Below are 54,798 nucleotides of genomic sequence, written 5' to 3' on the forward strand. Positions count from 1 at the left end.
CCTCGAACACCACATTCAACGGAATATTTTCGGGCTGCGGCTCGGCGGGCTCCGGCGGCGGCACGGCGAGGGTGACGGAATCGCCCGCAGCGAGGCGGCGGCTGGCGTCGCGGGCGGCGGCGGCGCCGATCGTCAGCCGTCCGTCCTCGATCAGCGACTTCAGCCGCGTGCGGGAGAGATGCGCGGCGACGAGCTCCGGCCGCTCGGCGAGGAAGCGGTCGAGCCGCGCCCCCGCCGCCTCCGGCGGAACCTCGAAGGAGAACAGAATATCGTCTTCCTCTTCGATCAAAGCGATTTCTGCGGCGCCTTCGCGCATGGATTTCCTTCTCGTGCTGTCGGCGTGCTAACCAGCGCGCCTGTCCTCGTTTTCGCATCGGAGCCCGCGCCATAACGCCCGCCCCTTCCTCGCCGAAATGCGTCGTCATCGGCGGCGGACCGGCCGGCCTGTTCGCCGCGGACCTGCTCTCGCGGCAAGGCGCGAGCGTGACCGTCTATGAGCGCAAGCCGAGCGTCGCCCGCAAATTTCTGATGGCCGGGCGCGGCGGCCTCAATATCACGCATAGCGAGCCCCTCGATAGATTTATCGCCCGCTATGGCGAAGCCGCAGATCGGCTCGGCCCGATCATCGGCGCCTTTCCGCCGCAGAGCCTGTGCGATTATTGCGCCGCGCTGGGAGAGGAGACCTTCGTCGGCTCCAGCGGGCGCGTCTTCCCTAAGAGCTTCAAGGCCTCGCCTCTGTTGCGGGCGCTGCTCGGGCGGCTCTCCGCCAATGGCGTGCGCATCGAGACGCGCGCCACTTTCGAGGGCTTTTCGGAGAGCGGCGCATTGCTGATCGCGGATGCGAGAGGCGAGCGCCGCGAGATCGCGGCGGACGCCACGATTCTGGCGCTCGGCGGCGCCTCATGGCCGCGTCTCGGCGCCGATGGCGGCTGGGTCGAGAGGCTGCGGGTGAAGGGCGTCGAGATCGCGCCGCTCCTTCCCGCCAATTGCGCCGTCGTCATCGATTGGCCGGCCGATTTCGCAAAGGCTTTCGAGGGGACGCCGCTGAAGACGATCGCGCTACGCCATGGCGAGGCGCGCAGTCTCGGCGATATTGTCGTCACGCGAAGGGGAATCGAGGGCGGTCCCGTCTATGCGCTCGCTTCCGCGCTCGGACGCGCGCTCGCGCGCGGCGAGGGCGCCACATTGCATGTCGATCTGCGCCCCAGCAGCATGGCGGAGGCGCTCGCGCAAAGGCTCGCGCGCCCGCGTGAAAAGCAATCGATGGCGAGCTTTCTGCGCAAGACGCTGCGGCTGACGAAATTGGAGATCGCGCTGCTGCGCCTCTGCGGGCCATTGCCGCAGGCGCCGGACGCGCTGGCGGAGCGCGTGAAAAATCTGCCGCTCGCCATTGTCGCGACGGCGGGCCTCGAGCGGGCGATCTCCACTGCCGGCGGCGTGCGCTTCGCGGCGCTCGACGATGATCTGATGCTGAAAAAGCTTCCCGGCGTCTTCGTCGCCGGCGAGATGCTCGATTTCGACGCGCCCACCGGCGGCTATCTGCTTCAAGCGAGCTTTTCGAGCGCTTTCGTGGCGGCTCGCGGCGCAGCGCGGCTCCTCAGGCTGGCGGAGCCGAAATGACGACCTCTCGTCTTCGGCCGCAATAGCACATCGTTTCTGCGGGATCGGCGCTAGCGAGCGAATTTCGCCGAATCGATAAAAGCCGCAACTAAGCCCATTGCGTCTATAGGAATTATAATCTTTAATGGCAGGTAATGTTTCGCACGAGGGGGATCATTCCATGACGGCTGCGGCTGCGGAGGCGTTCATTGCGGCGCCGGAAACGATCACGACGACGGGAGAGTTCCGTACCACCCAATCGCTTCTACTGCCAGATGGCGGCCGTCCGAATTATCCGGTGCGCGTCGCGGCGGTGCTGGCCTATGCGCTGCTCCTGACCGCGGCGGTGAATTTCTCGCTGCCGCATACGGAGCCGACGACGGAAGAGCCGCTCGAGCTCGTCGTCGTGCCGAGCCCTGCGGTCGATCAGCCGCCGCCGGAGGAGATTCCGCAGCCCGAGGAGATCGACGACACGCCGCCGCCGCCCGAGGCGATCGAGCCCGTCGCGCCGATCGAGCCGCCGAAGCCGCCGGCGCCCAAGCCCGTTCCCAAAGTGGTGGAGAAAAAGCCGCCGACGCCGCGCCCCGCCGCCGCCGCGCGCCAGGACGCCGCGCCTTCGCAGGCCGCGACGGCCAACTCCAATGCGCAGCAATCCATCGCCGCCAATCAGTTCCTGTCCTGCATGCAGCGCTCGGCGCGCACCGCGGCGCCGGACGGGCCTATTCCCAAGCATGGCCGCGTCGCCTATCGCGCGACATTCAGCGCCGGCGGCGCGATGACGGGATTCAACATCGTCTCCTCCTCCGGCAACGCCACGCTGGACGCCATAGCGACGCGCGTCGGCTCGCGCTGCGGATCGCTGCCGGCGATCGGACGCGTCTTCGCCGTCAGCGGCGGCGTCGTCTTCTAATTCGCTCGAAAGCCGCGGCGAGGACGCTCGCCGCAAAAGTCTCTCTCGCCGACAAAGGACGAAAACCAAGATGAGTGATCCAGCAATCGGCGCGGCTTCGGCCGCCGTCGCCCACGCCCTCTCACCGGTCGAGCTGTTTCTGCAGGCGGATTCGATCGTCAAGACCGTCATCGTGCTGCTGCTGCTCGCTTCGGCCTGGGGTTGGGCCGTGATCGCCGAGAAGCTCATTCGCCTGTCGCTGCTGCATCGCCGCGCCAGCGCGCTCATCGAGAGCGTTCAGAACGATCTCCCGGTGACGGAGGTCGCGCCCGCCTTCCTCGCCGCGCCGGCCAGCGATCCTCTGGCGCAGGTCTACAAGGCCGCGGTGGAGGAGTATCAGCGCTCTTCCGATCTTGTCGCCTCCGAGGGGCAGCGCGACGCTCTGCAGGAGCGCGTGCATCGCGTCTCCGTGCTGGCCAGCGCCGCCGCGCTCGATCAGCTCCAGCAGCGTCTGCCGGGGCTCGCCACCATCGGCGCTGTCGGGCCTTTCGTCGGCCTGTTCGGCACGGTTTGGGGCATTATGAACTCCTTCCAAGGCATCGCCGCCTCCAACAACACCAGCCTCGCCGTGGTCGCGCCCGGCATCGCCGAGGCGCTGTTCGCCACCGCGCTCGGCCTCGTCGCCGCTATTCCGGCGGTGGTCTTCTACAACCGCATCAGCGGCGACATCGGTGCCTACGGCAAGCGCGTGACCGCCTTCATCGGCGTCTTCGAGGTCGAGCTGTCCCGTCATCTGTCGCGCAAGGGAGAGCGTCATGGCCTTCGCGTTGCGTAAGCACGATTCGGAATTCGATTCTCAGCCGATCGCCGATATCAATGTCACGCCGCTCGTCGATGTGATGCTCGTCCTTCTCATCGTCTTCATGGTCGCCGCGCCGCTGATGACCTCCGGCATTCCGGTCGATCTGCCGAAGGTGCAGGCCAAGCAGCTCAACGATCAGAAGCCGCCGATCGTCGTCAGCGTCGACGCTGGCGGAGGCTTCTTCGTCGACAAGCGCGAGGTTCCGGCGGACGGATTGCTCGCCGCGCTCAGCGACGGCAGCGACAACAGCAAGGATCGCCGCATCCATGTGCGCGCCGACAAGACCGTGCCTTACGGGCGCGTCGTCGAGGCCATGGGGGCGATCAATGCCGCCGGCTACTCCAAGGTGGCGCTGGTCTCCGAGGCGCCGACGGGCGGCGCGAAATCCGCCCCCGCGCCGTGATCGCATTCTCCCTCTCCCCGCGAGCGGGGAGAAGGAAGGCGGCGAAGGCCGCGATTTGCAAAGTGAGCGGACAGAAACCGCATGAATCTGCCTGCGCTTTTTCTTCGCTGACCTGTTTCGAGCCGCCCCGACTTTTCTAAATCCTCGACTTTTTTCGCATCCTCGACTTGGCCCGACTACGGGTCGTCGGCGCAACCCCTCCCCAGGCGCGCCGGCGACCCGGTCTTTCGTTCGGGGGGGGCTCGCCTCAAAACGCCGTGCGACGCTCCAGCGCTGCGGCGAGCGTGCCTTCATCGAGATAATCCAGCTCGCCGCCGACCGGCACGCCATGGGCGAGGCGCGTCGTCTTCACGCCGAGCGGGGCCAGAAGATCGGCGAGATAATGCGCCGTCGTCTGCCCGTCGACCGTGGCGTTCACGGCGATGATCGCCTCGCGCACGGAGCCTTCGCTCACGCGCTGCATCAGGCTCGCTATGTTCAGCTCATTGGGGCCGACGCCATCCAGGGGCGACAGCACGCCGCCGAGCACATGATAGCGCGCCGCCAGCAGTCCGGCGCGCTCCAGCGCCCAGAGATCGGCCACCGTCTCGACGATGACCAGAATGCCGGCGTCGCGCCGCCCGTCGCGGCAGATGGCGCAGGGATCGCTGGTGTCGATATTGCCGCAGGTCGTGCAGGTGAGGATGCGCTCATGCGCGACGCGCATCGCCTCACCCAGGGGGCCGAGCAATTCCTCGCGCTTGCGCATGAGATGCAGCACGGCGCGCCGCGCCGAACGCGGCCCGAGCCCGGGCAATCGCGCCAGCAATTGCACGAGGCGCTCGATCTCGGGTCCGGCGATGCGTTCGGCCAATGGGGGGAGCCTGGTGAGTGGCGAATAGCGCGTAGCGAATAGCGAATAGGTCTACTCGCTATTCGCTACTCGCTCCGATCAGAACGGCAGCTTCAGCCCCGGCGGCAGCTGCAATCCGCCGGTCACTTCCTTCATCTTCTCGGCGAGCGTCTCCTCCGCCTTGGCGCGCGCCTGCGCATGGGCGGTGACGATCAGATCCTCGAGAATGTCGCTCTCTTCCGGCTTCAGCAGGCTCGGATCGATGACGAGGCGCTGCAGCGCGCCTTTGGCGGTCATCGTCACTTTCACGAGCCCGCCGCCCGCTTCGCCTTCCACCAGAGTCTGGTCGAGCTGCCCTTGCAGCTCGGCCATCTTCGATTGCATGGCCTGCGCCTGCTTCATCAGTCCCATGAAGTCGAGCATGTCTCTCTCCTCGCGCAGCGACGTTTCACACGTCGTCCGGCTCCTCGTCGTCATAAGCCAATTCGGCGCCGGCCGTCGCGGCCGGCTCCGTCTCCTTGCCGCGCACGGCGACGATCTCCGCGCCGGGAAACCGCGCCAATATGCTCGCCACCAGCGGATCGGCCTCGATCCCGGAGCGCTTCTCGCTCTCGCGGGCCACGGCCTCCTCGCGCAGCGTCGGCGCGCCGCCGGCGGCGAGCGCCACCAGCCAGCGCGTCCCGGTCCAGTCCTGCAGCTTTTGCATCAAAAGCTGCGGCAGCCGCGTCGAGCCGCCCGGCGCCAGCTCGAACTCGATGCGCCCCTGCTCGAAGCGCACGAGGCGAACTTCCGTCTCGAGCGCGATCTTCAATTGTATGTCGCGCTTCTCGCCCGCCAGGGCCACGAGGGCGCGGAAATCGGCGATTTTCACCCCCGCCGACGGGGATGGCTCCGCGGCGCGGCGCTGGGCCGGCGCGGCGCTGGTCGCGAGTGCCGAAGGCGCTGGCGAGAAAGCCGCGGGCTTGGGCGCCGGCGCGAACGCGACCGGGGGCCGCTCGCCGGGCGCCGCCGCGGGGACGGAGCCCGGCGCGGGACGCGGCGCGCCGCCCTGGCCGAAGCCGAGCTTGCGCAGCGCCTCCTCCGGCGAGGGCATTTCGGCGGCATGGGTCAGGCGCACCAGCACCATATCGGCGCTGGCGAGAGGACGCGGCGAGCTGCGCAGCTCATCGACGCCTTTCATCAAAATCTGCCACGCCCGCGTCAGCACGGAGATGGAGAGCGTTCCCGCCGCATCGCCGCCGCGGCGGCGCTCCTCCTCGGTCAGCGCATTGGATTGCGCGGCGTCCGGCGCGAGCTTCAGCCGCGTCACCAGATGGGTGAATTCGGCCAGCTCCAGCAGAACTTGCGCCGGATCGGCGCCGCCGTCGTATTGGTCCTGCAGCAGGGCGATGGCGGCGGCGATCTCGCCCTTCATCGCCGCCTCGAAGAGATCGATGACGCGCGATTTGTCGGCGACGCCGAGCATCAGCCGCAGGTCCTGCGCGGCGATCGCGCCGCCGCCCGCCGCGCCATGGGCGATCGCCTGATCGAGCAGCGACAGCGCGTCGCGCGCCGAGCCTTCCGCCGCGCGGGCGACCATGGCCAGCGCCTCGTCCTCAATGGTCACGGCCTCGAGATCGCAAATCTTGCGCAAATGCGCGGCGAGCAGGCCGGCGTCTATGCGGCGCAGATCGAAGCGCTGGCAGCGCGAGCGCACGGTGACGGGAACCTTGTCGATCTCCGTCGTCGCGAAGATGAATTTCACATGTTCCGGCGGCTCTTCCAGCGTCTTCAACAGACCGTTGAAGGCGGCCTTGGAGAGCATGTGCACTTCGTCGATGATGTAGACTTTGACGCGCGCCATCACCGGGCGATAGCGCGCGTTCTCGATGATCTCGCGAATATCGTCGATGCCGGTGTGCGAGGCGGCGTCCATCTCCAGCACATCGGGATGGCGCGAATCGATGATCGCCTGACAATGCGCGCCGAGCGCGTCCATATGGATCGTCGGGCGATCCACCGCCGCCCGGCCGTCCTGCGCGGGAAGCTCGTAATTGAAGGCGCGGGCGAGAATGCGCGCGGTGGTCGTCTTGCCGACGCCGCGCACGCCGGTCAAGAGATAGGCCTGATGGATGCGGTTCAGCTCGAAGGCGTTCTCGAGCGTGCGCACCATCGGCTCCTGGCCGATGAGATCGGCAAAGCCGGAGGGGCGATATTTGCGCGCCAGCACGCGATAGGCGGCGGAAGGCGCGCCGGCGGCTTGCGGATCGGGAAACATCGCGTCATCCATGGCGGAAGTCTAAAGGCTCGCGACCGCCTTATCCACCGCCATGCGGCGAAAATCTAGACGCTTCTCCCGTCGACGTGTGTCGACGCCAGCGCGCGCGGATCGACGCCGTCGAGGCAATTGACGTTGACCGCGACCATTTGCGCGCCATCCGGCGACACGCCCTGGGCGAAGGGCTCGATCCCGCAGATCTTGCAGAAGCGGTGAGCGATCATCTTCTTGTTGAAACGATATTCGACGAGAGCATCCTCGCCCGAGCTCAAGTGGAATTTTTCCGCGGGCGTAAAGCTCAAGACGGCGCCCAGTCGCTGACAACGGGAGCAATTGCATGTGATGGTGTGGTCGAGGTCCAGCGTCGCCTCGAATGTCACCGCCCGACATTGGCAGGAGCCGTGATACGACGCATCGCCCATGAGCAAAATTCTCCGCAAAACCAGAGTGGGAGGCTGGACAAAGACCCGCCCGGAACTCGTTAGGGCTGCTTCCTTCCGGACCTGACCCGGTTGGCGAGTGGAGCGTCCACCGCCAACCTCCCGCGCCCTATGTGGCAAAACTCGCGCGCCGGCGCAAGAGCGCCTTTGCTAATGCTCCCCCTTGCCCGCCTCGCGCGCCTTGGCGGCGAGCTTCTCGGTCTGCTCGCTGATGTCGGCGATGATTTTAGTGGTCGCCTCCTGGCCCGCCTTGGTCGCCTGCTCGCTCGCGCTCTGGGCGGAGACGAAAGCCTCTTTCGCGAGATTGGAGCACAGCTCGCCGACGCGCGTCGCGCGGGCGAAGAAATCGCCATAGGCGTTGCGGTAGAATTCCGACTGCAATTGCACAATGTCGTCGATCTTCTGCACGCGCATCAGCTTCTCGAAATAGTTGCGGCTATTGTCGAGCGACTGCTTGGAGTAGTCGGTCGCCTCCTCCGCTATGGCGCGCAGGCTCTTGGCCGTCGAGCTGGTCGCGGTGTTGAAAGCGTCGAGCTGATACTTACCGAGATCGCGAAAATCGCCGAAATTCTGATTGGCCATCGGATTCTCCCACCGGTCGCGACACACGGGGGAGGCAGGCCCTCCGACGATACGCACGCGCGACTTTGCTCGTTGGCGTGATTCTCGGAAATGCGCGGCGCGAGGGCAAATCGTGGAAACCACGTAATTGCGCTCGCGCCCGCAGCGGCTCGCGAGGGCTCAGATCGTCAGCTGAGCGCCGAGTTCCACCACGCGGTCGGTCGGTATGGAGAAGAAGTCGGTGGCGTTGGCCGATTGCCGGGTCAGAGCGACATAGAGCTTGTCCTGCCAGACCGGCATTTCCGAGGCCGGGCTCTCCTTGATCGAGCGCCGGCCGAGGAAGAAGGAGGTGGTCATAATGTCGTATTTGACGCCTGCCTTGCGCATCGCCGCCAGCGCCGCCGGCACGCGCGGGCTCTCCATGAAGCCGAAATGCAGCGTCGCGCGGGTGAAGTCCGGCGCGAGCTTCTCGATCTCGAAACGCTTTTCCGGCGGCACGCGCGGCGTGTCCTCCGTGTTCACGGAAATGACCAGCACGCGCTCGTGCAGCACTTTGTTGTGCTTGAGATTATGCAGCAGCGCGGTGGGCGCGGCCTCGGGGTCGCTGGTCAAGAAGACGGCCGTGCCGGGCACGCGCGTCGGCTTGGATTTCTCCAGCATGGCGATGAGATCGCGGATCGGGATCGAATCGCGATGCGTCTTCTCGGCGAGCAAGGATGTGCCGCGCACCCAGGTCCACATCACCACCATGGAACCGCCGCCGAGCAGCAGCGGAACCCAGCCGCCCTCGACCACCTTCATCAGATTGGCGGCGAGAAAGGCGAGATCGACGGTCAGGAAGGCCAGGATGAACAGCGACGCCGCCCAGAGCGGCCAATGCCATTTGCGCCACACCACGATGAAGGCGAGCGCCGTCGTCGTCACCATCGTGCCGGTGACGGCTATGCCATAGGCGGAGGCGAGGGCGCTCGAGCTCTTGAAGGCCGTGACCAGCACCAGCACGCCGATCAGCAGCAGCCGATTGACGCGGCCGATGTAGATCTGCCCCTCCTGCGTCGCGGAAGTGTGGGTGATCTCGAGGCGCGGCAGCAGACCGAGCTGTATCGCCTGGCGCACGATGGAGAAGGCGCCGGTGATGACCGCCTGGCTGGCGATGACGGTGGCGAGGGTCGAGAGAATGACCAGCGGCAGCAGCGCCCAGTCCGGCGCCAGCAGGAAGAAGGGATTCTCGATCGCCTTGGGATCGGCGAGGATCAGCGCGCCCTGGCCGAGATAATTGAGGAACAGCGCCGGCAGCACGAAGAAGATCCAGGCGATCTGGATCGGCGCGCGGCCGAAATGGCCCATATCGGCGTAGAGCGCCTCGGCGCCGGTGACGACGAGGAAGACCGAGCCCAGCACGGCGAAGCCGACCCAGCCATGGGTCAGCAGAAAGACGAAGCCGTGGCGCGGATCGAAGGCGCGCAGAACTTGCGGGGCGTCGCCGATATGGGAGGCGCCGAGCGCCGCCATCACGATGAAGAAGATCGCCATTACCGGGCCGAACAGAGCGGCGACGCGCGCCGTGCCGTGACTCTGCGCCCAGAACAGCGAGACGAGAATCGCGACGGTGATGGGAAAGACATATTCGCCGAATTTCGGATTGACGATCTCGAGGCCCTCGACCGCCGAGAGCACGGAGATGGCCGGGGTGATGATGGCGTCGCCGGAGAATAGCGCCGCGCCGGCGACGCCGAGAAGGAAGACCGGCCTCGCGCGCCGGCCCAGCGCGATCTGCGCCAGCGCCATCAGCGAGAGAATGCCGCCCTCGCCGCGATTGTCGGCGCGCATCAGGAAGAACACATATTTCGCGGTGACGGTGAAGATCAGCGCGAAAATGAGCAGCGAGATCGTGCCGATGACGACATCCTCGCCGAGCCCGCCGGATTTGGCGTGGGCGAGCGACTCGCGCAGCGCATAGAGCGGGCTGGTGCCGATGTCGCCATAGACGACGCCGATCGAGCCGATGATGAGGCCCGCGCTCGTCGCCGAGCCGTGTCCCTCGGCGACGGGCGCCGGCTGCGTCGCCGCCGCGCCCTCCGTGTCGCATCGAGAGGAAGAGCCCGCCGCGTCACGCGCCACATTGGGATCCATGGAAATTTCCTCGAATGACATCGGAATGCGCGGGCGCGCCGCCGGTCCCTCGACATGCTGTTCGACATGCTCGGACCCGGCTGCGCCGGCGCGGCGATATACGCCTGTTCCAGATGGAAGAGAAGCCGCCGCCGGCCATTTCTGAGGAAAATCCCTTAGACGCCGGCGGTTGCGATGCGGCGTTCGCCGGCCGGGCTGGCCTCGCGGCCGCGGCGATGCTATGGCCGAGCCCTCGTCACATCGTCCCCGGCGACCCCGGCGACGCGAACGCTCGGAATATGATCGCGATTGTCCTCGGAGGCGTCGGCCTCCTCGTCTGGCTCTATCTCCTGCTCGGCAATGGCGGCTTCTGGCGCCTCACTGAGCACGACCGCCGTTTCGTCCCCAAGGGCGCGCTAGTCCCCAAGGGCGTCCGCGTCGTCGCCGTCATTCCGGCGCGCGACGAGGCGGACGTCGTCGCCATCGGCCTGCGATCTTTGTTCCGCCAGGAGTTCTCCGGCCGGCTCGAGATCGTCCTCGTCGATGACGAGAGCTCCGACGGCACGGCCGAGGTCGCCCGCGCCTGCGCTCGCGAGGAAGGCGCCGAGGATCGCCTCACCGTGCTCCAGGGGCGCCCGGAGCAGGGCTGGACCGGCAAGCTCGCGGCCATGGACCGTGGCTTCGCCCATGTCCTTTCCAGCGGGGTCTCGCCCGATTTCGTGCTGTTCTGCGACGCCGACATCGCCTTCGCCCCCGGCCTCGTCGAGCGGCTCGTCGCCGGGGCGGCGGCGCGCGGGACGGTGCTCTCCTCGCTGATGGTCAAGCTGCGCTGCGAGAGCCTCGCCGAGCGCTGGTTCGTGCCGGCTTTCGTCTTCTTCTTCCAGATGCTCTACCCCTTCCCGCGTGTGAACGACCCGAAAAGCCCGGTCGCCGGGGCGGCCGGCGGGGTGATGCTGGTGCGCCCCGCGGCGCTGGAGGAGGCCGGCGGCCTGCAACAAATCCGCGGCGCGCTGATCGACGATTGCGCGCTCGGCAAGCTGATGAAGAAGCAGGGGCCGATCTGGCTCGGCCTCACCGACGACGCCTGGAGCCTGCGGCCCTATCCGCATTTGCGCGACATCGAGCAGATGGTGACGCGCTCGGCCTATGCGCAATTGGGCTATTCGCCCTGGCGGCTGGCCGGCGCGGTTCTCGGCATGGGCCTCGTCTATCTCGCGCCGCCCATTCTCGCCTTCGCGGCGCCGGAGCCGGCGGCTTATATCGCTCTCACCGCCTATCTATTGATGGCGCAGTCCTATATGCCGTCTCTGCGTTTCTACGGACGCAATCGGCTCGGCGCCTTCGCCTTGCCGGCGGTCGCGGCCTGCTATACGTGGTTCACGCTATTGTCCGCCTGGCGGCACACACGCGGGCGCGGCGGCGCCTGGAAGGGCCGCTACCAGGCCCCCTGAGGAGGATGAGCGATCACATGAGCGACATCGCCGCCGCCGCTTCGGGGAAAGGCCATAAGGACGAGAATTTCCCCGTCGCCTCTCTGTTCGCGCCGCGCCACCGCGCGGCCGTGCTGGCATTTTACGATTTCGTGCGCGCCGCGGACGATATCTCCGACCATGCGACGCTCCCCGGCGATCAGAAGATCGCCATGCTGGACCGCATGGAGGCGGCGCTGCTCGGCTCCGGCGAGGATATCCCCGTCGCAGCAAAGCTGCGCGCCGAGCTGGCCGTCCGCGGCCTCGAGCCCCGCCATGCGCAGGATCTGCTCATCGCCTTCCGCCGCGACGTGACGCAATTGCGCTATCGCGACTGGGACGATCTCATCGATTACTGCCGCTATTCGGCCATGCCGGTCGGCCGCTTCGTGCTCGACGTCCATGGCGAGGATCGCGCGCGGAGCTGGGGGCCGAACGACGCGCTCTGCGCGGCCTTGCAGATCATCAATCATCTGCAGGATTGCGCGAAAGATTATCGCAATCTCGATCGCGTCTATCTGCCGCAGGACATGCTCGCCGCCAATGGCGCGAGCGTCGAGATGCTGTCCGCCGATCGCGCTTCGCCGCAGCTCGCCGCGACATTGCGCGCGCTGGCCGAGCGCACGCAGGGGCTGCTGAAGGAGAGCGCGCCTTTCGCCGATCTCATCGTCGACACGCGCCTCGCCATGGAAGTGGGCGCGATCCAGCGCCTCGCCGAGACGCTCACCGCGCGGCTGCGCGTCGCCGATCCGCTGAGCGAGAAGGTTCACGCCTCCAAGCGCCAATATCTGCTCACGGCGCTGGCCGGCGCCGGGATCACTCTGCTGCGCCGGCTCGTCTCGCCGCGCGCCGCCTCCGCCGCGAGCGTCGCGCGATGAGCATGGAGACGATCGCCCCCGAGGCGCCGCGGGTCGCCGCGAAAAGCTCTTTCTATCTCGCCATGCGCATTCTCGAGCCCGAGCGGCGCGACGCAATGTATGCGATCTATGGCTTCTGCCGCGCCGTCGACGACATTGCGGATGAGGAGGGCGATCGCGCTTTGCGCCTCTCCCAGCTCGACGATTGGCGGCGCGATCTCGACGCGCTCTACGCCGGCCGCACGCATAAGCGTTGCGCCGATCTGGCGCGGCCGGTGCGCCGCTTCGGCCTCGAGCGCGCCGATTTCGAGGCGGTCATCGACGGCATGGCCATGGATGTCGTGGAGGATATTCGCGCGCCGGAATGGGATCGGCTCGATCTCTATTGCGATCATGTGGCGAGCGCGGTGGGGCGGCTCTCGGTGAGGGTCTTCGGCCTTGCCGATGAGGCGGAGAGCGCCGGCGGCGCGCTGCCGACCAAGGCGCGCATGCTCGCCTATCACATGGGCCGCGCCTTGCAGCTCACCAATATTCTGCGCGATCTCGACGAGGACGAGGCGCGCGGGCGGCTCTATCTCCCGCGCGAGGCGCTGGAGGCCGCGGGCGTCGCCGATTTCTCGCGCGGCGCGGTGCTGGCGCACCCCGGCCTTCAGCAAGTCTGCGCTGCAGTGGCCGAGCGCGCGCGCAAGCATTACGCGGAATCGGAGCTGCTGATGCGCGTCTCGCCGCAGCGCGCGGTGAAGGCGCCCTATCTGATGGCGACGGCCTATCGCTCGGTTCTCGATCGTCTGGTGGCGCGCGGCTTCGCGCCGCCGCGCGCGCCGGTCTCCGCCTCGCGGACGAAAGTCCTGCTGGCCCTGCTGAGATTCGCGCTGACGTGAGCGGAACGACGCATATCATCGGCGCGGGTCTCGCCGGCCTCTCCTGCGCCATTCGTCTGACCGACGAGGGCCGCAGCGTCGCGCTCTATGAAGCCGCGCGCATGGCGGGCGGGCGCTGCCGGTCCTATTATGATTCCAGCCTCGATCTCGTCATCGACAATGGCAATCATCTGCTGCTCTCCGGCAACGCCACGGCGCTGGATTACGCCCGCCGCATCGGCTCGGTGGATGAGCTGGTCGGGCCGAAGGAATGCGCCTTCGACTTTTTGGACACGCGCGACGGAACGCGCTGGCGCATGAGGCCGAACGCCTCGCGCCTGCCCTGGTGGATTTTCGTGGCGGATCGCCGCGTGCCCGGCACGGCGCCTGCGGATTATCTCGGCGCGATCGGCATTCTCCTCGCCAAAAAGGGCGCGACCATCGGCGAGGCGATGAATTGCTCGGGCGTGCTCTATGAGCGGCTGTGGGGGCCGGTGCTGCTCTCCGCGCTCAATACGGAGCCGCGCTGCTCCTCCGCCGCGCTCGCCGCCGCCGTGCTGCGCGAGACGCTGGCCGCTGGCGGCGCCGCTTGCCGTCCGCTGGTCGCGCGGCGCGGGCTCGGGACGGCGTTCATCGAGCCGGCGCTGAGCGCTCTCGCCGCGCGTGGCGCCGCGCCGCGCTTCGCCGCGCGGCTGAAGGGAATCGAATTTTCCGGCGAGCGCGCCACAGCGCTCGATTTCGGCGACGAGAAAATCGCGCTCGGCGAGAATGACAGCGTCGCGCTCGCCGTCCCGCCCTGGGCGGCGCAGGAGCTCGTTCCGGGCCTCGTCGCGCCGGATGATTTCCGCGGCATCGTCAATGCGCATTTCAAGATCGCGCCGCCGCCGGGGCAGCCGGCGCTGCTCGGCATGATCGGCTCGCTCACCGAATGGCTGTTCGCTTTCGAGGACAGGCTCTCGGTGACGATCAGCGGCGCCGATCGGTTGATGGACGATTCCCGCGAGAGCCTCGCCGAGCGCATATGGGCCGAGGCAGCCGCCGCCACGGGCCTGCCGGTGGAGCTGCCGCAATGGCAGATCGTCAAGGAAAAGCGCGCCACTTTCGCCGCGACGCCGGCGCAGCAGCAGCGCCGCCCCGGCGCTGTGACGGGGTGGCGCAATCTCTTCCTCGCCGGCGATTGGACTGCGACCGGCCTTCCGGCGACGATCGAGGGCGCGATAAGGTCGGGCTATCGCGCGGCGGAGCTGGCGGGGCGTTCATAGGTCGAGCCCGCCGCCGCCGTCATCGCGAGGAGCGTAGCGACGACGCGATCCAGGGACCGCCCCACGGCTCTGGATTGCTTCGCTGCGCTCGCAATGACGATGGGCAGAGGGAGCGCGTGCAGACAAAAGCGAGCCTGAAGGCTCGCGATCCAAAGCGCCCCCTGGACCGCGAGCCTTCAGGCTCGCATCGCCCCTCAATTCCTTCCAAAAGTCTCGTCGAAGGAATAGCCGGTGCCGCGCACGGTGCGGATCGGGTCCTTCTCGCGGCCGCGGATAATCGCCTTGCGCAGGCGGCCGACATGCACGTCGACGGTGCGCTCGTCGATCTCCGCCGAGAGCCCCCACACGCTGTCGAGCAATTGCGCGCGCGAGAAGACGCGGCCGGGTTTTTCCATCAGATATTCCAGCAGACGGAACTCCGTCGGGCCGAGATGAATCTCGCGCCCGCCGCGCTTCACGCGGCGCGTCTCGCGGTCGAGGTCTATGTCGCCGGCGACGAGCCGCGTCGCCACGCGCTCCGGCCGCGCGCGGCGCAGCAGCGCATGCACGCGCGCCATCAGCTCCGGCGGCGAGAAGGGCTTCACCACATAATCGTCGGCGCCGATGGAGAGGCCGCGCACGCGCTCATTCTCGTCGCCGCGCGCGGTGAGCATGATGATCGGCATGCTGCGCGTGTCGTCGCGCGCGCGCAGCCGTCGGCAGATCTCGAGGCCGGAGACGCCGGGCAGCATCCAGTCGAGAATAACGAGATCGGGCTGCGATTCGGAGAGACGGATCTCCGCCTCGTCGCCGCGCTCTATATGCTCGACGAGAAAGCCCTCGGCCTCGAGATTATAGCCGAGCAGCAGCGCCAGCGCCGCGTCGTCCTCGACGACGAGTATGCGCGGCGCGCGGTCGTGCGGCGCCTCGCGCGGAGCGGCGACGCGGATTTCATTCATTTCGTAGGCTCATCCGGTTCCGCGCTGGCGGGAAGGCTCGCCGATTTGCCTTTGGGGCGGTCGGTCGGCATCGCCTCGCCAGTGACGAGATAGACGATTGTCTCGGCGACATTGGTGGTGTGATCGCCGATGCGCTCTATGTTCTTCGAGCAGAACAGCAGATGCGTGCAGAAGGAGATGTTGCGCGGGTCCTCCATCATGAAGGTGAGGAGATCGCGGAACACCGAATCTTCCAGCGCGTCGAGCTCGCTGTCGTTGGTCCACACGGCGCGGGCGCGCTCGACATCGCGCTGGGCGTAGGCGTCGAGCACGTCCTTCAGCTGTATGGCGGCGACTTCCGCCATCGTCTTGAGGCCGATGACGGCGCGCGGCACGCGCGCCTCGGAGAGGATTTTCACCGTGCGCTTGGCGATGCTCTTGGCGAGATCGCCGACCCGCTCGAGATCGGCGGCGATGCGCATAGCGGCGATGCATTCGCGCAGATCGATAGCGAGCGGCTGCCGCCGCGCGATGGTGAGGATGGCGTTCTCCTCTATCTCCCGCTGCAGCGCGTCGAGGCGCTGATCGGTGGCGACGACGCGATGGGCGAGCTCAATGTCGAAATTGGCGAGCGCATCCATGGCTTCGGCGAGCATTTTCTCGGCGATGCCTCCCATCTCGGCGATTCTGCGGCCGAGCACTTCGAGGTCGCGGTCATAGGAGCTGACGATATGTTCGCTCATGGTCTCAATGTCCTCGTGCGCGATGCGCGCTCAGCCGAAGCGGCCGGTGATATAGTCCTGCGTCTTCTTGTTCTGCGGCGCGGTGAAGAGATTATTGGTCTCGCCGAATTCGACGAGATCGCCGAGATACATGAAGGCGGTGAAATCGGAGACGCGCGCCGCCTGCTGCATGTTGTGGGTGACGATGGCGATCGTGTAGCGCTCCGACATTTCGTCGATGAGCTCCTCGATCTTCGCGGTCGAGATGGGGTCCAGCGCCGAGCAGGGCTCGTCGAAGAGGATCACCTCCGGCTGAATGGCGACGGTGCGCGCGATGCACAGGCGCTGCTGCTGGCCGCCCGAGAGGCCGAGGCCGCTCGAATTCAGCTTGTCGCGCACCTCGTCCCACAGCGCCGCGCCGCGCAGCGCCGCCTCGACGCGCCCGTCGAGCTCGCTGCGCGAGAGCTTCTCGTAGAGGCGAATGCCGAAGGCGATATTGTCGTAGATCGACATGGGGAAGGGCGTCGGCTTCTGGAACACCATGCCGACGCGCGAGCGCAGCAGGTTGAGATCGATGTGCGGGTCGAGAATATTCTCGCCGTCGAGCAGCACCTCGCCCTCGGCGCGCTGCTTGGGATAGAGGTCGTACATGCGGTTCAATATGCGCAGCAGAGTCGATTTGCCGCAGCCGGACGGGCCGATGAAGGCCGTCACCTTATGGGTGTAGAGCGGCAGCGAGATCGATTTCAGCGCCTTCGACGACCCGTAATAGAAATCCAGATCGCGAACCGAGACTTTCGTCGGAATAGTGGCTTCGACAACCGGCATGGCGGTCATTTGTTTTTTCCCTGGCTGCTGAGCGCGCGCGCGGTGATGGAGAGCAGAAGGACGGCGATGGTGACGAGCAGAGCGCCGGTCCAGGCGAGCTGCTGCCAGTCCTTGTAGGGCGAGAGCGCGAATTGGAAGATGACGACGGGCAGGCTGGAGACCGGCGCGTTGAGATCCGTGCTCCAGAACTGATTGTTGAGCGAGGTGAAGAGCAGCGGCGCCGTCTCGCCGGAGACGCGCGCAATGGCCAGCAGCACGCCGGTGACGATGCCGGATTTCGCCGCGCGATAGGCGACGCGCATCAGCATATGGGAGCGCGGCAGGCCGAGCGCCGTCGCCGCCTCGCGCAGCGGCAGCGGCACCAGCAGCAGCATGTCCTCCGTGGTGCGCACGACGACAGGCACCACCAGCACGCCCAGCGCCAGAGCGCCCGCTATGCCGGAGAAATGCCCGACCTGCGCCACCACCACCGTATAGACGAAGAGGCCGACGACGATGGAGGGCGCGCTGAGCAGAATGTCGTTGATGAAGCGCACCACGGTGCTGAGCTTCGAGTAGCGGCCATATTCGGCCATATAGGTGCCGGCGAGCATTCCGAGCGGGGTGCCGAGCAGCACGCCGATCGTCGTCATCACCAGCGAGCCGGCGATGGCGTTGAGCAGGCCGCCGGTGGCGCCGGGCGGCGGCGTCATCTCGGTGAAGACGGCCGGCGAGAGGCCGCGCGCGCCCTCATAGATCAGCGCGCCGAGGATCAGCACCAGCCAGGCGAGGCCGAAGACGGTGCCGGTCCAGCACAGCGTGGTGGCGATCACATTGGTGCGGCGGCGGGAGGTATAGAGGGACAAGGGTCAGGCTCCCGATTTCTGCTCGATGCGCATCAGCATGAAGCGCGCCGCCGCCAGCACGAAGAAGGTGATGACGAAGAGGATGAGGCCGAGCTCGATCAGCGCGGAAGTGTAGAGGTCGCCGACAGCCTCGGTGAATTCATTGGCGATCGTCGCCGAGATGGTCGTGCCGGGCGCGAGCAGCGAGCTCGACACCTTATGGGCGTTGCCGATGACGAAGGTGACGGCCATCGTCTCGCCGAGAGCGCGGCCGAGGCCGAGCATCACGCCGCCGATGACGCCGACGCGCGTGTAGGGGATGACGACATAGCGCATCACTTCCCATGTCGTGCAGCCGACGCCCGAGGCCGCCTCCTTCAGCACCGGCGGGACCGTGTCGAACACGTCGCGCGAGATGGAGGTGATGAAGGGCAGCACCATGATCGCCAGAATGAAGCCGGCCGTCAGCATGCCGATGCCATAGGGCGGGCCGGCGAAGAGGCTCGACAGCACGGGAATGTCGGCGGTGAGAGAGATCAGCGCCGGCTGCACATGCTGCTGCAGGAAGGGCGCCAGCACGAAGAGGCCCCAAATGCCGTAGATGATCGACGGGATGCCGGCGAGCAGCTCGATCGCGACGCCGATCGGCCGGCGCAGCGCATGGGGGCAGAGCTCGGTGAGGAAGATGGCGATGCCGAGGCCCAGCGGCACGGCGATGACCATGGCGATGGTCGACGTCACCAGAGTGCCGTAGACGGGCGCGACGGCGCCGAATCTCTCGGTGACGGGATTCCACGATTCCGTCGTCAAAAAGCCGAGGCCGAAGGCCTTTATCGCCGGCAGCGAGCCATAGATCAGCGAGAAGATCACGCCGCCGAGAATCAGAAGGACGAGCACCGCGGCGGCGCGGGTCAAATTATGAAAGAAGAAGTCGAACAAGGCCATGCGGCCGAGAACTTTCCCGCGGTCGACTTCGGCGGCGCGGGGCGTCGCATCTACGATTGCTAGGTCCGACACGCTATTGTCTCTCGTTTGGCGGTTGAAGCCGGCGTCCATCGCGCGCTCCCGAAGGCGGATTTTTCATCTGAGGTCATAGCGCAGGTCTCGAGGGAACTCACCGCGTCGAGGCGTTCCGCGTCGAAAAGAAGCGGGAAAGCTCGTCCTCGGGCGGTTCGTCTCGCGCCATTCCGCCACCTCTGCCCCTCGCGTCGAGGGGCGCCGGCGATATCTCCAGGGATGGTCTCGTCCAAGGATGATCTCGCCGGCGCGCATCGATGCGTCAGTTGATCGACGCCAGCGGCTTGCCGCTCGCATCCTTGATATTGGCCGTCCAGCTCTTCTTGATCAGAGCCACGACATTGGCCGGCAGCGGGATGTAATCCAGCTCCTCGGCCGCCTTATTGCCCTTGGCGAAGGCCCAACCGAAGAATTTCAGAGCCTCGCCGGCCGCAGCCGTATCCTGCGGCGCCTTGGGCAGCAGAATGAAGGTGGCGGCGGTGATCGGCCAGGACTGCGCGCCCGGCTGGTCGGTGAGGATCTGATAGAAGCCCGGCGCATTGGCCCAATCGGCGTTGGAGGCCGCGGCCTGGAAGGTCGGCGTCGTCGGCGCGACGGTCTTGCCGTCCTTGTTGACGAGCTTGGTGTAGGTCAGCTTGTTCTGCTTGGCGTAGGCGTATTCGACATAGCCGATGGCGCCCTTGGTGTTGGCCACATTGTTGGCGACGCCCTCATTGCCCTTGGCGCCGATGCCGACCGGCCATTCGACCGAGGCGTTCTCGCCGACCTTGGCCTTCCAGTCCGCGCTGACCTTGGACAGGTAATTGGTGAAGTTGAAGGTCGTGCCCGATCCGTCCGAACGATGCACGACGGCGATCGCGGCCGAGGGGAGCTTGGCCTTCGGGTTCAGCTTCTTGATCGCGGCGTCGTCCCAGCTCTTGATCTCGCCGAGGAAGATGGCGCCGAGCGTCTTGCCGTCGAGGACGAGATCGCCGGAGGCGACGCCGTCCAGATTGACGACCGGCACGATGCCGCCGATCACCTGCGGCCATTGGGTGAGGCCGGCGGCCTCCAGCTCCTCGGCCTTCAGCGGCTGGTCGGAGGCGCCGAAGGTCACGGTGCGCGCCTTGATCTGCTTGATGCCGCCGCCCGAGCCGATCGACTGGTAATTGAGGCCGTTGCCGGTCTCTTTCTTATAGCTGTCCGCCCATTTGGCGTAGATCGGATAGGGGAAGGTGGCGCCGGCGCCCGAAATGTCGATCGCGAGGGCGGCGCCGGCCGTGGCGACGGCCAGGGTCGTCGCCAGAGCGACACGATGGAAAACTTTGGAAAGCATGTTCGGTCTCTTTCGAGCTCGAGGTTCACTGTGTCGGCGCGCGTCCAGCGCCCCAGCGAGGCGCACCCTAGAGGCGCGCGACGAGGGTTTTACGACAGCTGGATGACTGTCACATGACATAGTATCCAACTGAATCTATTTGCTAAATCTGCGCTGGATCAGGCGCTGTCGGGCTTTTCCGGGTCGATCAATGGCAAAAATACGCGGAAAGTGGCGCCTTTTCCTGGCGCGGAATCTATGGCGAGCCTGCCGCGGTGGCGAGCCACGATATGCTTGACGATCGCCAAGCCGAGTCCCGTGCCGCCCTTGGCGCGGCTCTTGCCGGCGTCGACGCGATAGAAACGCTCGGTGAGGCGCGGCAAATGTTCCGGCGGGATTCCGAGGCCGTGGTCGCGCACCGAGAAGACGGCGGAGGCGCCGAGCGGCGAGAGCGTGATCTCCACCGGACCCGCCCCATATTTGATCGCGTTCTCGATGAGGTTTTCGGCGACGCGGGCGAGCTCGTCGCGGTCGCCCGGCACGACGACCGTGTCCTCTATGTCGAGCTTCAGCTCTATGCCGCCGTCCTCCGCCATGGGCGCGAGCGTGTCGACGATATGGGCGACGAGAATGCCGAGATCGACCGGCGTGTCCGGGCGCAGATGCAGATGCTGCTCGATGCGCGAGAGGGAGAGCAGATCGTCGACGAGGCGCGACATGCGCTGCGCCTGATCGCGCATGATGGAGAGAAAGCGGTCGCGCGCCTTGGCGTCGTCGCGGGCCGGGCCTTGCAGCGTCTCCACGAAGCCGAGCAGCGAGGCGAGCGGGGTGCGCAGCTCATGGCTGGCGTTGGCGACGAAATCGACGCGCATGCGCTCGACGCGGCGCGATTCGGTGAGATCGCGCAGGCTCACCACGGCGGCGTTCTCATAGCCCTCGAGGCGCAGCGGCGCGATATGCACCTCGAACCAGCATTCCACCGGCAGGCGCTCGAGCCAGATGACCTTCTCCGGCTGGCCGCCGCGCAGCACGCGGTCCAGCGCGTCCAGCACATCGGGCGAGCGCAGGCTGCGCGCCAGCGGATCATTGGGCCGCAAGGAGGGCAGCACGGAGCGCGCGGCGCGATTGGAGGCGACGATGCGCGCCTCCGAATCGATGACGAAGACCGCCTCCGGCAGCGCGTCGATGACGAGGCCGAGCAGAGCTTCGCCCTGATAGCGTCGGCGTAGATCCGGCATCGGTCCTCTCGTCATCGTGTCCCTGGATGAGGAAACGTCTTTATTCCACGATCACGCGGCGTGCGGCCTATCGGTTTCGCGCTCCCCCGTGAGCGGGAGAACACGGCCGAAAGTCGTATCACTCGCGCGTCTCCAATATGCGCGCGATGGTCTCGCGCAGGCTGTTCCAGCGCCGCGAGCCCTCATCGGCGCCGAGCAGCGCGAGCGCGAAAATAAATGGCAAAAAGTAATAGATGACGCGGAACAGCAGGAGCGAGGCCAGCAGGCTCTCCTGCGAATGCGAGGGCAGCGCGTTCAGCATCGTCGCCTCGAAAACGCCGATGCCGCCCGGCGCATGGCTGATGACGCCGAGAATGCAGGCGAAGACATAGACCGAGACGAAAGTCGCGAAATCGAGATCGACGTCATGCGGCAGCAGCGCATAGAGCGCGGCCGCGGCGCAGCAGAGATCGGCGACGCCGAGCAGAGTCTGGCCGCCGGTGGGCGCGAGGCCCGGCAGCTCGAAGAAATGCCCGCGCAGCCGCACCCGGCGCCGGCGCAGCGACACCCAGACGACATAATAGCCGATGCCCGCGCAGGTCGCGAGGCCGAGCCCGAAATTGAGGAAGGCCGGCAGCTTGTCTATGGCGCCGAGCTCGCTGGCGCGCGCCATGAGGCCGACGCCGACCACAGAGGTCATGCCGAGCCAGAAGGTGACGCCCGCTATGACGGTGATATTGGCCACCTGCACGGCGGTGACGCCGACGCGCGCATAGATCCAATAGCGGACGGCCGCGGCGGTGACGACGGGAAAGCCCAGATTGAAGGAGAAGGCGTAGCTCGCGAAGGAGGCGAGCGCGGCGATGCGATAGGGCACATGCAGCCGCAATTGCCGCAGCGCCAGCGCGTCATAGCCGGTGAGCGCGACATAGGAGAGCGCGGTGAGCAGCAGAGCGGCGAAAATCTGCTCGGCGCTCATCGCCGCTATGGCGGCGCGGACGTCGGAGAATTTGACGCTCGAGATCGCGCTGGCGAGGGCGAAGCCGGCGAGCGCGAAAACGGCGAGGCTGGCGACGCCGCCGAGCGCCTTGCCGAGATTGGGCGCGATATAGCGGCGCGCCGTCGTCAGCAGATCGAGACCGGCGCCCTGGTCCGGATTGGGCTTCTCCTCGGCCGGCGCCTCGACGCCGGCTTCCGAAAGATCGCTGTCTGGCCGCTTCAATTTCGCTTTTTCCTCGATGCGTCGTCGAATATGCGCGGAATAGGCTTCTTCGATACGACGTCGGGCGGCGGAGTTCAAAGGCGATCGGCGGGCCTCGCGGCGTCCGTTCATAGGAATCTCGTTCGTTCCTGTTGCGCGCGCCCTCGGGCGGCGGGATGAGACGCCGGCGCGGAGCCCGCCCATCGTTCATCCGCGCGTCGCAAGAGAACGTCGCGAGGAGAGCAGGGCTCGGTTTCGCCCCGAAGCGTGACGATAAGATGACGCGGCGGCCCGGACTGTCATGAGGGCGGGCCGTCAGAACAAGCCATGCACGAACCAGCGCGGCGGCTGGCTCTCGCGCTCGAGGAGCCCCTCGCGAAACAGCCAGAAGCGTCCGCCCTCCCGATCCTCCACATAGAAATAGTCGCGGGTGGCGGCGTTTTCCGGCGCGCTCCACCATTGCGGGGCGATGCGCTCCGGCCCCTCATAGGCCGCGAGCTCGTGCAGCAGCCGGCGCCAGCGAAAGCGTAGTGGCGGCCCGTCGGGCGTGAGCGCCACCGCCTCGATCGGCTCCGGCCGCTCGAACAGCCGCAGCGGCCGCGCCGGGACGCCCTCGCGGAGATAGGGAGGCGGCGCTGCCTCCTCCACCGCCGCGGGGGCTGGGCCGGAGGCGGGCCGCAGCGTGACGGCGAGCTCTGGAATATGCGAGGCCTGCGGATAGACCCGCAGCACGCGGCGCGGCCCGAGCCGCGCGCCGAGTCGATCGACGAGATCGTCCAGCCGCGCGTCATGCGCATTTTCCCGTCCGGCGAGGCCGAGATCCTCCTGCGGCTCGGCGCAGCGCTCGACGCGCGCGGCGCCGAGCCGCAGCACATCATAGCCATAGCCCGTGTCGAGCCCTTCCTCCGCCAGCACGGCGAGGCGCTCGCGCAGCAGCAGGGCGATCGTCCCGGGATCGCGCAGCGGCCGGCTGGTCCCCGTTTCTATATGCGCGACGGCGCCGTCGACGCGGTAGAAGACGGCCTCCAGCTCCCGCGCGCCGACGCCATGGCGCTCGAGCAGCAGGCACAGCTCTTGGGCGAGGCCGTGCAGCGTGCGCTCAATGTCCTCCTGCCGCGTGAGGCCTTCGGGAAAGCGGCGCTCGGCCATGAAATCCGGGGCCTCGAAGCGCGGCGAGATCGGCTCGCGGCGGCGGCAGGCGATGGCGTCGAGCCGCGCCATGGCCTCCGCCCCGAGCCGCGCCGTGAGTGGCGCGCGCGGCCGCGCCAGCAGATCGCCGAGGCTGCGCAGGCCGGCGCGATCGAGCCTGAGGCGCGCCGCCGCATCGAGATCGAGCGCGGCGATGGGCAGGCCGGCGGCGATCGCCTCCAGCTCCTCCCCGGTCGCTCCCTCCGCGACATGGCGCAGGCGGGAAAAACGCGCCAGCGCCCGCGCCAGCGCCGGGCCGGGCGCGATCGCTCCTCTCGCCGCAAAGCCCTGGGCGGCGAGGCGGCGCTCGATCTCCGCCAGCAGCGCCGCCTCGCCGCCGAAGAGATGCGCCGCTCCCGAAATATCCATGAGCAGCCCATTCGGCGGATCGGCCGCGGCGAGCGGGGTGAAGCGACGGCACCAATCGGCGATCCGCCCCAGCAGCTCGGCGTCGGCTCGGGGGTCGGCCTCGGCCAGCCGCAAGGCGGGGCGCATGGCGCGCGCGTCGGCCACCGCCATGCCGGGGGCGAGCCCGGCCACCTCGGCGCGGGCGTCGACGGCGGTCAGCCGTTCGGCGCCGCCGAGCTTGGCCCAGACGGCGAAGGGCGTCTCCGCCTCAGGCGAAGGCGCGCTTTTGCGCGAGAGCCGGTCGGTCGAAAGGCGCGGCAGATGCACGGCGAGGCAACGCATGGAAAGGCGCCCCATGGAACTCGGCCTCCTGATGGTCGAAAACAATGTCGCGCCAAGCCTGCGGGTCGAAGGCGCCGACGAGGCCGCGCGCCTTGACGACGCGCAGACGAAAAGCGGGCGGGCCGGGCAGGGGCCGCGGCGCGCCCTCGGCCCGGGGCGGCGGCGCGCCGGCGGCGATCTCGAAGCGCGCCTCGGCGGCGCTGGCGAGCCTTTGCGCGGCGCCGGCCGCGCGCGGCAGCAGCAGCAGGCCGGCGCATTCGCCGCGGCGGGCGGCGAGCGCCAGCCGGCGCGAGGCGGTGAGGTCATAGGCGCCCGCATCGGCCCAGCTCTCGGCGATGACGACAGCGGCGCCGCTCTTCAGCGCCTCCTCCATGGCCCAGAGCGTCTCGCGCGGGCGGTGCGTGCGCGCCAGCACCAGAAGCTCCGGCGGCAGGCCCGCCGCCTGCAGGCCCCGCCCATAGGGCAGGCCGAGCTCGCGCGCCGCCATATCCTCGGCGATCCAGACGATCCCGCCCTGCGGCCGCAGGCGCAGCCGGCTCAGCGCCAGAGCGAAGGTGAAGCCCGCCGCCGCCGCCGCGTCGGTCGGCCGCGCCGGCAAGGCCTCGCGCAGGCCGCCGCGGCCGGGATCGAACAGGCGCGACAGCCCCTCGTCCCGTGGAACGGCCGCAGGCGCGGGCGCGCCGCCCGCCTCCAGCGCGGCGATCCGACGACGCAAAAAAACAATGCGTTCCGATGAGCCGCTGCGCGACATCGGGTCCCCGATCTCCAGAGTGTTGCCTATTTGTTCTCATGCTGACTCCGCTGAGGGGGAGAGTCAAGCGGGGGAGGCGTGGTGGCGCGCCTCATTCCGCTGTATAGCGGCATATGCTGTCGTATCGACAGGAGGGCCGTGAAAAAGACCCGTTTTGCTGGGACCGGCTTGCTGCGGCGGGCTCGAGACCGAGATCGGCTTACGAATGTCGCTCGCATTGATCGACATATTCGTCGGCGGTATGATGCAGAAAAACTTCGCGCGTTATCTGAGGTTTAACGATGATTGAACAGGGTGTGCTCTCAAGCGAAGTTCTTTTTTCCTCAGATAAGATAAAAATAGAGTATTTTTTCCATACGGAAGGAAAGGCGAAAAATCTCGCATTCACATTTTCAAACCACGGAAACAGGACATTGGATGGGTGTTCTGATGGGGGCAGTCTATTAACAAGAATAGGCTTTGACGTGATATGCCTTAAGACGATTGCAGATGATTGGTTTCAGTCTATCCCTGAGAATATTTTTGACACTATATCGAGGATAAACAGAGATTTTTCGTATGAAAAAAGAGTTGCATGCGGTTTTTCGATGGGAGGCTATGCTGCTGCTGCTTTTTCTAGACAATTGAATTGTGATGTTGTTCTTCTTTTCTCACCGCAGTTCACTGTTTTGGAGAGTTTCGACGCGAGGTGGCTTCCTAAGGTTGCTCCGGGTGTTGAATGGAATTATTTTATATCTATGGATACATTGAGCTTGCATGCGAAGTTTTATATTATTTACGACAGCAAGGATTTGGATCGCTATCAGATTCAATGTTTTTCTGAAATAATTCCAAGCCAAAATCTCAATATCCTAAAGGTTCCTTATTGCGATCATACGTCGGTTGCTTTTTTTAAGGAAGTCGGCCTACTGAATCGATTTATCGAATCGATTCTGTGTCATGGCGTGATCCCAGATGTTCGGGTAAAGAAAAATAAAAAATCGTCGAGAACCTATCTGCATACGCTTTCTCTTCATTTGTTCAACAAGAACAAGCTTCGCTTGGCGCGTGCTGTCAATGACATTGTAATTGAGTTGGAGCCCGGAAATATCGAAAACTATAAAGTGCGATGCTGTATTCTCGAAAAGATCATATCCGAAAATAGGTTGACATAAAAGCAGTGCGCTTGCTGCGCCGTGACAGGGACATAAAAGGCGTCCCGCCTCCAAAAAAATCCGCCTCTCCCCGGAGAAACTCCGCCGGGGAGGGCTGCTTTCGTCGCCGACTATCTGGTCGCGTCTGGCGTCACGCAGGGACGCAAGTGTCGGGAACCGGACAAACCTCGGCGCAATGCGGAGACTCGCCGTCGCATTCCGTGCACTTCTTGGGGTCGATGATATAGGTGTCGCCCTTCATGCGAATGGCGGCGGTCGGACAGTCGAACTCGCAGGCGCCGCAGACGGTGCATTGCGACGCGATAATCTTCAAGGCCATAATACTCTCCCCGATCGGTTTGGGACGCGGCGCCCGCGAAACGGCGCCGCGCGTCTCGACGCGACAGACGGGGGTAAGCAAGAATCGTTTCAATTTACCGCGGGCCGCTGCGAGACGCTTCCGCTCGCGACGGATGGTCGCGCGGGCGGAGACAGGCGACGCCTTTAAACCCCACATTGCCCGTAGACTAATAATCCGGTTTAATCCGGCCTGCGAGTGCGCCGTGGCGCCAAAAAACGAGGACGGAAATGCCGATCGACAGCAAGCATCCCGAGACACTGGCCCTTCACGCCGGCTGGCGTTCCGATCCGGCGACCGGCGCCGTCGCGCCGCCCATCTATCAGACGACCTCCTATCAGTTCCGCGACACGGAGCACGCCGCAAATCTCTTCGCGCTGAAGGAGCTGGGCAATATCTACACGCGCATCGGCAATCCGACGACCTCCATTCTCGAGGAGCGTCTCGCCGCGCTCGAGGGCGGCGTCGCGGCGCTCGCGCTCGCTTCCGGCCAGGCGGCCTCGGCCTTCGCGCTGCAAAATCTCGCGCGCGCCGGCGACAATGTCGTCGCCTCCACCGATCTTTATGGCGGCACCTGGAATCTCTTCGCCAATACGCTGAAGGATCAGGGCCTCGAGGTGCGCTTCGTCGATCCGAGCGACCCGGAGAATTTCCGCCGCGCCACCGACGATCGCACGCGCGCCTATTACGCCGAGACTCTGCCCAATCCCAAGCTCACCGTCTTCCCTATTGCGGAAGTTGCGGCGATCGGGCGCGAATACGGCATTCCGCTCATCGCGGACAACACCGCCGCGCCGCTATTGGTGAAGCCCTTCGAGCATGGCGCGGCGATCGTAGTCTATTCGACGACCAAATATATCGGCGGCCATGGCACGTCGATCGGCGGCGCCATCATCGACGGCGGCAATTTCGATTGGGAGAAATTTCCCGAGCGTCAGCCCGCGCTCAACACGCCGGACGCGAGCTATCACGGCGCCGTCTGGGTGGAGGCGGTCAAGCCGCTCGGCCCGGTCGCCTATATCATCAAGGCGCGCACGACATTGCTGCGCGATCTCGGCGCCGCGGTTTCGCCCTTCAACGCCTTTCTCACTCTGCAGGGCATAGAAACCCTGCCGCTGCGCTTGGAGCGACACGTCTCCAATGCGCAAGCGGTCGCGGATTTTCTGTCGAAGCGCGCCGAGGTGACGAAGGTCATTCATCCCTCGCGCCAGAGCGGCGCGGAGCGCGAGCGCGCCGATAAATATCTGAAGGGCAAATATGGCGCGCTGGTCGGCTTCGAGCTCGCCGGCGGCCTCGAGGCCGGCCGGCGCTTCATCGATGCGCTGAAGCTCTTCTATCATGTCGCCAATATCGGCGACGCCCGCAGCCTCGCCATTCATCCGGCGACGACGACACATTCGCAGCTGTCGCCGGAAGCGCAGCTCGCGACCGGCGTCACGCCCGGCTACGTGCGTCTCGCGATCGGCATAGAGCATATCGACGATATTCTCGCCGATCTCGACTCCGCGCTGAAGGCCGCGGCCTGAGTCACGGAACCTCAGCGTCATGCGCCGCCCGCTGGGTCGGCGCATGTTTCGCGAGCGGCGTCAGGCGCAGCGGCAGCGCGCCTTTCGGCCGCATGGCGAAGGTCGGCGCCAGCTCCAGCCGATGGCCGGGGACGGTCTCGAAGCGGAACTCGCGCAGCAGCGTCGCGACGATGGTCGCCATCTCCGTCAGCGCGAAGCCCATGCCGACGCAAATGCGCGGCCCGGCGCCGAAGGGCAGATAGGCGTAGCGATGACGCGCCTTCACCCGCTCCGGCGAGAAGCGGTCGGGGTCGAAGGCGGTCGGCTCCTCCCACAGCTTCTCATGCCGATGCAGGCACCAGATGAGCACATAGATCGGCTCCTTCGCGCCCACGCGATAAGGGCCGAGCGTCGTATCCTCGCGCGGCTGGCGGCCGAGCGCCGCGAAGGGCGGGAAGAGCCGCATCGATTCTTGCAAAACCTGCCGGGTGAAAACGAGGCTCTCCACCGTCTCTGGCGTGATCTCGCCGTCGCCGGCGACGCGCTCCGCCTCCTCGCGGGCGCGCTGCTGGCTCGCCTGATCCTTGGCCAGCAGCCAGAAGGTCCAGGCCAGCGCGACGGCGGAGGTCTCATGGCCGGCGAGCAGAAAGCCGTGGAGATTGGCGACGAGCTCCGCGTCGGTCATGACGCGGCCGCTCTCCGGGTCCTTCGCCGACAGCAGAAGGCCGAGAATGTCGCGCGTCGGCTCGGGCCGGGCGCGGCGCTCGGCGAGCAGCTTCACCGTCTCCTCATGCACGAAGCGCGAGCCGGCGCGCGCCGAGAGCAGGCCCGGATAGGGCGTCCAATCCGGCGGCAGGCGGAACATCACGGCCAGCATGCGCCAGGCGAAGCTGCCGAGAACCGGCCGCAGCGCCGCGATGAAGCGCTCGCCGTCGAAATTCTCCGAGGCGCCGAACACGGCCTTTTCGATGACGGCGAATGTCGTGCGCGACATGGCCTCGGTGATGTCCACCTCGGCGCCGTCGCCGAGACGGCGCCATTCCTCGGCCTGCGCCTGCGCGCAACGCACGAAATAGGGCACGAGCGCCAGAATATTTTCGTAGCGAAAGGCCGGCGAAATGGCGCGCCGCTGCCATTTCCATTCCGCGCCTTCCGAGAAGAACAGCGTGTCGCCCTCGACAGGCCCGCGCAGCGCCTTGGCGGCGATGTCGTCGCGGCGAAAAGCTTCGGCGCGCGAGACCAGCAGCTCCTCGATCAGCTCCGGTTTCACGACATAGTGCATGCGCGGGAAAAAGGGCCACAGGCCTTTGGCGGTGAAGAAATCGGTCCGATAGGCCTCGGGCGCGTAATTCTCGAGGTAATTGCGCGTCACCGCCCCATAGGACGGCTTTTTCCGCGGGGTGAAGGGCATGAAATCGGGATCGTGAAACATGACGGCCTCCGCAATGGTCGAGCTCGGCGCCCGATGCTATCGGAGCGAAATTCGCTTTTTCTGTGATCTCGGGGGCGGAGCCCCGCCTTTTGCCCGATCCAGCCCTAGGAGCCGGCCCGGACGCGGAACGGTTGCGTCCTCCCGCAATTGGCGGCATTTAGAAAAAATCCTGTCACCACCCCCGGCCCCGCCGGGCCTGTCCCAGAAAGAGCGAGAGAGAATGAGCGCTACCGAGACCACCTCCACGACCTGGCTGCCCGAGGCGCAGGCGGCTTTCGCCTCCGTGGAGGCGCTCTATGGGCAAGCGCTCGCCGCCGTCCGCGCCCGCGTCACCAAGGACGGCAAGCTCTCCAATGAGCTGATCGAGGTGGAGCAGCACGCCGCGCACGGCCTCTCCTGGTTCGCCACCTATGTGCAGAGCCTGCGCGAGCTGCTCGCCTACGCCGATCGGCTCGAAGCCGAGGGCGCCTATGGCGAGGTGGAGAATCTGCTCACCCGCATCGCCTTTGCCGAATATTTGGCGCAGGTCTTCGGCGGCATTCCGATGAGCCAGGGCGAGATGGTCCGCCTCTCCGATTTCGGTCTTTCGCCCGCCGATATCGCCGCCGCCCATATTCCGCAGGTGGACAGCCTCATCGCCTCCGGCCTCACCAGCGCCAATCGCGCCCGCCTCGCCGAGCTGATCGACCACAACGGCGCCGCCGAGACGATCGGCGCCACCGGCCTCGACGAGACGCTGGAAGCGATCCGCAGCGAGATGCGCAAATTCGCCGGCGACAATGTGACGCCGCATGCGCATGAGTGGCATTTGAAGAACGACTACATCCCGCTCGAGGTCATCGCCGGCCTTTCCGAGATGGGCGTGTTCGGCCTCACCATCCCCGAAGAGTACGGCGGCTCCGGCATGGGCAAGATCGCCATGTGCGTCGTCTCCGAGGAGCTGTCGCGCGCTTACATCGGCGTCGGCTCGCTCGGCACGCGCTCGGAGATCGCGGGCGAGTTGATCCTCGTCGGCGGCACGGAGGAGCAGAAGCACAAATATCTGCCCAAGATCGCGACCGGCGAGATCCTCCCCACCGCCGTCTTCACCGAGCCGAACAATGGCTCCGACCTCGCGAACCTGCGCACCCGCGCGACGCGCGAAGGCGACGTCTACAAGGTCGTCGGCAATAAGACCTGGATCACCCATCCGGTGCGCGCCGATGTGATGACGCTGCTGGTCCGCACCAATCCCAATGAGAAGGGCTATAAGGGCCTCTCCATGCTGCTGGCCGAAAAGCCGCGCGGCACGGATGAGAATCCCTTCCCGGCCAAGGGCATGACCGGCGGCGAGATCGAGGTGCTCGGCTATCGCGGCATGAAGGAGTTCGAGATCGGCTTCGATAATTTCGAAGTGCCGGCAGAAAATCTTCTCGGCGGCGAGGAGGGCAAGGGCTTCAAGCAGCTCATGGAGACCTTCGAATCCGCCCGCATTCAGACGGCGGCGCGCGCGCTCGGCGTCGCCCAGGCGGCGCTCGATCTCGGCCTGCGCTACGCCAAGGAGCGCGTGCAATTCGGCAAGCCGCTGTTCGCCTTCCCGCGCGTCTTCGACAAGATCGTCACAATGGCGATCGAGATTCACGTCGCCCGCCAGATCACCTACTTTGCTGCGCGGGAAAAAGACGAGGGCAAGCGCTGCGATCTCGAGGCCGGCATGGCCAAGCTGCTCGGCGCGCGCGTCGCCTGGGCGGCGGCGGACAATGCGCTGCAGATTCACGGCGGCAATGGTTTTGCCCTGGAATATCCGGTCTCCCGCGTCCTCTGCGACGCGCGCATCCTCAATATTTTCGAGGGCGCGGCGGAGATTCAGGCGCAGGTCATCGCTAGGCGTCTGCTGGAAGGCTGAGGCGGGAAATTGGGGCGAGGCGGCTGCAAACCGTCTGCCTCGCCCCGGCGCCCTCGTCCTGAGGAGCCCGCGCAGCGGGCGTCTCGAAGGACGGGCCAAGGGCGAAGTCGTCGGCTCTTTTCCCACTCCGCGCCAGCGCTGAAACGCGACGATGCGGAGGCGGCCCGTGCTTCGAGACACGCCTTTCAGGCGCTCCTCAGCACGAGGGGACTGTTTTTCTGGTGTCGAAGCGCAGGGTTTCGTGCGGGCCTTGCGCGAGTTGGAACAGATCGTCCAAGATCGGGCCGATGACATCGGGAGGGCTTGGCGTGAGCATTTCGGCTAAATCCGTGCGCTTCGATGACGACAGCTTCTGGGTCGAGCTATCGGACGGGCGCACTCTCGGCGTTCCGCTCACATGGTTTCCTCGGCTGCTGCACGCGACCGGAGAGCAGCGCCTCGCTTTCACGATCAGCGACGAGGGCCTGCACTGGGACGCGCTCGACGAGGATATTTCCATACCAGGCCTGCTCGCCGGCCGCGGAGACCAGACGAAGCATAAGCAGGCCGCGGCGTAGGTCCGGCGCGATCGCGGCGAGCGGGCCGTGAGGCGCACGCTCATTTCTCAAAATCGATTTTCCATTTGCCTTCGGCGAAGCGCGCAAAGGCCTTTTTCTGTTCGCCGCTGCCCATTTGCGAGACCTCGATCGTGTCCTTGTCGATCCAGCGCGAGACCTCCCAATCGCCCTTCAGCTGCGCCTCCAGCTCTCGCGACGGCGGAAAGCGATCGAGCCGCCACACCCCGAACGGGCTTTCCACCGATCCGGGCTCGGTGTCGGCCATTGCTGCGAGACGGGCGCCGTCGGGAGAAAAGACCGGCCGATCGCCGAGCACGAGCTCTTCGCCGGAATCGAATTTGAACAGCCGATAGCCGCCCCCCTCATAGGCCGACCATTGCACCACATAGATTTTTTTACCCGGCAGATAGCCGAGCAGGAAATACTTCTTGCAGGCGTCGACATTGTCATAACCCCCGCACGCCTTCGCATTGCCGTCGAAGGAACGCTTGCGACCCGCAGCGAAGGACAGAGTGAGGCGCTCTCCGCTTCGCGTCGCCAAACCGCCGGTCGCGGCGAGACATTTGGCCTCCTCGGCCTCCTCACATCCGATCGCAGGCGCCGCAGACTGGGCGCGCGCCGTCGAAGGCGGCCAAAAAAATAGCATCGAAATCGACAGAAAAAGAAAAACGAACCGCATTTCATCGTCTCCGCTTCGCGCAAGTCTAACGCGGTCGTCTTCCGCCATGCAACGAAGCCGACGCGCCCGCCTGAAGCGCGGCAATCGACCACGGTTGCCGTCGCCCCTCGGCGTTCCCAGATGGAGTCATGTGGGTCTACAACGAAAGACGAAAAACATGACCAATATTGCCGTTCACAATGGGGCCTGGGTTCTCGTCGGCGACGGCCGCAGGGCCCTGTTTCTGCAAAATCACGGCGATCCCGATCTGCTCGACCTGCGCGTCGTCGAGGCGCGTGTGGACGAAAACCCCGCGACGCGCGACCAGGGAAGCGATGCGCCGGGCCGCGTTTACGGCACGGCGGGAGCGCCGCGCAGCGCCGTGGAGAACGCCGACTGGCACGAGCTGGAGAAGGAGCATTTCGCCAGAGCGATCGCCGAGCGCATCAATACCGCCGCGGAATCCGGCGAATTGAGCGAGGTCGTCATCATCGCCCCGCCGCGCGTGCTCGGCGAGCTGCGCCAGGAGCTGAGCCATAAGGCCAAGAGCAAGGTGAAGGGCGAGCTGGACAAGGATTTGACCCGCCATCCTTTGCCCGAGATCGAGAAGGCCCTCGCGCGCGAGTTCCGCGCGGAAGGGTGAGGATTCGGCTCCCGCCCCTCGCGCGTCTTCGGCGGCGAGGGGACGGGGCCTTTCAATAAGGTCCCACGGGAAAATATTTCAGATAGAGCTCGGCGTAGACGCCCTTTTGCGCGACGCGCGCCAGCGCGTAATCCAGCGCTCGGCGCAGAGCCACATTGTTCTTCCGCACCGCCACGCCGACGCCATCGCCGAAAAAGGCGGGATCGGCGTAAGGCCCGTCCTTGAACATGCAGCAATCGGCGGCGTCGGCGCCGTTCAGCCAAAAGGCCAGCGAGATGGCGTCGCCGAACATCGCATGGGCGCGGCCTTCCTTCAGCGCCGTGCGCGCCTGCTGCGCGCTGGGATAGGTCGCGAGCGTGGAGGCGGGGAAGAATTTGCGCAGATAGGCCTCATGCGCGCTGTCGGCGGCGACCGCTATCGTGCGATCGGCGAGCGCCTCGGGCGTCGCGCCGGGTAGCACCGAATCCTTGCGCACCACGAAGCGGCCCGGCGTCGTGTAATAGGGCTGGGTGAAATCCACCTTCTTGCGCGTCTCGGGCGTGATGGCGAAAGAGGCGATGGCGGCGTCGCCGGCGTTCTCGTCCAGTGCGGCGACCAGCGTGTCCCAGCGACGGCGCTGAATGGTGCAGGAGAGCTCCAGCTCCTCGCAAATGGCGCGCGCCAGATCGACGTTGAAGCCGGCGATGGTTCCGTCCGGCAGAGCGAAATCGAAGGGCGGAAAATCATCCTCGGTGAGGAAGCGGATCTGCTTGATCGCCGAGAGATCGGGCTTCTCCAGCTTGCGGGCCGGGTCCCAGAAGGAGGGCGCCGCCGCGACGACGTTGTCCGCGGCGCCGGCCGGCGCGGTGACGGACACCATGACCGCTGCGAGCGCGCAGCGTAAGCTTGTCAAAGTTTCGCTTCTGCGCCAAGCTTCCGCCACAGTTCTTTTCTCGCACATCATTCGAGGCCTCGCAGCCGCCCGGCGCGGCAGAGCCCGCGCGTCGCGGAGATTAGCGTATGAGCGTGAATCCGGTCGATAGGGTTTCGCCGTATCCGCCGGCGCCCCATCGCGACGAAAGCGCCGCTTTCGCGCGCCGCCGCGAGCCCGAGTCCACGCTCGCCCGCCAGCGCGCGCGCCCGGCGCCGGAGACGCCCGCGCCCGGCGCCGGCCGGCCGCTTCCCCCGGAGATCGCCTTTCTCGCCGCCCATGGCGCGCCGCTGGTCATGCTGCAATATGGCGCGACGATCGCCCGGCGGCAGGGCGTGAAAGCGGACGCCGCGCTGATCGCCGAAGGGCTGATCCCGGAGGAGCGCTTCTATCGCATTCTGGCGACCGAGCTGCGCGTCCCCTATCTCGACGCGCCGCCCGCGCTGGAGCCGTCCGAGAGCCTGGAGCAGGACGCCGCGCGCGGCTACGCCCGCCTCGCCGAGGCGCCGCGGGGGATGCGCTGGCTGTTCGCGCCGCGTGGCGACGACATCGCCCGGCTCGTCGGCGTGACGCGCTCCTCCGCCGGGCGGCCGCTCTTCGCCATCACGCGCCCCTCCCATTTCGAGGAGGCGCTGCGCCGCTCCTCGGCGCGTCGGCTGGCCGAGGCCGCCGCCTATTCGGTGGAGCGCGTCGCGCCGGAGCTGGCGGCGCGGCGGGCGCTCGGCGGCCGCGCGCCCATCGCTTTCGCGCTCGGCAATCTCATTCTGCTCGCGGCCTGGCTCTCGCCGGCCGGCGCGCTCTCGCGCGCGGCCTCGGCGCTGCTCGCTCTGCTGTTTCTCGCCAATATCGGTCTGCGCCTCTATTTCTGCGCGATCCGCAAAGAGGCGCGCGGCGCCGCGCCGGCGCTGGAGGAGCGCGATCTGCCGCTCTATTCCATCATCGTGGCGCTCTATGACGAGGCCGGCGTGGTGCCGCAATTGACCGAGGCGCTGGACGCGATCGACTATCCGCGCGCCAAGCTGGACGTCAAATTCGTGGTCGAAAGCGACGACGACGCGACCGCCGCCGCGCTGCGCGCCGCGCATCTGCGGCCGGGGTGGGAGATCATCGTCGCGCCGCCCGGCGCGCCGCGCACCAAGCCGCGCGCGCTCAATGTGGCGACGCCCTTTCTGCGGGGCTCGCTCGTCGCCGTTTTCGACGCGGAAGATCTGCCCGACCGCAGCCAGCTGCGCGACGCCGCTGCGCTATTCGCCGTCGCGGATGAAAATCTTGCCTGCCTGCAGGCCAGCCTGTTCATCCATAATCATCGGCGCAGCTGGATGACGGCCATGTTCTGCATCGACTACGCCGTCCTGTTCGATGTGATCGACAAAGGCGCCTCGGCGGCGGGTCTGCCCTTTTTTCTCGGCGGCTCCTCCAATCATTTTCGCCTTTCGGCCTTGCGCGCCGTCGGCGCCTGGGATGCGTTCAATGTGACGGAGGACGCCGATCTCGGCCTGCGGCTGGCGCGGCGCGGCTATGTGGTCCGCACCTTCGCCTCGCGCACGCAGGAGCAGGCGCCGACGCGCTTTGCCGCGCTGGTGGCGCAGCGCAGCCGCTGGATGAAGGGCTGGATGCAGACGGCGCTGGTCCATTGCCGCGACCCTTCCGCCTATTTCGCCGATCTCGGCGCCGCGCGCGGCGCGACAGTGCTGGCCCTATTGGCGGGCGGCTTTGTCGCGCCGCTGCATGCGCCGATCTTTCTTCTCTGCCTCGTCCATGACGCGGGCTTCGGCGCGCTGCTGGCGCCGAGGACGCTCGCTGACGGCCTCGCCAGCGGTCTCTTCTGCCTCATCGCCGCCGGCGGTCTCGCGGCCAGCGCCTGGCCGCGCGCGGTCGCCATGGGCGAGGCGGATATGCTCTGGCTCTGGCCGGCGCTGCTGCGCTGGCCGCTGTGGAGCCTGATGCTGGCCCTCGCCTCCTGGCGCGCCTTGCGCGAGCTGTGCGTCAGGCCATTCTATTGGGACAAGACAGAACATTTTCCGATCGCCGGAGCGCGGAACCGATGAGACCATGACCCGCAAACGCGCGCGCGCGCCCTCGACGAGGGCCGCGACCTCCGAGGCGACGGCGGCGGAGGACAATTCTTCGACCGTCGCCAAGCATTCGCTGGTCATCGCCGGCCACAGCACCAGCGTGTCGCTGGAGCGCATTTTCTGGGAGGCGCTGAAGGCGGCGTCCGAGGAGGAGGGCTGCTCGCTCGCCGGCCTCGTCGCGCGCATAGACGCCGGCCGCGGCCGCGCCAATCTCTCCTCGGCTTTGCGCGTCTACGCCATGGAGCGGGCGCTCGGCCGCAAGAGCGGCTGACCTGGGCCGATCAGGTAAACGCCCCAATGGGCGCGCTCACCCTCCCCTTCAGGGGGAGGGTCGGATGGCGCAGCCATCCGGGGTGGGGTTCCACGAGAAAGACTCGGGCGTTCACCCCCTCCCGATCGCCTTCGGCGCTCGACCTCCCCCCTCGAGGGGGAGGTGGAAACGCCTTTCCGTGCGCCGCTTCTCGTTCACCCGATCGCCCTGGCGCCCGCTTCCGTCCCGCCTGCGTCTTATGTTATCGCAAGTCCCGGAGGGACCGAACACATGACCGAATCCGCACCCCGTCGCGACAAGCCCTGGCTGTTCCGCACCTATGCCGGCCATTCCACGGCCAAGGAGTCGAACCTTCTCTATCGCTCCAACCTCGCCAAGGGCCAGACGGGTCTCTCCATCGCTTTCGATCTGCCGACCCAGACCGGCTATGACAGCGACCACATTCTCTCGCGCGGCGAGGTCGGCAAGGTCGGCGTGCCGGTGTCGCATCTCGGCGACATGCGCACGCTGTTCGACGGCATTCCGATCGCGGATATGAACACGTCGATGACCATCAACGCCACCGCCGTCTGGCTGTTCGCGCTCTATATCGCCGCGGCGGACGAGCAAGGCGCTCCGCGCGCAAAGCTGCAAGGCACGACGCAGAACGACATCATCAAGGAATATCTGTCGCGCGGCTCTTATGTGTTTCCGCCGGCGCAATCGCTGCGGCTGACGCAGGACCTCATTCTCTTCACCACGAAGGAGTGCCCCAAGTTCAACCCGATGAATGTCTGCTCCTACCATCTGCAGGAGGCCGGCGCGACGCCGGCGCAGGAGCTGGCCTATGCGCTCGCCACCGCTTGCGCCATTCTCGACGGGGTGAAGACCGCCGGCCTGTCGGAAAAGGATTTCGCCGAGGTGGTCGGCCGCATCTCCTTCTTCGTCAATGCCGGAATGCGCTTCGTCACCGAGCTGTGCAAGATGCGCGCTTTCGTCGAGCTGTGGGACGAGATCACCCGCGACCGCTATGGTGTGACGGACGAGAAATCCCGCCGCTTCCGCTATGGCGTGCAGGTGAATTCTCTCGGCCTCACCGAGCAGCAGCCGGAGAACAACGTCTATCGCATATTGATCGAATCTCTGGCCGTCGTGCTGTCGAAGAACGCGCGCGCCCGCGCCGTGCAGCTGCCGGCCTGGAACGAGGCGCTCGGCCTGCCGCGGCCCTTCGATCAGCAATGGTCGCTGCGCATGCAGCAGATCATGGCCTATGAGACCGACCTGCTGGAATTTGGCGATATTTTCGACGGCAATCCGGTGATCGCCAAAAAGGTCGCGGCGCTGAAGGAAGAGGCCGTCGCCGAGCTGAAGAAGATCGACGAGCTGGGCGGCGCCGCCGCGGCGGTCGAGCTCGGCTATATGAAGTCGAAGCTGGTCGAATCCAATACCGCGCGGCTCGAGTCGATCGAGGCCGGCGAGCAGATCGTCGTCGGCGTCAATAAATTCACCGAGGGCGAGCCTTCGCCGCTCACTGCGGGCGACAATCAGATCATGGTCGTGCCGGAGCATGTCGAGGCCGAGCAGATCGCGCGGCTGAACGCCTGGCGCGAGCAGCGCGACGCCAAGGCCGCGCAGGCGGCGCTCGACGAGCTGGTCCGCGCGGCGAAGGAAGGCCGCAATATGGTCGAGCCTTCGATCGCCGCCGCCAAGGCCGGCGTGACGACGGGCGAATGGGGCACGGTGCTGCGCGGCGTGTTCGGCGAATATCGCGCGCCGACCGGCGTCTCCGCCACCGCGCGGCAGGTCGGCGGCCAGCTCGACGCGGTGCGCGAGGAGGTGCAGCGCGTCTCCACCAAGATCGGCCAGCGCGCGAAATTTCTGGTCGGCAAGCCGGGCCTCGACGGCCATTCCAACGGCGCCGAGCAGATCGCCGTGCGCGCCCGCGACGCCGGCTTCGACGTGATCTATGCCGGCATTCGCTCGACCCCGGTCGAACTGGTCGAGACCGCGCAGAAGGAAGGCGCGCATTGCGTCGGCCTTTCGATCCTCTCCGGCTCGCATGTGACGCTGGCGCATGAGGTGCTGCGGCTGATGAAGGAGAAGGGCCTCAGCGAGGTTCCGCTCGTCGTCGGCGGAATCATTCCGCCGGCCGATGAGAAGCTGCTGCGCGAGAATGGCGTGGCGGCGGTCTACACGCCGAAGAACTATGATCTCAACGCAATCATGACCGATCTCGCGCAGATCATCGAGAAGAGCGTGGAGGGGCGGGCGTAGGGCCGCCTCTCCAGCCCTCCCCGGCCTTGCGGGAGAGGGAGCAGGCTCCACCAAGACAACGGTTTGCGCAACGCCGGCCGCACCTCTCCCGCAAGGCCGGGGAGGGTGAGGGAGGGGGCCAGAAGAATCGTCAGGTCGAATGTCGTCGCGGGAAAGTTGAACGGAGCCGTCGACATGCTATCTTAGCGTCTATGACCGCTCTGACGATCGACACCCTCGCCATCGTGCAGGTTTTACGCAAGAGAGGCTTCTCGGAAGAGCAGGCCATCGGCGTCGTCGAGGCGTTTCGCGAGATCGACGCCGGCCTTCTCGCCACCAAATCGGATATTCGCGAGGTCGAGGCCAAGATCGAGACCTCCTCCGCCAACCTCAAGGTCGATATTCTCCGCTGGCTCGTCGTCACGCAATTTGCGCTCGGCGGATTCCTTCTCGCGGCGCTGAAGTTCCTGCGCTGATCTGCCGCCAGAGGCCCCTTACTTCCGCAACCACTCCGGCACAGAATCCAGCGCGATGAGCTGCTCGACGCTCGGGCGCTCGCGCACCACGGCCCATTTGGCGCCGTCGACGAGAACCTCCGGCACGAGCGGGCGGCTGTTGTAGGTGCCCGCCTGCACCGCGCCATAGGCGCCGGCCGTCAGAATGGCCAAGAGATCGCCCTGCGCCGGCTCCGGGATGGAGCGGCCGAGCGCGATGTAATCGCCGGTCTCGCACACCGGCCCGACGACATCGGCAATAATGCGCGGATGCGACGGCGCAGCCTGCGCGACCGGGATCAGCTCGTGCCAGGCGTCATAGAGCGTCGGGCGGACGAGATCATTCATGCCGGCGTCGACGATGACGAATGATTTGGCCTCGCCCTGCTTCACATAGAGCACGCGCGTGACCAATATTCCCGAATTGCCGACGATGAGCCGCCCCGGCTCGAACAGCAATTTGCACCCGAGCCCGGCGATATGTCGGCGCACGATTTCGGCGTAGCGATCCGGGTGATAAGAGGCCGGGTCCTCGCCCTCGTGATAGGGAATGCCGAGCCCGCCGCCGAGATCGACATGGGAGATTTTGTGCCCATCGGCGCGCAGCCCCGCGACCAGCTCGGCGAGCAAAGAGAAAGCCTCGTCGAAGGGCGAAAGATCGGTGATCTGCGAGCCGATATGCATATCGACGCCCGTGACCTCGAGGCCGGGCAGCTTCGCCGCATGGGCGTAGATTTCGCGCGCGCGCGACAAAGGCACGCCGAATTTATTCTCGGCGAGGCCGGTCGAAATTTTGGCGTGGGTCTTGGCGTCGACGTCGGGATTGACGCGTAGCGAGACATGCGCGCGCTTGGCCTTAGCGGAGGCGATGCGGGAAATCTCGGCGAGCTCGGGCTCCGACTCCACATTGAAGCAGAAAATGCCCTCGTCGATGGCGAGCGCGATCTCGGCCTGCGTCTTGCCGACGCCAGAAAATGTGATCTTGCTCGCGGGAACGCCAGCGGCGCGGGCGCGCTTCAGCTCGCCGCCGGAGACGACGTCCATCCCCGCGCCGAGGCCGGCGAGCAGCGTCAGCACGGCCTGATTGGAATTGGCCTTCAGCGCATAGCAGACCAGAGCGTCGAGCCCGGCGAAGGCCGCCGAGAAGACCTGGAAATGCCGGCGGATCGTCGTCGCCGAATAGCAGTAGAAGGGCGTTCCGACCTGCTCGGCGATTTTCGCCAACGGAACATCGTCGGCGTGCAGCGCGCCGGCGCGATAGTCGAAGTGATGCATGTCGCTCGTTTCAGTCCAGCAGGGGATCGAGGATGAAAGGATATTGCTCGGGCGGCCGATAGCCCGGCGTGCCGGGGATATATTCCACCGCCTTCACATCCTCGGCGACCGGCGTCTTGCCGCCGACAGGCGTCAGCGTCGTCTTCTGCACGACGACGGCCTTGGGCCGCGCCGCGACCTCGGGCGGATAGTCGAGCGGGCCGCGCCGCCCGCAGCCGGAGAGCGCGAGCGCGAGAATCAGAAGCGTCGCCGCCGAACGCGGCCGGAGCAGATCAGCCATATGTCTCATCCATCGGAGCCGGATCGGGCCGGCACTATAGACGAAAGCGCGCGGATGACGAGACCGCGCGCTCACTCTCACAGGGTGATCGGGTGAAGGTTTCCTCATCCTGAGGAGCCCGCGTAGCGGGCGTCTCGAAGGACGAGGAACCTTCATGCGCCGCCTTCTGGAGCTCGCCCTCGTGCTTCGAGACGGCTCCTGCGGAGCCTCCTCAGCATGAGGGCGAGGGTGGCGGCCCTTCACCCGATCGCCCTGCTCACTCTCACTTCTTCGCCAATTGCTTCAGCCAGCGGCGCGCCTGCTTGCGCACATTCTCCGGCGCCGTGCCGCCATAGCTCACGCGGCTCTTCACCGATTTCTCGACGCCGAGCACGCTGAACACATCCTCGGTGATGCGCGGCTCGACCTCCTGCATCGTCTCCAGCGGCAGCTTCTCGAGGCCGAGATTGCGCTCGGCGGCGATGCCGACGATGCGCCCCGTCACATGATGCGCCTCGCGGAACGGCAGATTCAGCGCGCGCACCAGCCAATCGGCGAGATCGGTGGCGGTCGCGTAGCCGGCGCCCGCCGCCTTGCGCATGCGCGGACGATCGACGCTCATGTCGCGAATCATGCCGGCCATCGCCGCCACGCAGAGCGCGAAATTGTCGAGCGCGTCGAAGGTCCCTTCCTTATCCTCCTGCATATCCTTGGAATAGGCGAGCGGCAGGCCCTTCATCACCACCAGCATCGCCTGCAACGCGCCGATGATTCGTCCCGTCTTGCCGCGCACCAGCTCGGCCGCATCGGGATTGCGCTTCTGCGGCATGATGGAGGAGCCGGTGGTGAATTTGTCGGAGAGCGCGACAAAGGCGAATTGCGAGGTCGTCCACAACACGATCTCCTCCGCGAAACGCGAAAGATGCGTCGCCGAGATCGCCATTGCGGAAAGCGTCTCCAGCACGAAATCGCGATCGGAGACGCTGTCCAGCGAATTCGCTGTCGGCCGCGCGAAGCCGAGCGCCTTGGCCGTCTTCTCGCGATCGATGGGGAAAGACGTGCCGGCCAGCGCCGCCGCGCCGAGCGGCGATTCGTTCAGCCGCGCGCGGGCGTCGGCAAAGCGCCCGCGATCGCGCGCGAGCATTTCGACATAGGCGAGCAAATGATGCCCGAAAGTGACGGGCTGGGCCGATTGCAGATGGGTGAAGCCGGGCATCACGCTGCCCGCCTCCTCCAGCGCCTTCTCGGCGAGGGCGAGCTGGAGATCGGCCAATTGCGCGTCTATGTCGTCGATCGCATCGCGCACATAGAGGCGGAAGTCGGTCGCCACCTGGTCGTTGCGCGAGCGCGCCGTATGCAGTCGCCCGGCCGCCGGGCCGATGAGCTCGGCGAGGCGGGACTCGACATTCATATGAATGTCCTCGAGCGCGCGCGAGAAGGTGAAGCGCCCCTCCTCGATTTCGCCGCGGATTTGTTCTAGACCACGCGTGATGGCGGCGGCGTCCTCGGGCGCGACTATGCCGGTTTCGGCCAGCATGGCGACATGCGCGAGCGAGCCTCTCACGTCCTGTGGACCGAGGCGCTTATCGAAATCGATGGAGACGTTGATCGCCTCCAAAATCGCGTCGGTTGCGCTTTGAAAGCGGCCGCCCCATATTTTGCTCGTCATAACTCCTCGCGGAACAGGATCGATGACCGACCAGATGGAAAGCTCCAGCCGAGGCAATCTGCCGAAAATCGCGGGCGCGACTCTCGTCGTCGCCGCCATCGCCGGCGTTCTATACGTGAACGGCGGCTCTAGCGGCAAGACGAGCGCGGTGAGTCAGGCCTGCGCCGCCTCCCGCGACACCTCGCAGCGCGTGTCGGCGCTCGCCAAGGGCGAGGTCGCGGCCATGGCCATCGCCAATGAGCCCGAGCTCATGCCGGAAGTGACCTTTACCGGGCCGGACGGCCAGCCGCGCAAGCTCGAGGACTTTAAGGGCAAGACCGTGCTGCTCAACCTCTGGGCCACATGGTGCGTGCCCTGCCGCGGCGAAATGGCCGCGCTGGACCGTCTGCAGGCGGCGGCCGGCTCGGACAAGTTCGAGGTGGTGACGATCAATGTCGACACCTCCAGGCTCGAACGGCCCAAGGCCTTCCTCGGCGAGATCGGCGCGAAGAATCTCGCCTATTACGCCGATCCCAAAGCGGAAATCTTCTTCCAGCTGCGCCAGAGCGGTCAGGCGCTGGGCCTGCCGACGACCTTTTTGATCGACGGCTCCGGCTGCCGAATCGGCCTGATGCAGGGGCCGGCCAATTGGGATTCGGAAGAGGGCCGCTCTCTGGTGACGCGCACGGCGGAGATCTCCTCGCGGCCGACTCCCTGAGGATGGCGCTTTGACCGACGACATATTGCGGCCCTGGGAGGTCCGCTCCTCGCAGACGCTCGTGCAGGATTCTTGGCTCACGCTGCGCGCGGATCATTGCGTGACGCAGCGCGGCGTCTCGCTCGATCCCTATTACGTGCTGGAATATTCCGATTGGGTCCATGTCGTCGCGCTGGACGAGGAGGACCGTCTGCTCATGGTGCGCCAATATCGCCATGGCGCCGGCGTGGCGTCGCTGGAGCTGCCGGGCGGCAGAATGGACGCCCATGAGAGCGATCCCGTCGCCACAGGCGCGCGCGAGCTGCTGGAAGAAACCGGACACGCCGCGCCATTATTGCGACATTTGGCGCGTCTTTCGCCCAATCCGGCGAGCCACGCCAATTGGATTCATGTCCTCTATGGCGAGGGCGCGAAAGAGGTGGCGCCTCTGAATCTCGACAGCGGCGAGGATATTCGCGTCGAGCGCGTCCCCTGGCGCGAGGCGCTCGATCTCGCGCTCGGCGGGGCCATCGTTAATGCGCAGCATGTAGCCTTGCTGGCGATCACTTTCGCCCGCATGAAGGGCGTGACAATCGGCGGGTGACGATCAGCGGCGGCTGCGTCACTGCTGGCGGATGAACAGGCAGACCGAGGTCGAGAGCGGGGCCGGAAGAATTCTGTGGAGCAGGTTGAAGGCTCGATAGAGCCAGGGACTTCCAAAATAATAGGAGGGCTCGCCGCTGTCGTAGTAGTGATAGACCGGCTTCCCGCGAAAGACCCGCTTTGCTTGTTGTGGGCTGTTCAATCGGTAGAATGTCGGGAAAATATCCGACGCATCGCGGCCGGGCTGAACCGACTTCAGCACCCCGACGTGGAATCTGTTCGGTAGAAGATTGCTCGCCAGCCTGACGTAGCCCCACCGGTTCGGCGTCCGCGCGCAGATATAGCCTTCCGGCTTTAGAACTCTCAAGAGCTCCTTGGCGACGACCTCGGGATGTTCGAGGTGCTCGAAAGTCGTATCAGACACGATGAGATCGAAAGCTCCATCCGGGAAGGGCAATGGCGCGTCGGGTACGAGCAGCGCCTGCTCATGCGAGCAAGGATGGCTCAAGACAGCTTCGTCTATGTCGGCCGCCGTGACTCGTGCGCCCGTCGTGCGCAAGTCCCGAAGGTGGCGACGGTAGGCGGATTGCGTGTCCGACCAGAACGCGCCGCGCCCAGCGCCGAAGTCGAGGACATTTTCGACTTTTTCGCGCAACATGATGGCCTTCACGAAATTGTAGAACCGGATCGTTCCATCCTGCGCTGTGAAATCGTCGATCGCTTTCTCAGCGTGAACGCAATAGGAGATATCCATCATCGGCTCCGATCCAGCAAACATGCGCCGATCGGCGAAAAACTGCGCGGCGCGATCTGGCGTGCGCAGGATATTCCATACCGCGGGCAGGGCTGGCTATCGGAGAGAGTCCGTAGGTGTGGTGCGAGCGCACGCTTTGCCGCATCGACAGCAAATCTCGTGGGCCGGAAGCCGGCCCTCACGGTGCAAATGAAATCCAGCGAATCGAGCCGCGGACGCAATTACGCGTCCGCGGCGAGCGGCCGCCGTGCAAAAACAGAGCGGACCGGCGGATAGAATGGCTGGCGCCGGTTTCTTACGCCTTGGCCGTCTGCCCGTGCGGAATGCCTTCCTTATCGAAGAGCGCGGTCAGCTCGCCGGACTGGAACATCTCGCGGGTGATGTCGCAGCCGCCGATGAACTCGCCCTTCACATAGAGCTGGGGAATCGTCGGCCATTGCGAATAGGCTTTGATGCCGTCGCGAATGAAGGGATCGGCCAGCACATTGACGCTCTTGAAGGGAACGCCGACATGGCCGAGAATCTGGCAGACCTGCATGGAGAAGCCGCACTGCGGCGCGGCGGGCGTGCCCTTCATGAACAGCACGACATCGGCGCTGTCGATCTCGTTCTTGATCGCGGTAGTGGTGGATTCGGACATTGGGATTACCTCGTCTAGCGGAATTCAAGGTTCCGTTGCAGGCGGCCCGGCGAGCGCCGCCGGGCGTAGAAACGATTTTAGAGAGCGATCGTGGTCAGCGCCAGAGCATGCAGCTCGCCGCCGAGGCGCTCGCCGAAAGCCTTGTTGACCATCTGATGCTGCTGCACGCGGCTCTTGCCGCGAAAGGTCTCCGACTTCACCGAGGCGGCCCAATGATCGCCGTCGTCGGCGAGCGCGGTGATCTCGATCACGGCGTCCGGTATGGCCGCCTTGATGAGACGCTCGATTTCACTTCTTTCCATCGCCATTGCGCATCGACCTCCTAAAAGCCTAGAGCGAAGACGCTGTCGTCCCCGGCCATATAGGCCGGCAACGGCGCCTGCTGCGCATGTTGCACGTCGCATAGCAATATCGGCGCCTCGCCGGGCAGATGCAACTCGTTTCCGCCTGTCGCGCCGAGAGCGAGAACCGACACGCCCGCGGCCTTCGCATCGGCCTCGATCGCCGCCGCTTCCGCCGGCTCGGCCACGACCAGATAGCGCGCCTGATCCTCGCCGAAGAGGACCGCATGGGCCGGGCCTTCCGGCAGGCGGTCTATGGTCGCGCCGACGCCGCCGGCGATCGCCATTTCGGCGAGCGCCACGGCGAGGCCGCCGTCCGAGAGATCATGGACGGCGAGCGCCCGCTGCTCGAGCACGAGCGCGCGCACGAAATCGCCATTGCGCTTCTCGGCCTCGAGATCGACCGGCGGCGGCGCGCCGTCGCGGCGGCCGGCGAGATCGCGCAGATAGAGCGACTGGCCGAGCCAGCCTGTCGTCTCGCCGATGAGCAGAATAGTCTTGCCGCCCTCGGGCAAAGCGATGGTGGAGGCGAGCGCGACATCCGATATCACGCCGACGCCGCCGATCGCCGGGGTCGGCAGAATGCCCGTACCCTGCGTCTCATTGTAGAGCGAGACATTGCCGGAGACGATCGGGAAGTCGAGCGCCCGCGCCGCCTCGCCAATGCCTTGCAGGCAGCCGACGAACTGGCCCATGATCTCGGGCTTTTCGGGATTGCCGAAATTGAGATTGTCGGTGAGCGCCAAAGGCTGGCCGCCGCGCGCCGAAATATTGCGCCAGGCCTCCGCGACAGCTTGGCGGCCGCCCTCCGCCGGATCGGCCGCGCAATAGCGCGCCGTCACGTCGGTGGTCAGCACCAAGCCTTTGCGCCCCTCGCGGATGCGCACGACGGCGGCGTCGCCGCCCGGCGCGCGCACCGTATTGCCGAGGATCAGATGGTCATATTGCTCCCACACCCAGCGCTTGGAGCAGAGGTCCGGCGTCGCCAGCAGGGCGAGCAGCGCGCGCGCATTGGAGCCGAGCGGCGCGATCGAAGCCGCATCGAGAACCGGCGGCTTTGGCGTCGGGACATGGGGGCGGTCGTAGAGCGGAGCCTCGTCGCCCAGTTCCTTGATCGGCAGATCGGCCTCGACGACGCCCTTATGCTTGACCACGAAACGCAGATTATCGGTGGTCTTGCCGATGATCGCGAAATCGAGGCCCCATTTCACGAAAATGGCCTCGGCCTCTTTCTCCTGCTCGGGCTTCAGCACCATGAGCATGCGCTCCTGGCTCTCCGAGAGTATCATCTCATAGGCGGTCATGCCTTCTTCGCGGCAGGGCAGGGCGTCGAGATCGAGTTCTATGCCGAGATTGCCCTTGGCGCCCATTTCCACGGCTGAAGAAGTGAGGCCGGCCGCGCCCATGTCCTGGATCGCGATGACGGCGCCCGAGGCCATCAGCTCGAGACAGGCTTCGAGCAGAAGCTTTTCCGAGAAGGGGTCGCCGACCTGCACGGTCGGACGTTTCTCCTCGGCGTCGGCCTCGAAGGAGGCGGAGGCCATGCTGGCGCCGTGAATGCCGTCGCGGCCGGTCTTGGAGCCGAGATAGACGATCGGATTGCCGACGCCGGCCGCCGCCGAATAGAAAATCGAATCCGTGCGGGCGAGGCCGACCGCCATGGCGTTGACGAGAATATTGCCGTCATAGGATTCGTCGAATTCGGTCGAGCCGCCGACCGTCGGCACGCCGAAGGAATTGCCATAGCCGCCGACGCCGGCGACCACTCCGGCGACCAGCCGCCGCGTCTTTGGATGCGCCGGCTTGCCGAAGCGCAGGAGATTCAAACAGGCGATCGGCCGCGCGCCCATTGTGAAGACATCGCGCAGAATGCCGCCCACGCCCGTCGCCGCGCCTTGATAAGGCTCGATGAAGGACGGGTGGTTATGGCTCTCCATCTTGAACACGCAGGCGTCGCCCCCGCCAATGTCGATGACGCCGGCGTTCTCGCCCGGCCCTTTGATGACCCAGGGCGCTTTGGTGGGCAGCTTGCGCAGATGAATGCGCGAAGACTTGTAGGAACAATGCTCGTTCCACATGGCCGAGAATATTCCGAGCTCGGTGAGGCTCGGCGCGCGGCCGATCAGCGCGACGATGCGCTCATATTCCTCTGTCTTCAGCCCATGCGCCAAGGCCGCTTCGAGCATTGTGTCTCCCCCGCCGGACGCGGCCTCGCCGCGGACTTCGGCTCGTGTTTCGGGTAAGTCGAATTGTCGCAGCCGCGACCGAGCTTTCCGAGCGGGCGGCGCCGACGAATCTCCCGCTATTCTGCCGTTTCGCCCCAGAAAGGCCGCAGAATCCGGCGGTTCGCCCCCCGATTAATAGGATCGCCGCGCAATGGCAACTGTCGCGAGCTGTTGCCAAAGAGTCACAGCTGTAGAGAAAGAATTGTGAGACGAGGCAGTCCTTGATCTAGATCAAGTCCTCCTGTCGAAAATCGGAGCAATTTGAGCGCCGACTCGGACGGCCGCCTTGCGCGCCGTCCTAAGATCAATCGACGGGGGAGCCTGATGAGAAGTGTTTTGCGCGGCGCGCTCGCCGCATCCGTGTTGACCGCAGCGAGCGCTACGGTTCAGGCGGCCGATCTTCCTTCGATGAAGAGCGCGCCGTTGCCGCCTCCTCCCCCGGCTTTCAGCTGGACCGGCCTCTACGGCGGCATCAACATCGGCTATGGCTTCGGCGATTCCAGCCGGGAGACGGGTGGTCTCGGCTATATTTCGGCGGGCTCGCTCGCGCCGGTCACGCCGCTGGGCTCCGCCTGGGGCGCCTCGCAGGATTTGCACGGCGTCATCGGCGGCGGACAGGTCGGCTATAATCATCAGGTCAACCCCTGGCTAGTTCTCGGCCTCGAGGCCGATATTCAGGCCACAGACGTGGAGAGCAAGGCGAAATCGGCGGTCGGCGTCTTCGACGGCAATGGCGCGCATCTGCAGAGCGCCGATTCGACCAAGGGCGTCGACTGGTTCGGCACTGTACGCGGCCGCGTCGGCTTCGTGCTTCCGTCCATTCCCAATCTGATGATCTATGGCACGGGCGGCTTCGCCTATGGCCAGGTGATCCACAATGTCGGCTTCGCGGATAATTTCGCCGCCGTGGGCGCCGGTTTCGCCGGAGCCGCAGTCGGCCATGGCTATTCCGACGACACGCGCACCGGCTGGACGGCGGGCGGCGGCGTCGAATGGTCGCCCATCCCGAATTGGTCGGTCAAGGCGGAATATCTCTATGTCGATCTCGGCTCGACCAACGCCAATTCCGTCTCTCTAAACGGCGGCACGGCGGCGATCCTCGGCGCGACGACGCCTGTCTTCGCCGCGACGCAGAATTCGCCGACCCGTTTCCACAATGTCCGCGTCGGCCTCAACTGGCACTTCGACCCCTTCGCGCCCGGCCTCGTCTCGCGCGCCGACGGCCTTTCGTCGCTCAAGGAGCCGCCGCCGCCGGCCTTCGTCGACAGCTATCAGCCCTTCCAGGTTCGCCTGAAGGTCGGCAGCGTCATTCCGCTGGACGGCCATGGCACTGTCTATGATCAGGGCATCGCCCATCCGGCGCTCGGCTCCATCGGCCGCCTCTCGGGCCTCACCGGCGCGAATGGCGTGATCTCCGGCGCCAGCACCAACACCTCGACGTCGATCGTTCCCATGCTCGACGTCGCCTATTACCTGACCAAGAACTGGGCGATCGAGGCGATCTGCTGCGTCGCGCCGCATCACATTCAGGGCACGGGCACCATCGCCAGCGACTTCGCGCGCTCCTGGGTGTTCCCGCCGTCCCTGATGGCGCAGTATCACTTCACCAATTTCGGCCAGTTCCAGCCCTATCTCGGCGTCGGCGCGAATTTCACGGCCTTCTGGGGCACGCGCGTCAACAACGATGTCTGGGGCATCCCCTTCGCGGCGGGCTCGACGCTGGCCGGTCTCGGCCTGCCCGGAGCGCTCGCCACCTTCCAATGGGCGACTGTCGCTCCCTCTTGGGGCGTGGTCGGCCAAGCCGGCTTCGACTATATGTTCAACGAGCATTGGGGCGTGAACGTCGACGTCAAATATATCGGCATTCATCCGATGGTTCACGCGACGGCCGTCGCTTTCGTGCCGGGGGCGGCGGCGCTCGGCCCGATCTTCGTTCCGGTCAAAGTGTCGCTGCCGATCAACCCGATCGTCGTCTCGGCGGGCGTCACCTATCGCTTCGGCGGCGGCCTGCTGCAGCCCGTGCTCGCCAAATATTGAGCGGCGCGCAAAGCTGAAAGAAAAACAAGCCGGCTCCGAAAGGGGCCGGTTTTTTTGTCGACCCGATTGCGATTCGCCTTGTTCTTTGCCGCCTCGCCGCTAGGATTCGGCCGGTTACGTGTTCGATTCGGTTCAATGCGACGATTCGCCGGCCCTTCCGGCGCGCTTTCCCGAAGGATCTGAACATGGAAAATCCGATCGACGCGCCGCCTTCCGATCATGCCGAGCCGAGCGAGGTCGAGCCCGCGCTCGAAGCCGCGCTTCCCGGCGAGCCGGACGAGACGTCGGATGCGCCGCGGCGGACGGGCGCCGGCTTCGCCGCCGCGCCGGCGCTGCTCGTCACCCAGGGCAAGCATCGTTTCTACACGCTGGTTTTGCCGAGCGATCTGCTGGCCGCCACTTGCACGGTGGAGGCGCGGCTCGACAATCCGATCGACGGCTTTCAGCGCCTGCTCGACAAAAAACGCGCGCGCGAGATCGCCGATTATATCGACAGCGGCTTCGGCAGCGTGCCGAGCGCGATCATTCTCTCCGCGCAGCCGCGCGCGCAACTGCAATTCGACCGCAAGAGCGGCGAGCTGACCTTCCGCAAGGACCCGCGCTCCTTCCTCATCATCGACGGGCAGCATCGCGTCTATGGCTTCAATCTGGCGGCCAAGAGCGTGAAAGTGCCGGTCGTCGTCTACAATAGGCTGACGCGATCGCAGGAATGTCAGCTGTTCATGGATATCAACACCAAGCAGCGTCCGGTGCCGCCGGAGCTGCTGCTGGACATTCGCCGTCTCTCCGAATCGGAGACCGAGGCCGAGGCGCTGCTGCACAATGTCTTCGACCTCTTCTCTAATGACGAGAAGAGCGTGCTCTCCGGCCTGCTGAGCCCCTCAGAGCGGCGCAAAGGCAAGATCTCGCGCGTGACCTTCAACGCCGCGCTGAAATCCATCGATGGCGCTTTCGTCGACGCCTCGGCGGAGGATGTCTATCAGGTGCTCAACGCCTATCTGCGCGCCTGCCTCAACGGGCTGCGCTATCATGGCGCCGAGGCGAATATCGCCAATCCGGCGCTGTTCAAGGCGCTGATCCTGCTCTTCGCCAATGTCGCCGAGCGCGTCTCGGACCGTTATGGCGGGCGCTACACCACGCAGAATTTCGAGGATATTCTCGGCCCCTTCTTCCGCAAGCTGAAGAAGAGCGAGCTGCCCAAGCCCGCGACCGGTCATTTGGCGCTCTATGAGAATTATCGGAAAGCGCTGAGCTCGGGCTTCTCGCTCAAGCAATGGCTGTTCGCCTGAAGGAGCGAGCCTGAAGGCTCGCGGTCCAGGCCGCACATTGGATCGCGAGCCTTCAGGCTCGCTTTTGTCACTCCGGCTCGGATTGCGGCGCCTCTAGCCGATGCGCGTCGAGCTTTTCCGTCTCGAGGCGGGCCGTCGCTTCACCGAGCTCTCGCTCGGCTTTCGTGCGGCCATGCGCTATGCGATTGGCTTCCGCTTCCGTCTCCTTGGAGCGCTTGTCCCTGACCTTGCGGGCGCGTCGCAGATTGACGATCTCGCCCATAGCGATCAGGTCTTCTTGCGGAAGGCGTCGATGGAGACGATCTTGGCGGCCTCGCCGACGCTCTCCTCAGTTGCGGGCGGCGCGGAATCCGGGCGCTTCTCGCTGCGGGCGGGGCGCGGGCCGGGCCGGACGGGCGTCGTCTCGCCGGCGGCGGGCTGCGGCCGCGTCGGGAAACGGGCCGGCTCCTCCTCCTCGCGGGCGGGGGCGAGCTCGTCGACCTCCCATTTGAGGCCGAAATCGACAGACGGGTCGGAGAAGACCGTCACCGCCTCGAAGGGCACATAGAGCTGCTCGGGAATGCTGCGGAAGGACAGGCCCACCGAGAAGCCGCGCTCATCGACGATGAGATTGGAATATTGATGCTGCAGGATGATGGTCATCTCCTGCGGCCATTGCTCCGCGAGGCGCTTGGAGATTCGGACCCCCGGCGCCTTGGTGCGAAAGCTGATGGTGAAATGATGGTCGCCCGGCAACCGGCCCGCGGCCGATGCATCGGCGAGAACCTTGCGCATGACGCCGCGAAGCGCGTCCTGGACGAGAAGATCGTATCTGATGAGGTCGGTGGACATGACGCTCGCCGAGAACCCCTGTTCGCTCTGCCCCGCCGGGACGAAAGTGGAGGCTTCTGTTGCCAGGCGCCTCCGAGCCCCGCCTAGAAGTGCTACCCCCTAGGGCTTGAATCCCAGTACCTTCACTGCATTACGCAGCGACGGCCACCGGAGCATAGTTGTCGTTGGCAACTATAAGGTTTGACCCGATAACGGCGGTATCATGCCGAGCGAAAAAGCACCCTTTACGCCCTCGTCGATCCTATTTCGCCCCCGCCACAAGCCGCCGCGCCAAACATGCATGTCTCGCGTGACGGCCTCTGGTGGAGGCGCCGGGTACCGCCCCCGGGTCCGATAGGTTTATTACGGAGTTCGTTTATCGCCATAGCCGTCCCGAAGGTCGGCAGCTCACAATATACGCATTAAGGGCCGATGCGGAAAGGGGCTGCGGGGCAAAGCGGCGCCGATCTCCCCGACTTTCTCGCGCAGATTGAGCGCATGCGGACGCGCCGCATCCGCGCGAGCGCTGTAACAAATTGAATTTACGTATTGTTTTTTTAAAACGCGCGAAAACGCCCGCCGAGGATCGACGGGCGTTTCGCGAGCGGCCTACGGGGAGGAGCGGCCGGCCCTCGGATCAGTTGTGCGGATCAGTTGTGCTTGACGGCCTGGCCATCCTTGACGGTCAGTCCGTCCTTGACCTGGGCGAACAGCGCATCGGTGAGAATGCGGTTCTTCACCAGCTCGTCCGTGGCCTTATAGGGCCGGCCCTTCACGATCGCCTCGGCCAGAGTGTGGGTGAGGCCCTTCACGCCGGAGAGCTGCTCCACCGTCGCGGAATTGATGTCGAGCGGCGCGGAGACGGCGACGACCTGCTTGACCGGCGCAGTCGCGGTGGTCGCGGCGGCGGCGGGGCCGGCCGGGGGCTTCGCGCCGGGGACGGTCGCGGTCTGGGCGAAAGCCGGAGCGGAAGCGAAAAGGGCGATGGCGAGAATGGCGTTGGTCTTCATGATGGCTGTCTCCTTGGACGGGGACATTTCCCCGATCGACTTGCGCATCATGCCGTGCTCGCGCTGAACCCGTTTTGAATGCGGCGTTCACCTGAAATTCAGCCGCCGAGCCCGGGCTTCATTTGCTCTTCAGGCAGGAGACGGCGGCCGGCAGGCAAGCCGCGCCCACCATGGAGCAGCCGGCCGAGCCATCCTCGAGGCGGGCGCAGACGAGGCAGCCGTCGGTCCATTCGAGGCAGGCGGGATGATCCTCGCCATAGGCCTGGGCCGGCTTTTCCTCTGCAGCGTGGGCCATGCTCGCGCAGAGCAGCGTGAGGGCGAAGGCCGCGCGCGCGATCACGCCTCGCCCACGCGCTTGGGCGCGGCGAAGCCGGCGGCGTCCATGGCGAGATGAATCTTGTTCTGCAGGCCGGCGTCGTCGCCCTTGACGATCAGCGCGGCATTGTCGGCCAGCGCGCCGCAGAGCGCCTTCACCCAGGGCTCCTCGCTCTTGGCGAAATCGCCCAAAACGTACGAATGCACGCGCGCCTTGTCGCCCGGATGGCCGATGCCGAGCCGCATGCGCTTGAAATCCTGCCCGATATGGGCCCCGATGGAGCGCAGGCCATTGTGTCCGGCCGCGCCGCCGCCGATCTTCACGCGGCATTTGGCGGGGGCGAGATCGAGCTCGTCATGAAAGACGACGACATCCGACAGCGCGATCTTGTGAAAGCGCAGCGCCTCGCCGACCGAGCGACCGGATTCGTTCATATAGGTCTGCGGCAGCAGCGCGAGCACGCGCTCGCCGGCGATCGTCCCCTCGCGGACGAGGCCCTGGAAGCGCGCGCGCGACGCAGAGAAGCCATGGGCGTCGGCGATCTTCTCGACCGCCATGAAGCCGATATTGTGCCTGTTCCCGGCATATTCGCGGCCGGGATTGCCGAGGCCGACGAAGAGCAGCATGGCCTATGGGCTCCGAGCCGAAGGAGGGCGATCGGCGGCCAGCGCCGATCGCCCGTCTCCTTTATTTCTTTTTCTCGGGAGCCTTGGCGGCCGGAGCGGCCTTGGCCGCCGGGGCCGCCTTGCCGCCCTTGCCCTTGGCCGGAGCCGCGGCGGCGGCCGCAGCGGCCGCGATCTCCTCGGCCGAGACGACCGGCGGCGCGATCGACGCCACCGTGAAGTTCTTGTCGGGATTGGTCGGCTTGCAGTTCGCCGGCAGGGTGAAAGCCGAGATCTGCAGCGAATCGTTGAAGTCGAGGCCGGTGAGATCGCCGGTGATGGCGTCCGGAATATTGTCCGCCGGCACCCACATCTCGATCGCATGGAAGACGATGTTGAGCGAGCCGCCGCGCTTGATGCCGGGCGCCGCTTCATGATTGATGAAATGCACCGGCACGTCGACGCGCAGGCGCGAGCCGGCCTTCAGCCGCAGGAAGTCGACATGCAGCGGGAAGTCCTTGACGACATCGAGCTGATAGTCGCGCGGAATGACGCGCTCGGGCTTGCCGTCGATGTCGAGCTCGAAGATCGTCGTGAGGAAATGCCCGGCGTAGATGAGCTTGGTCAGCTCTTTCTTGTCGAGCGACAGCGGCGTCGGCGCCTCGCCGCCGCCATAGATGACTCCTGGTATACGGCCCTCACGGCGAACGCTGCGGGCGGCCCCCTTGCCTGTCCCGCTGCGCACCGTGGCCGCGAGCTTCTTGATCTCGGCCATTTCGGTGTCCTTTTTTCAAAGAGAAAGCGCGCCTTTCGCCTCCAGGGGTGTCGGATGCCGACGCGCTGCTGCGGCTTATAGGCGAGGGCAAATTCAGAGGCAAGGCTCGGGGCGGGCGTCGAATGGCCGTCGCGACGCGCGCCGTCGATGATTTTCGGAGACCAAACCCATGACGAAACACCGAATTTATACGACGAGCTTTGCGAGCGTCTATCCTCTCTATGTCGCAAAAGCCGAGAAGAAGGGACGCACGAAGGAGGAGGTCGATCAGATCATCTCTTGGCTGACCGGCTATGATCGAGCGGGGCTTCA

The 54,798-nt window shown here is 65.9% G+C and carries 56 protein-coding genes and 2 other RNA genes (2 of these 58 only partly in view); 22 read left to right on the forward strand and 36 right to left on the reverse strand.

What is annotated here, in order from left to right; all coding sequences use genetic code 11:
• Positions 1 to 316, reverse strand: the 5' portion of a protein-coding gene (locus METLW3_RS0102190; protein ID WP_024878374.1) for an RluA family pseudouridine synthase. Its footprint begins 716 nt before the window's first position; 316 of the gene's 1,032 nt are visible here — the first part of the coding sequence; the start codon lies at positions 314 to 316; the stop codon falls past the left edge of the window.
• A 107-nt stretch (positions 317 to 423) separates the two neighbouring features.
• Here METLW3_RS0102190 and METLW3_RS0102195 point away from each other — a divergent pair, with 107 nt between their 5' ends.
• From METLW3_RS0102195 to METLW3_RS0102210, 4 genes are all read left to right on the forward strand, one after another.
• Positions 424 to 1,620, forward strand: a complete 1,197-nt coding sequence (locus METLW3_RS0102195; RefSeq protein ID WP_245267428.1) for a TIGR03862 family flavoprotein — start codon at positions 424 to 426, stop codon at positions 1,618 to 1,620.
• A 160-nt stretch (positions 1,621 to 1,780) separates the two neighbouring features.
• On the forward strand, positions 1,781 to 2,509 hold the full coding sequence (locus METLW3_RS0102200) for a hypothetical protein (protein ID WP_024878376.1): 729 nt from the start codon (positions 1,781 to 1,783) through the stop codon (positions 2,507 to 2,509).
• Positions 2,510 to 2,579: 70 nt separating this feature from the next.
• The gene (locus tag METLW3_RS0102205) at positions 2,580 to 3,323 is read left to right on the forward strand and encodes a MotA/TolQ/ExbB proton channel family protein (RefSeq protein ID WP_024878377.1); all 744 of its coding nucleotides are present in this window, start codon (positions 2,580 to 2,582) and stop codon (positions 3,321 to 3,323) included.
• The gene (locus METLW3_RS0102210) at positions 3,304 to 3,753 is read left to right on the forward strand and encodes a biopolymer transporter ExbD (RefSeq protein WP_024878378.1); all 450 of its coding nucleotides are present in this window, start codon (positions 3,304 to 3,306) and stop codon (positions 3,751 to 3,753) included. The genes METLW3_RS0102205 and METLW3_RS0102210 overlap by 20 nt, the downstream gene beginning before the upstream one ends.
• A gap of 247 nt (positions 3,754 to 4,000) precedes the next feature.
• On the opposite strand, the gene recR is transcribed toward METLW3_RS0102210, so the two are convergent.
• From recR to METLW3_RS0102240, 7 genes are all read right to left on the reverse strand, one after another.
• Positions 4,001 to 4,606, reverse strand: coding sequence for a recombination mediator RecR (recR, locus tag METLW3_RS0102215; RefSeq protein WP_018267060.1), 606 nt, complete (start codon positions 4,604 to 4,606; stop codon positions 4,001 to 4,003).
• A gap of 78 nt (positions 4,607 to 4,684) precedes the next feature.
• Positions 4,685 to 5,008, reverse strand: a complete 324-nt coding sequence (locus METLW3_RS0102220; protein ID WP_024878379.1) for a YbaB/EbfC family nucleoid-associated protein — start codon at positions 5,006 to 5,008, stop codon at positions 4,685 to 4,687.
• Between the two features lie 25 nt (positions 5,009 to 5,033).
• Complete coding sequence (locus METLW3_RS0102225) at positions 5,034 to 6,854, reverse strand: DNA polymerase III subunit gamma/tau (RefSeq protein ID WP_024878380.1); 1,821 nt, start codon at positions 6,852 to 6,854, stop codon at positions 5,034 to 5,036.
• 53 nt (positions 6,855 to 6,907) lie between these two features.
• Positions 6,908 to 7,264, reverse strand: coding sequence for a GFA family protein (locus tag METLW3_RS0102230; protein ID WP_024878381.1), 357 nt, complete (start codon positions 7,262 to 7,264; stop codon positions 6,908 to 6,910).
• A gap of 24 nt (positions 7,265 to 7,288) precedes the next feature.
• Positions 7,289 to 7,386, reverse strand: an RNA gene (gene ffs / locus METLW3_RS27295) — signal recognition particle sRNA small type.
• Between the two features lie 46 nt (positions 7,387 to 7,432).
• The gene (locus METLW3_RS0102235; RefSeq protein WP_024878382.1) at positions 7,433 to 7,864 is read right to left on the reverse strand and encodes a phasin family protein; all 432 of its coding nucleotides are present in this window, start codon (positions 7,862 to 7,864) and stop codon (positions 7,433 to 7,435) included.
• 159 nt (positions 7,865 to 8,023) lie between these two features.
• Complete coding sequence (locus METLW3_RS0102240; RefSeq protein WP_245267210.1) at positions 8,024 to 9,976, reverse strand: potassium transporter Kup; 1,953 nt, start codon at positions 9,974 to 9,976, stop codon at positions 8,024 to 8,026.
• A gap of 278 nt (positions 9,977 to 10,254) precedes the next feature.
• Between METLW3_RS0102240 and METLW3_RS0102245 the strand changes: the two genes are divergently transcribed.
• From METLW3_RS0102245 to hpnE, 4 genes are read left to right on the forward strand one after another with little or no spacing between them, the layout of a single operon-like run.
• On the forward strand, positions 10,255 to 11,406 hold the full coding sequence (locus METLW3_RS0102245; RefSeq protein ID WP_024878384.1) for a glycosyltransferase: 1,152 nt from the start codon (positions 10,255 to 10,257) through the stop codon (positions 11,404 to 11,406).
• Positions 11,407 to 11,423: 17 nt separating this feature from the next.
• Entirely contained in the window at positions 11,424 to 12,302 is an 879-nt protein-coding gene (gene hpnC / locus METLW3_RS0102250; protein WP_024878385.1) for a squalene synthase HpnC, read from the forward strand.
• Positions 12,299 to 13,162: a presqualene diphosphate synthase HpnD gene (gene hpnD / locus METLW3_RS0102255; protein WP_084484763.1), complete on the forward strand. Its 864-nt coding sequence runs from the start codon at positions 12,299 to 12,301 to the stop codon at positions 13,160 to 13,162. Before hpnC ends, hpnD begins: the two co-directional genes overlap by 4 nt.
• A complete protein-coding gene (hpnE, locus tag METLW3_RS0102260; protein WP_024878387.1) occupies positions 13,159 to 14,403 on the forward strand; it encodes a hydroxysqualene dehydroxylase HpnE in 1,245 nt (414 codons plus the stop codon). The genes hpnD and hpnE overlap by 4 nt, the downstream gene beginning before the upstream one ends.
• A 194-nt stretch (positions 14,404 to 14,597) precedes the next feature.
• Here hpnE and phoB read toward each other — a convergent pair whose 3' ends face one another.
• The 10 genes from phoB to METLW3_RS0102310 form a co-directional block, all read right to left on the reverse strand.
• A complete protein-coding gene (phoB, locus tag METLW3_RS0102265) occupies positions 14,598 to 15,341 on the reverse strand; it encodes a phosphate regulon transcriptional regulator PhoB (RefSeq protein ID WP_024878388.1) in 744 nt (247 codons plus the stop codon).
• On the reverse strand, positions 15,338 to 16,063 hold the full coding sequence (phoU, locus tag METLW3_RS0102270) for a phosphate signaling complex protein PhoU (RefSeq protein ID WP_018267050.1): 726 nt from the start codon (positions 16,061 to 16,063) through the stop codon (positions 15,338 to 15,340). Before phoU ends, phoB begins: the two co-directional genes overlap by 4 nt.
• Positions 16,064 to 16,093: 30 nt before the next feature.
• Entirely contained in the window at positions 16,094 to 16,879 is a 786-nt protein-coding gene (pstB, locus tag METLW3_RS0102275; protein ID WP_024878389.1) for a phosphate ABC transporter ATP-binding protein PstB, read from the reverse strand.
• Positions 16,876 to 17,715: a phosphate ABC transporter permease PstA gene (gene pstA / locus METLW3_RS0102280; protein WP_024878390.1), complete on the reverse strand. Its 840-nt coding sequence runs from the start codon at positions 17,713 to 17,715 to the stop codon at positions 16,876 to 16,878. Before pstA ends, pstB begins: the two co-directional genes overlap by 4 nt.
• A 3-nt stretch (positions 17,716 to 17,718) precedes the next feature.
• Positions 17,719 to 18,639 (reverse strand): phosphate ABC transporter permease subunit PstC, encoded by a 921-nt coding sequence (gene pstC / locus METLW3_RS0102285; protein WP_245267429.1) that lies wholly within the window; start codon positions 18,637 to 18,639, stop codon positions 17,719 to 17,721.
• A 334-nt stretch (positions 18,640 to 18,973) separates the two neighbouring features.
• Positions 18,974 to 20,026: a phosphate ABC transporter substrate-binding protein PstS gene (gene pstS / locus METLW3_RS0102290; protein ID WP_024878392.1), complete on the reverse strand. Its 1,053-nt coding sequence runs from the start codon at positions 20,024 to 20,026 to the stop codon at positions 18,974 to 18,976.
• Positions 20,027 to 20,184: 158 nt separating this feature from the next.
• A complete protein-coding gene (locus tag METLW3_RS0102295) occupies positions 20,185 to 21,243 on the reverse strand; it encodes an ATP-binding protein (protein ID WP_024878393.1) in 1,059 nt (352 codons plus the stop codon).
• Positions 21,244 to 21,361: 118 nt separating this feature from the next.
• Positions 21,362 to 22,444, reverse strand: coding sequence for a lysylphosphatidylglycerol synthase domain-containing protein (locus METLW3_RS0102300; RefSeq protein WP_348625807.1), 1,083 nt, complete (start codon positions 22,442 to 22,444; stop codon positions 21,362 to 21,364).
• Between the two features lie 294 nt (positions 22,445 to 22,738).
• Positions 22,739 to 24,316 (reverse strand): DNA polymerase Y family protein, encoded by a 1,578-nt coding sequence (locus METLW3_RS0102305; protein ID WP_024878395.1) that lies wholly within the window; start codon positions 24,314 to 24,316, stop codon positions 22,739 to 22,741.
• On the reverse strand, positions 24,228 to 25,016 hold the full coding sequence (locus tag METLW3_RS0102310; RefSeq protein WP_245267212.1) for a hypothetical protein: 789 nt from the start codon (positions 25,014 to 25,016) through the stop codon (positions 24,228 to 24,230). Before METLW3_RS0102310 ends, METLW3_RS0102305 begins: the two co-directional genes overlap by 89 nt.
• A 317-nt stretch (positions 25,017 to 25,333) precedes the next feature.
• Between METLW3_RS0102310 and METLW3_RS28035 the strand changes: the two genes are divergently transcribed.
• The gene (locus METLW3_RS28035) at positions 25,334 to 26,206 is read left to right on the forward strand and encodes a hypothetical protein (RefSeq protein WP_157516505.1); all 873 of its coding nucleotides are present in this window, start codon (positions 25,334 to 25,336) and stop codon (positions 26,204 to 26,206) included.
• 130 nt (positions 26,207 to 26,336) lie between these two features.
• On the opposite strand, the gene METLW3_RS0102325 is transcribed toward METLW3_RS28035, so the two are convergent.
• A complete protein-coding gene (locus METLW3_RS0102325) occupies positions 26,337 to 26,525 on the reverse strand; it encodes a 4Fe-4S dicluster domain-containing protein (RefSeq protein WP_018267040.1) in 189 nt (62 codons plus the stop codon).
• 248 nt (positions 26,526 to 26,773) lie between these two features.
• Here METLW3_RS0102325 and METLW3_RS0102330 point away from each other — a divergent pair, with 248 nt between their 5' ends.
• Positions 26,774 to 28,069, forward strand: a complete 1,296-nt coding sequence (locus tag METLW3_RS0102330) for a PLP-dependent transferase (RefSeq protein WP_024878398.1) — start codon at positions 26,774 to 26,776, stop codon at positions 28,067 to 28,069.
• Position 28,070: 1 nt separating this feature from the next.
• Here METLW3_RS0102330 and METLW3_RS0102335 read toward each other — a convergent pair whose 3' ends face one another.
• Complete coding sequence (locus METLW3_RS0102335) at positions 28,071 to 29,480, reverse strand: cytochrome P450 (protein ID WP_024878399.1); 1,410 nt, start codon at positions 29,478 to 29,480, stop codon at positions 28,071 to 28,073.
• 220 nt (positions 29,481 to 29,700) lie between these two features.
• On the opposite strand from METLW3_RS0102335, the gene METLW3_RS0102340 reads away from it, so the two are divergent.
• Both METLW3_RS0102340 and METLW3_RS0102345 read left to right on the forward strand, forming a co-directional pair.
• On the forward strand, positions 29,701 to 31,365 hold the full coding sequence (locus METLW3_RS0102340; protein WP_024878400.1) for an acyl-CoA dehydrogenase family protein: 1,665 nt from the start codon (positions 29,701 to 29,703) through the stop codon (positions 31,363 to 31,365).
• Positions 31,366 to 31,673: 308 nt separating this feature from the next.
• Positions 31,674 to 31,922, forward strand: coding sequence for a DUF2442 domain-containing protein (locus METLW3_RS0102345; RefSeq protein WP_024878401.1), 249 nt, complete (start codon positions 31,674 to 31,676; stop codon positions 31,920 to 31,922).
• A 40-nt stretch (positions 31,923 to 31,962) separates the two neighbouring features.
• Here METLW3_RS0102345 and METLW3_RS0102350 read toward each other — a convergent pair whose 3' ends face one another.
• On the reverse strand, positions 31,963 to 32,601 hold the full coding sequence (locus tag METLW3_RS0102350) for a hypothetical protein (RefSeq protein ID WP_024878402.1): 639 nt from the start codon (positions 32,599 to 32,601) through the stop codon (positions 31,963 to 31,965).
• A gap of 157 nt (positions 32,602 to 32,758) precedes the next feature.
• Between METLW3_RS0102350 and METLW3_RS0102355 the strand changes: the two genes are divergently transcribed.
• Positions 32,759 to 33,223: a host attachment family protein gene (locus METLW3_RS0102355; protein ID WP_024878403.1), complete on the forward strand. Its 465-nt coding sequence runs from the start codon at positions 32,759 to 32,761 to the stop codon at positions 33,221 to 33,223.
• Between the two features lie 52 nt (positions 33,224 to 33,275).
• Here the strand turns inward: METLW3_RS0102355 and METLW3_RS0102360 are convergent, their stop codons facing one another.
• Positions 33,276 to 34,082 carry a transporter substrate-binding domain-containing protein gene (locus tag METLW3_RS0102360; protein ID WP_024878404.1) on the reverse strand — a complete coding sequence of 269 codons (807 nt, stop codon included), beginning with the start codon at positions 34,080 to 34,082 and terminating at the stop codon, positions 33,276 to 33,278.
• Between the two features lie 140 nt (positions 34,083 to 34,222).
• On the opposite strand from METLW3_RS0102360, the gene METLW3_RS0102365 reads away from it, so the two are divergent.
• The 4 genes from METLW3_RS0102365 to METLW3_RS0102380 all read left to right on the forward strand — a co-directional run bounded on the left by METLW3_RS0102365 (position 34,223) and on the right by METLW3_RS0102380 (position 39,187).
• Positions 34,223 to 36,181 carry a glycosyltransferase gene (locus METLW3_RS0102365; RefSeq protein ID WP_024878405.1) on the forward strand — a complete coding sequence of 653 codons (1,959 nt, stop codon included), beginning with the start codon at positions 34,223 to 34,225 and terminating at the stop codon, positions 36,179 to 36,181.
• Positions 36,182 to 36,185: 4 nt separating this feature from the next.
• Entirely contained in the window at positions 36,186 to 36,479 is a 294-nt protein-coding gene (locus METLW3_RS0102370) for a ribbon-helix-helix domain-containing protein (protein WP_024878406.1), read from the forward strand.
• Between the two features lie 270 nt (positions 36,480 to 36,749).
• Complete coding sequence (locus METLW3_RS0102375; RefSeq protein WP_024878407.1) at positions 36,750 to 38,732, forward strand: protein meaA; 1,983 nt, start codon at positions 36,750 to 36,752, stop codon at positions 38,730 to 38,732.
• Between the two features lie 191 nt (positions 38,733 to 38,923).
• Positions 38,924 to 39,187: a hypothetical protein gene (locus tag METLW3_RS0102380; RefSeq protein ID WP_024878408.1), complete on the forward strand. Its 264-nt coding sequence runs from the start codon at positions 38,924 to 38,926 to the stop codon at positions 39,185 to 39,187.
• Between the two features lie 18 nt (positions 39,188 to 39,205).
• On the opposite strand, the gene lysA is transcribed toward METLW3_RS0102380, so the two are convergent.
• From lysA to argH, 3 genes are all read right to left on the reverse strand, one after another.
• The gene (gene lysA, locus METLW3_RS0102385; RefSeq protein WP_024878409.1) at positions 39,206 to 40,480 is read right to left on the reverse strand and encodes a diaminopimelate decarboxylase; all 1,275 of its coding nucleotides are present in this window, start codon (positions 40,478 to 40,480) and stop codon (positions 39,206 to 39,208) included.
• A 10-nt stretch (positions 40,481 to 40,490) separates the two neighbouring features.
• A complete protein-coding gene (locus tag METLW3_RS0102390; RefSeq protein ID WP_024878410.1) occupies positions 40,491 to 40,760 on the reverse strand; it encodes a lipoprotein in 270 nt (89 codons plus the stop codon).
• Between the two features lie 262 nt (positions 40,761 to 41,022).
• Positions 41,023 to 42,408 carry an argininosuccinate lyase gene (gene argH / locus METLW3_RS0102395; protein WP_024878411.1) on the reverse strand — a complete coding sequence of 462 codons (1,386 nt, stop codon included), beginning with the start codon at positions 42,406 to 42,408 and terminating at the stop codon, positions 41,023 to 41,025.
• Between the two features lie 22 nt (positions 42,409 to 42,430).
• On the opposite strand from argH, the gene METLW3_RS0102400 reads away from it, so the two are divergent.
• Together METLW3_RS0102400 and METLW3_RS0102405 are read left to right on the forward strand one after the other, a co-directional pair.
• The gene (locus METLW3_RS0102400) at positions 42,431 to 43,105 is read left to right on the forward strand and encodes a TlpA family protein disulfide reductase (protein WP_024878412.1); all 675 of its coding nucleotides are present in this window, start codon (positions 42,431 to 42,433) and stop codon (positions 43,103 to 43,105) included.
• A gap of 10 nt (positions 43,106 to 43,115) precedes the next feature.
• Positions 43,116 to 43,688 (forward strand): NUDIX hydrolase, encoded by a 573-nt coding sequence (locus METLW3_RS0102405; protein ID WP_024878413.1) that lies wholly within the window; start codon positions 43,116 to 43,118, stop codon positions 43,686 to 43,688.
• Between the two features lie 18 nt (positions 43,689 to 43,706).
• On the opposite strand, the gene METLW3_RS0102410 is transcribed toward METLW3_RS0102405, so the two are convergent.
• From METLW3_RS0102410 to purL, 4 genes are all read right to left on the reverse strand, one after another.
• A complete protein-coding gene (locus METLW3_RS0102410; RefSeq protein ID WP_083967469.1) occupies positions 43,707 to 44,465 on the reverse strand; it encodes a class I SAM-dependent methyltransferase in 759 nt (252 codons plus the stop codon).
• 271 nt (positions 44,466 to 44,736) lie between these two features.
• Complete coding sequence (gene grxD, locus METLW3_RS0102415; protein WP_024878415.1) at positions 44,737 to 45,081, reverse strand: Grx4 family monothiol glutaredoxin; 345 nt, start codon at positions 45,079 to 45,081, stop codon at positions 44,737 to 44,739.
• Positions 45,082 to 45,158: 77 nt separating this feature from the next.
• Positions 45,159 to 45,389: a BolA/IbaG family iron-sulfur metabolism protein gene (locus METLW3_RS0102420; RefSeq protein WP_024878416.1), complete on the reverse strand. Its 231-nt coding sequence runs from the start codon at positions 45,387 to 45,389 to the stop codon at positions 45,159 to 45,161.
• A 14-nt stretch (positions 45,390 to 45,403) separates the two neighbouring features.
• Entirely contained in the window at positions 45,404 to 47,608 is a 2,205-nt protein-coding gene (gene purL, locus METLW3_RS0102425) for a phosphoribosylformylglycinamidine synthase subunit PurL (protein WP_024878417.1), read from the reverse strand.
• A 363-nt stretch (positions 47,609 to 47,971) separates the two neighbouring features.
• Between purL and METLW3_RS0102430 the strand changes: the two genes are divergently transcribed.
• Both METLW3_RS0102430 and METLW3_RS0102435 read left to right on the forward strand, forming a co-directional pair.
• Complete coding sequence (locus tag METLW3_RS0102430) at positions 47,972 to 49,684, forward strand: OmpW family outer membrane protein (RefSeq protein WP_024878418.1); 1,713 nt, start codon at positions 47,972 to 47,974, stop codon at positions 49,682 to 49,684.
• 185 nt (positions 49,685 to 49,869) lie between these two features.
• The gene (locus tag METLW3_RS0102435) at positions 49,870 to 50,973 is read left to right on the forward strand and encodes a DGQHR domain-containing protein (protein ID WP_024878419.1); all 1,104 of its coding nucleotides are present in this window, start codon (positions 49,870 to 49,872) and stop codon (positions 50,971 to 50,973) included.
• Between the two features lie 67 nt (positions 50,974 to 51,040).
• Here METLW3_RS0102435 and METLW3_RS0102440 read toward each other — a convergent pair whose 3' ends face one another.
• The 7 genes from METLW3_RS0102440 to METLW3_RS0102465 form a co-directional block, all read right to left on the reverse strand.
• The gene (locus METLW3_RS0102440; RefSeq protein WP_024878420.1) at positions 51,041 to 51,235 is read right to left on the reverse strand and encodes a DUF4169 family protein; all 195 of its coding nucleotides are present in this window, start codon (positions 51,233 to 51,235) and stop codon (positions 51,041 to 51,043) included.
• 5 nt (positions 51,236 to 51,240) lie between these two features.
• Entirely contained in the window at positions 51,241 to 51,804 is a 564-nt protein-coding gene (locus tag METLW3_RS0102445; RefSeq protein WP_024878421.1) for a ClpXP protease specificity-enhancing factor SspB, read from the reverse strand.
• 45 nt (positions 51,805 to 51,849) lie between these two features.
• Positions 51,850 to 52,228, reverse strand: a transfer-messenger RNA (tmRNA) gene (gene ssrA, locus METLW3_RS27300).
• 205 nt (positions 52,229 to 52,433) lie between these two features.
• Entirely contained in the window at positions 52,434 to 52,793 is a 360-nt protein-coding gene (locus METLW3_RS0102450) for a helix-hairpin-helix domain-containing protein (RefSeq protein ID WP_024878422.1), read from the reverse strand.
• Between the two features lie 118 nt (positions 52,794 to 52,911).
• Positions 52,912 to 53,133, reverse strand: a complete 222-nt coding sequence (locus METLW3_RS0102455) for a hypothetical protein (protein WP_024878423.1) — start codon at positions 53,131 to 53,133, stop codon at positions 52,912 to 52,914.
• Entirely contained in the window at positions 53,130 to 53,735 is a 606-nt protein-coding gene (pth, locus tag METLW3_RS25000) for an aminoacyl-tRNA hydrolase (protein ID WP_036308575.1), read from the reverse strand. The genes METLW3_RS0102455 and pth overlap by 4 nt, the downstream gene beginning before the upstream one ends.
• Positions 53,736 to 53,796: 61 nt before the next feature.
• Entirely contained in the window at positions 53,797 to 54,486 is a 690-nt protein-coding gene (locus METLW3_RS0102465) for a 50S ribosomal protein L25/general stress protein Ctc (protein ID WP_024878424.1), read from the reverse strand.
• Between the two features lie 169 nt (positions 54,487 to 54,655).
• Between METLW3_RS0102465 and METLW3_RS0102470 the strand changes: the two genes are divergently transcribed.
• Positions 54,656 to 54,798, forward strand: the 5' end (the start) of a protein-coding gene (locus tag METLW3_RS0102470; RefSeq protein WP_024878425.1) for a DUF2200 domain-containing protein. Its footprint extends 211 nt past the window's final position; only the first 143 of its 354 coding nucleotides appear in the window; its start codon is at positions 54,656 to 54,658; its stop codon lies off the right edge, out of view.

Origin of the sequence: Methylosinus sp. LW3 (genome assembly GCF_000527115.1) — a bacterium.
Lineage (GTDB): Bacteria > Pseudomonadota > Alphaproteobacteria > Rhizobiales > Beijerinckiaceae > Methylosinus.

Excerpts from the sequence above, each read along its gene's own strand:
- METLW3_RS0102200 (WP_024878376.1), top strand. The coding sequence starts at position 1,781 with ATGACGGCTGCGGCTGCGGAGGCGTTCATTGCGGCGCCGGAAACGATC.
- METLW3_RS0102205 (WP_024878377.1), top strand. The coding sequence starts at position 2,580 with ATGAGTGATCCAGCAATCGGCGCGGCTTCGGCCGCCGTCGCCCACGCC.
- METLW3_RS0102210 (WP_024878378.1), top strand. The coding sequence starts at position 3,304 with ATGGCCTTCGCGTTGCGTAAGCACGATTCGGAATTCGATTCTCAGCCG.
- METLW3_RS0102220 (WP_024878379.1), bottom strand. The coding sequence starts at position 5,008 with ATGCTCGACTTCATGGGACTGATGAAGCAGGCGCAGGCCATGCAATCG.
- METLW3_RS0102225 (WP_024878380.1), bottom strand. The coding sequence starts at position 6,854 with ATGGATGACGCGATGTTTCCCGATCCGCAAGCCGCCGGCGCGCCTTCC.
- METLW3_RS0102230 (WP_024878381.1), bottom strand. The coding sequence starts at position 7,264 with ATGGGCGATGCGTCGTATCACGGCTCCTGCCAATGTCGGGCGGTGACA.
- METLW3_RS0102235 (WP_024878382.1), bottom strand. The coding sequence starts at position 7,864 with ATGGCCAATCAGAATTTCGGCGATTTTCGCGATCTCGGTAAGTATCAG.
- METLW3_RS0102240 (WP_245267210.1), bottom strand. The coding sequence starts at position 9,976 with ATGGATCCCAATGTGGCGCGTGACGCGGCGGGCTCTTCCTCTCGATGC.
- METLW3_RS0102245 (WP_024878384.1), top strand. The coding sequence starts at position 10,255 with ATGATCGCGATTGTCCTCGGAGGCGTCGGCCTCCTCGTCTGGCTCTAT.
- hpnC (WP_024878385.1), top strand. The coding sequence starts at position 11,424 with ATGAGCGACATCGCCGCCGCCGCTTCGGGGAAAGGCCATAAGGACGAG.
- hpnD (WP_084484763.1), top strand. The coding sequence starts at position 12,299 with ATGAGCATGGAGACGATCGCCCCCGAGGCGCCGCGGGTCGCCGCGAAA.
- phoB (WP_024878388.1), bottom strand. The coding sequence starts at position 15,341 with ATGAATGAAATCCGCGTCGCCGCTCCGCGCGAGGCGCCGCACGACCGC.
- phoU (WP_018267050.1), bottom strand. The coding sequence starts at position 16,063 with ATGAGCGAACATATCGTCAGCTCCTATGACCGCGACCTCGAAGTGCTC.
- pstB (WP_024878389.1), bottom strand. The coding sequence starts at position 16,879 with ATGACCGCCATGCCGGTTGTCGAAGCCACTATTCCGACGAAAGTCTCG.
- pstC (WP_245267429.1), bottom strand. The coding sequence starts at position 18,639 with ATGGCCTTGTTCGACTTCTTCTTTCATAATTTGACCCGCGCCGCCGCG.
- pstS (WP_024878392.1), bottom strand. The coding sequence starts at position 20,026 with ATGCTTTCCAAAGTTTTCCATCGTGTCGCTCTGGCGACGACCCTGGCC.
- METLW3_RS0102295 (WP_024878393.1), bottom strand. The coding sequence starts at position 21,243 with ATGCCGGATCTACGCCGACGCTATCAGGGCGAAGCTCTGCTCGGCCTC.
- METLW3_RS0102305 (WP_024878395.1), bottom strand. The coding sequence starts at position 24,316 with ATGGGGCGCCTTTCCATGCGTTGCCTCGCCGTGCATCTGCCGCGCCTT.
- METLW3_RS28035 (WP_157516505.1), top strand. The coding sequence starts at position 25,334 with ATGATTGAACAGGGTGTGCTCTCAAGCGAAGTTCTTTTTTCCTCAGAT.
- METLW3_RS0102325 (WP_018267040.1), bottom strand. The coding sequence starts at position 26,525 with ATGGCCTTGAAGATTATCGCGTCGCAATGCACCGTCTGCGGCGCCTGC.
- METLW3_RS0102330 (WP_024878398.1), top strand. The coding sequence starts at position 26,774 with ATGCCGATCGACAGCAAGCATCCCGAGACACTGGCCCTTCACGCCGGC.
- METLW3_RS0102335 (WP_024878399.1), bottom strand. The coding sequence starts at position 29,480 with ATGTTTCACGATCCCGATTTCATGCCCTTCACCCCGCGGAAAAAGCCG.
- METLW3_RS0102340 (WP_024878400.1), top strand. The coding sequence starts at position 29,701 with ATGAGCGCTACCGAGACCACCTCCACGACCTGGCTGCCCGAGGCGCAG.
- METLW3_RS0102350 (WP_024878402.1), bottom strand. The coding sequence starts at position 32,601 with ATGCGGTTCGTTTTTCTTTTTCTGTCGATTTCGATGCTATTTTTTTGG.
- METLW3_RS0102355 (WP_024878403.1), top strand. The coding sequence starts at position 32,759 with ATGACCAATATTGCCGTTCACAATGGGGCCTGGGTTCTCGTCGGCGAC.
- METLW3_RS0102360 (WP_024878404.1), bottom strand. The coding sequence starts at position 34,082 with ATGGTGTCCGTCACCGCGCCGGCCGGCGCCGCGGACAACGTCGTCGCG.
- METLW3_RS0102365 (WP_024878405.1), top strand. The coding sequence starts at position 34,223 with ATGAGCGTGAATCCGGTCGATAGGGTTTCGCCGTATCCGCCGGCGCCC.
- METLW3_RS0102370 (WP_024878406.1), top strand. The coding sequence starts at position 36,186 with ATGACCCGCAAACGCGCGCGCGCGCCCTCGACGAGGGCCGCGACCTCC.
- METLW3_RS0102375 (WP_024878407.1), top strand. The coding sequence starts at position 36,750 with ATGACCGAATCCGCACCCCGTCGCGACAAGCCCTGGCTGTTCCGCACC.
- METLW3_RS0102380 (WP_024878408.1), top strand. The coding sequence starts at position 38,924 with ATGACCGCTCTGACGATCGACACCCTCGCCATCGTGCAGGTTTTACGC.
- lysA (WP_024878409.1), bottom strand. The coding sequence starts at position 40,480 with ATGCATCACTTCGACTATCGCGCCGGCGCGCTGCACGCCGACGATGTT.
- METLW3_RS0102390 (WP_024878410.1), bottom strand. The coding sequence starts at position 40,760 with ATGGCTGATCTGCTCCGGCCGCGTTCGGCGGCGACGCTTCTGATTCTC.
- argH (WP_024878411.1), bottom strand. The coding sequence starts at position 42,408 with ATGACGAGCAAAATATGGGGCGGCCGCTTTCAAAGCGCAACCGACGCG.
- METLW3_RS0102400 (WP_024878412.1), top strand. The coding sequence starts at position 42,431 with ATGACCGACCAGATGGAAAGCTCCAGCCGAGGCAATCTGCCGAAAATC.
- METLW3_RS0102410 (WP_083967469.1), bottom strand. The coding sequence starts at position 44,465 with ATGTTTGCTGGATCGGAGCCGATGATGGATATCTCCTATTGCGTTCAC.
- grxD (WP_024878415.1), bottom strand. The coding sequence starts at position 45,081 with ATGTCCGAATCCACCACTACCGCGATCAAGAACGAGATCGACAGCGCC.
- METLW3_RS0102420 (WP_024878416.1), bottom strand. The coding sequence starts at position 45,389 with ATGGCGATGGAAAGAAGTGAAATCGAGCGTCTCATCAAGGCGGCCATA.
- purL (WP_024878417.1), bottom strand. The coding sequence starts at position 47,608 with ATGCTCGAAGCGGCCTTGGCGCATGGGCTGAAGACAGAGGAATATGAG.
- METLW3_RS0102430 (WP_024878418.1), top strand. The coding sequence starts at position 47,972 with ATGAGAAGTGTTTTGCGCGGCGCGCTCGCCGCATCCGTGTTGACCGCA.
- METLW3_RS0102435 (WP_024878419.1), top strand. The coding sequence starts at position 49,870 with ATGGAAAATCCGATCGACGCGCCGCCTTCCGATCATGCCGAGCCGAGC.
- METLW3_RS0102440 (WP_024878420.1), bottom strand. The coding sequence starts at position 51,235 with ATGGGCGAGATCGTCAATCTGCGACGCGCCCGCAAGGTCAGGGACAAG.
- METLW3_RS0102445 (WP_024878421.1), bottom strand. The coding sequence starts at position 51,804 with ATGTCCACCGACCTCATCAGATACGATCTTCTCGTCCAGGACGCGCTT.
- METLW3_RS0102450 (WP_024878422.1), bottom strand. The coding sequence starts at position 52,793 with ATGAAGACCAACGCCATTCTCGCCATCGCCCTTTTCGCTTCCGCTCCG.
- pth (WP_036308575.1), bottom strand. The coding sequence starts at position 53,735 with ATGCTGCTCTTCGTCGGCCTCGGCAATCCCGGCCGCGAATATGCCGGG.
- METLW3_RS0102465 (WP_024878424.1), bottom strand. The coding sequence starts at position 54,486 with ATGGCCGAGATCAAGAAGCTCGCGGCCACGGTGCGCAGCGGGACAGGC.